The organism is Caballeronia sp. SBC1, from assembly GCF_011493005.1.
Lineage (GTDB): Bacteria > Pseudomonadota > Gammaproteobacteria > Burkholderiales > Burkholderiaceae > Caballeronia.
In genome coordinates, this window is sequence record NZ_CP049156.1 from 3614398 (window position 1) to 3672068 (window position 57671).

Annotated in this window: 43 protein-coding genes, 6 tRNA genes and 3 rRNA genes (2 of these 52 only partly in view); 12 read left to right on the forward strand and 40 right to left on the reverse strand. The window is 57.7% G+C overall.

All coding sequences use genetic code 11. The features are described from left to right. The 32 genes from rpsC to SBC1_RS16320 form a co-directional block, all read right to left on the reverse strand. Positions 1–807, reverse strand: partial view of a 30S ribosomal protein S3 gene (gene rpsC / locus SBC1_RS16165; protein WP_165092717.1) — the 5' portion only. 12 nt of this gene lie to the left of the window's left edge; only the first 807 of its 819 coding nucleotides appear in the window; its start codon is at positions 805–807; its stop codon lies beyond the left edge, outside the window. An 11-nt stretch (positions 808–818) separates the two neighbouring features. After that, positions 819–1148: a 50S ribosomal protein L22 gene (gene rplV, locus SBC1_RS16170; protein ID WP_031361578.1), complete on the reverse strand. Its 330-nt coding sequence runs from the start codon at positions 1146–1148 to the stop codon at positions 819–821. A gap of 12 nt (positions 1149–1160) precedes the next feature. Continuing rightward, entirely contained in the window at positions 1161–1436 is a 276-nt protein-coding gene (rpsS, locus tag SBC1_RS16175) for a 30S ribosomal protein S19 (protein WP_031361579.1), read from the reverse strand. Between the two features lie 10 nt (positions 1437–1446). After that, positions 1447–2274: a 50S ribosomal protein L2 gene (rplB, locus tag SBC1_RS16180; RefSeq protein WP_089162632.1), complete on the reverse strand. Its 828-nt coding sequence runs from the start codon at positions 2272–2274 to the stop codon at positions 1447–1449. Positions 2275–2276: 2 nt separating this feature from the next. Continuing rightward, positions 2277–2591 (reverse strand): 50S ribosomal protein L23, encoded by a 315-nt coding sequence (gene rplW / locus SBC1_RS16185; RefSeq protein ID WP_031361581.1) that lies wholly within the window; start codon positions 2589–2591, stop codon positions 2277–2279. After that, entirely contained in the window at positions 2588–3208 is a 621-nt protein-coding gene (rplD, locus tag SBC1_RS16190) for a 50S ribosomal protein L4 (RefSeq protein WP_047845336.1), read from the reverse strand. The genes rplW and rplD overlap by 4 nt, the downstream gene beginning before the upstream one ends. Next, positions 3208–3867, reverse strand: coding sequence for a 50S ribosomal protein L3 (gene rplC / locus SBC1_RS16195; protein WP_062091252.1), 660 nt, complete (start codon positions 3865–3867; stop codon positions 3208–3210). The genes rplD and rplC overlap by 1 nt, the downstream gene beginning before the upstream one ends. Positions 3868–4064: 197 nt before the next feature. After that, entirely contained in the window at positions 4065–4376 is a 312-nt protein-coding gene (gene rpsJ / locus SBC1_RS16200; protein ID WP_031361584.1) for a 30S ribosomal protein S10, read from the reverse strand. A gap of 138 nt (positions 4377–4514) precedes the next feature. Continuing rightward, the gene (gene tuf / locus SBC1_RS16205; protein WP_062093238.1) at positions 4515–5705 is read right to left on the reverse strand and encodes an elongation factor Tu; all 1191 of its coding nucleotides are present in this window, start codon (positions 5703–5705) and stop codon (positions 4515–4517) included. 51 nt (positions 5706–5756) lie between these two features. Further along, positions 5757–7859, reverse strand: coding sequence for an elongation factor G (gene fusA / locus SBC1_RS16210; RefSeq protein ID WP_165092718.1), 2103 nt, complete (start codon positions 7857–7859; stop codon positions 5757–5759). Between the two features lie 134 nt (positions 7860–7993). Then, positions 7994–8464 carry a 30S ribosomal protein S7 gene (rpsG, locus tag SBC1_RS16215; protein ID WP_031361587.1) on the reverse strand — a complete coding sequence of 157 codons (471 nt, stop codon included), beginning with the start codon at positions 8462–8464 and terminating at the stop codon, positions 7994–7996. 179 nt (positions 8465–8643) lie between these two features. After that, positions 8644–9024: a 30S ribosomal protein S12 gene (gene rpsL / locus SBC1_RS16220; protein WP_165092719.1), complete on the reverse strand. Its 381-nt coding sequence runs from the start codon at positions 9022–9024 to the stop codon at positions 8644–8646. Positions 9025–9228: 204 nt separating this feature from the next. Continuing rightward, positions 9229–11076 (reverse strand): DNA helicase RecQ, encoded by a 1848-nt coding sequence (recQ, locus tag SBC1_RS16225; protein ID WP_165092720.1) that lies wholly within the window; start codon positions 11074–11076, stop codon positions 9229–9231. Positions 11077–11268: 192 nt separating this feature from the next. Next, complete coding sequence (gene rpoC / locus SBC1_RS16230; protein ID WP_165092721.1) at positions 11269–15516, reverse strand: DNA-directed RNA polymerase subunit beta'; 4248 nt, start codon at positions 15514–15516, stop codon at positions 11269–11271. Between the two features lie 21 nt (positions 15517–15537). Further along, on the reverse strand, positions 15538–19644 hold the full coding sequence (gene rpoB, locus SBC1_RS16235; RefSeq protein WP_165092722.1) for a DNA-directed RNA polymerase subunit beta: 4107 nt from the start codon (positions 19642–19644) through the stop codon (positions 15538–15540). A gap of 366 nt (positions 19645–20010) precedes the next feature. After that, positions 20011–20379, reverse strand: coding sequence for a 50S ribosomal protein L7/L12 (gene rplL, locus SBC1_RS16240; protein ID WP_062092985.1), 369 nt, complete (start codon positions 20377–20379; stop codon positions 20011–20013). Between the two features lie 75 nt (positions 20380–20454). After that, on the reverse strand, positions 20455–20985 hold the full coding sequence (rplJ, locus tag SBC1_RS16245) for a 50S ribosomal protein L10 (RefSeq protein ID WP_051888606.1): 531 nt from the start codon (positions 20983–20985) through the stop codon (positions 20455–20457). A gap of 299 nt (positions 20986–21284) precedes the next feature. Beyond that, positions 21285–21980, reverse strand: a complete 696-nt coding sequence (gene rplA, locus SBC1_RS16250; RefSeq protein WP_165092723.1) for a 50S ribosomal protein L1 — start codon at positions 21978–21980, stop codon at positions 21285–21287. After that, positions 21981–22412 (reverse strand): 50S ribosomal protein L11, encoded by a 432-nt coding sequence (gene rplK, locus SBC1_RS16255; protein ID WP_031361595.1) that lies wholly within the window; start codon positions 22410–22412, stop codon positions 21981–21983. A 157-nt stretch (positions 22413–22569) separates the two neighbouring features. Beyond that, the gene (gene nusG, locus SBC1_RS16260; RefSeq protein ID WP_031361596.1) at positions 22570–23127 is read right to left on the reverse strand and encodes a transcription termination/antitermination protein NusG; all 558 of its coding nucleotides are present in this window, start codon (positions 23125–23127) and stop codon (positions 22570–22572) included. Between the two features lies 1 nt (position 23128). Beyond that, complete coding sequence (gene secE, locus SBC1_RS16265) at positions 23129–23509, reverse strand: preprotein translocase subunit SecE (protein WP_047845327.1); 381 nt, start codon at positions 23507–23509, stop codon at positions 23129–23131. 34 nt (positions 23510–23543) lie between these two features. After that, positions 23544–23619 (reverse strand) — tRNA-Trp (locus SBC1_RS16270). Positions 23620–23693: 74 nt separating this feature from the next. Continuing rightward, on the reverse strand, positions 23694–24884 hold the full coding sequence (gene tuf / locus SBC1_RS16275) for an elongation factor Tu (protein ID WP_062093238.1): 1191 nt from the start codon (positions 24882–24884) through the stop codon (positions 23694–23696). A 66-nt stretch (positions 24885–24950) separates the two neighbouring features. Further along, a tRNA-Thr gene (locus SBC1_RS16280) sits at positions 24951–25025 on the reverse strand. 12 nt (positions 25026–25037) lie between these two features. Next, positions 25038–25111 (reverse strand) — tRNA-Gly (locus tag SBC1_RS16285). 36 nt (positions 25112–25147) lie between these two features. After that, positions 25148–25233: transfer RNA gene (locus SBC1_RS16290), tRNA-Tyr, on the reverse strand. Between the two features lie 161 nt (positions 25234–25394). Further along, positions 25395–25507, reverse strand: a 5S ribosomal RNA gene (rrf, locus tag SBC1_RS16295). A 239-nt stretch (positions 25508–25746) separates the two neighbouring features. Next, a 23S ribosomal RNA gene (locus SBC1_RS16300) occupies positions 25747–28627 on the reverse strand. A gap of 338 nt (positions 28628–28965) precedes the next feature. After that, a tRNA-Ala gene (locus SBC1_RS16305) sits at positions 28966–29041 on the reverse strand. Positions 29042–29117: 76 nt separating this feature from the next. Next, positions 29118–29194, reverse strand: a tRNA-Ile gene (locus SBC1_RS16310). 70 nt (positions 29195–29264) lie between these two features. Next, positions 29265–30797, reverse strand: a 16S ribosomal RNA gene (locus SBC1_RS16315). Together the 16S, 23S and 5S rRNA genes with 5 tRNA genes alongside form the textbook arrangement of a ribosomal RNA operon. A gap of 485 nt (positions 30798–31282) precedes the next feature. Continuing rightward, positions 31283–32560 (reverse strand): SGNH/GDSL hydrolase family protein, encoded by a 1278-nt coding sequence (locus SBC1_RS16320; protein ID WP_165988507.1) that lies wholly within the window; start codon positions 32558–32560, stop codon positions 31283–31285. A gap of 379 nt (positions 32561–32939) precedes the next feature. Here SBC1_RS16320 and SBC1_RS16325 point away from each other — a divergent pair, with 379 nt between their 5' ends. Further along, positions 32940–34142: a class I SAM-dependent methyltransferase gene (locus SBC1_RS16325; protein ID WP_165092725.1), complete on the forward strand. Its 1203-nt coding sequence runs from the start codon at positions 32940–32942 to the stop codon at positions 34140–34142. Between the two features lie 45 nt (positions 34143–34187). Here SBC1_RS16325 and SBC1_RS16330 read toward each other — a convergent pair whose 3' ends face one another. Then, entirely contained in the window at positions 34188–35432 is a 1245-nt protein-coding gene (locus SBC1_RS16330; RefSeq protein WP_165988509.1) for a TIGR03862 family flavoprotein, read from the reverse strand. Positions 35433–35577: 145 nt separating this feature from the next. Between SBC1_RS16330 and SBC1_RS16335 the strand changes: the two genes are divergently transcribed. The 9 genes from SBC1_RS16335 (at position 35578) to SBC1_RS16375 (ending at position 43447) form a co-directional block, all read left to right on the forward strand. After that, on the forward strand, positions 35578–36993 hold the full coding sequence (locus SBC1_RS16335) for a dipeptidase (protein WP_165988511.1): 1416 nt from the start codon (positions 35578–35580) through the stop codon (positions 36991–36993). 192 nt (positions 36994–37185) lie between these two features. Further along, positions 37186–38184 (forward strand): 1,2-phenylacetyl-CoA epoxidase subunit PaaA, encoded by a 999-nt coding sequence (gene paaA / locus SBC1_RS16340; protein ID WP_165988513.1) that lies wholly within the window; start codon positions 37186–37188, stop codon positions 38182–38184. Positions 38185–38199: 15 nt separating this feature from the next. Then, positions 38200–38484 (forward strand): 1,2-phenylacetyl-CoA epoxidase subunit PaaB, encoded by a 285-nt coding sequence (paaB, locus tag SBC1_RS16345; RefSeq protein WP_097259866.1) that lies wholly within the window; start codon positions 38200–38202, stop codon positions 38482–38484. Positions 38485–38500: 16 nt separating this feature from the next. Beyond that, positions 38501–39301, forward strand: a complete 801-nt coding sequence (paaC, locus tag SBC1_RS16350; RefSeq protein WP_165988515.1) for a 1,2-phenylacetyl-CoA epoxidase subunit PaaC — start codon at positions 38501–38503, stop codon at positions 39299–39301. Between the two features lie 8 nt (positions 39302–39309). After that, the gene (gene paaD, locus SBC1_RS16355) at positions 39310–39837 is read left to right on the forward strand and encodes a 1,2-phenylacetyl-CoA epoxidase subunit PaaD (protein ID WP_165092730.1); all 528 of its coding nucleotides are present in this window, start codon (positions 39310–39312) and stop codon (positions 39835–39837) included. An 8-nt stretch (positions 39838–39845) separates the two neighbouring features. Beyond that, positions 39846–40934 (forward strand): 1,2-phenylacetyl-CoA epoxidase subunit PaaE, encoded by a 1089-nt coding sequence (gene paaE, locus SBC1_RS16360; RefSeq protein ID WP_165092731.1) that lies wholly within the window; start codon positions 39846–39848, stop codon positions 40932–40934. Between the two features lie 136 nt (positions 40935–41070). Next, the gene (locus SBC1_RS16365; protein ID WP_165988517.1) at positions 41071–41892 is read left to right on the forward strand and encodes a DUF1835 domain-containing protein; all 822 of its coding nucleotides are present in this window, start codon (positions 41071–41073) and stop codon (positions 41890–41892) included. Between the two features lie 57 nt (positions 41893–41949). After that, positions 41950–42555, forward strand: coding sequence for a TetR/AcrR family transcriptional regulator (locus SBC1_RS16370; RefSeq protein WP_165092733.1), 606 nt, complete (start codon positions 41950–41952; stop codon positions 42553–42555). A gap of 226 nt (positions 42556–42781) precedes the next feature. Further along, the gene (locus SBC1_RS16375) at positions 42782–43447 is read left to right on the forward strand and encodes a GNAT family N-acetyltransferase (protein WP_165093435.1); all 666 of its coding nucleotides are present in this window, start codon (positions 42782–42784) and stop codon (positions 43445–43447) included. 105 nt (positions 43448–43552) lie between these two features. On the opposite strand, the gene SBC1_RS16380 is transcribed toward SBC1_RS16375, so the two are convergent. Further along, the gene (locus SBC1_RS16380) at positions 43553–44056 is read right to left on the reverse strand and encodes an Lrp/AsnC family transcriptional regulator (protein WP_165092734.1); all 504 of its coding nucleotides are present in this window, start codon (positions 44054–44056) and stop codon (positions 43553–43555) included. Positions 44057–44213: 157 nt separating this feature from the next. On the opposite strand from SBC1_RS16380, the gene hppD reads away from it, so the two are divergent. Further along, positions 44214–45317 (forward strand): 4-hydroxyphenylpyruvate dioxygenase, encoded by a 1104-nt coding sequence (gene hppD / locus SBC1_RS16385; protein WP_165092735.1) that lies wholly within the window; start codon positions 44214–44216, stop codon positions 45315–45317. A 196-nt stretch (positions 45318–45513) separates the two neighbouring features. Here the strand turns inward: hppD and SBC1_RS16390 are convergent, their stop codons facing one another. Beyond that, positions 45514–45705 carry a hypothetical protein gene (locus SBC1_RS16390; RefSeq protein WP_165988519.1) on the reverse strand — a complete coding sequence of 64 codons (192 nt, stop codon included), beginning with the start codon at positions 45703–45705 and terminating at the stop codon, positions 45514–45516. A gap of 313 nt (positions 45706–46018) precedes the next feature. Between SBC1_RS16390 and SBC1_RS16395 the strand changes: the two genes are divergently transcribed. Next, on the forward strand, positions 46019–49618 hold the full coding sequence (locus SBC1_RS16395; protein WP_165988521.1) for an indolepyruvate ferredoxin oxidoreductase family protein: 3600 nt from the start codon (positions 46019–46021) through the stop codon (positions 49616–49618). A gap of 77 nt (positions 49619–49695) precedes the next feature. On the opposite strand, the gene SBC1_RS16400 is transcribed toward SBC1_RS16395, so the two are convergent. From SBC1_RS16400 to SBC1_RS16420, 5 genes are all read right to left on the reverse strand, one after another. Further along, positions 49696–50388: a C40 family peptidase gene (locus SBC1_RS16400; protein WP_243830244.1), complete on the reverse strand. Its 693-nt coding sequence runs from the start codon at positions 50386–50388 to the stop codon at positions 49696–49698. A 599-nt stretch (positions 50389–50987) separates the two neighbouring features. Continuing rightward, the gene (locus tag SBC1_RS16405; protein WP_165988523.1) at positions 50988–51656 is read right to left on the reverse strand and encodes a C40 family peptidase; all 669 of its coding nucleotides are present in this window, start codon (positions 51654–51656) and stop codon (positions 50988–50990) included. 1 nt (position 51657) lies between these two features. Beyond that, positions 51658–53367 carry an ATP-binding cassette domain-containing protein gene (locus SBC1_RS16410; protein ID WP_165988525.1) on the reverse strand — a complete coding sequence of 570 codons (1710 nt, stop codon included), beginning with the start codon at positions 53365–53367 and terminating at the stop codon, positions 51658–51660. Continuing rightward, positions 53364–53699, reverse strand: a complete 336-nt coding sequence (locus SBC1_RS16415; protein ID WP_165988527.1) for a hypothetical protein — start codon at positions 53697–53699, stop codon at positions 53364–53366. The genes SBC1_RS16410 and SBC1_RS16415 overlap by 4 nt, the downstream gene beginning before the upstream one ends. A 168-nt stretch (positions 53700–53867) precedes the next feature. Continuing rightward, positions 53868–57671, reverse strand: partial view of an S-layer family protein gene (locus tag SBC1_RS16420; protein ID WP_165988529.1) — the 3' portion only. Its footprint extends 882 nt past the window's final position; only the last 3804 of its 4686 coding nucleotides appear in the window; its start codon lies beyond the right edge, outside the window; its stop codon occupies positions 53868–53870.

Below are 57671 nucleotides of genomic sequence, written 5' to 3' on the forward strand. Positions count from 1 at the left end.
CTTCCCGTCGCCGCCGGCACCGCCAGCACGACGGGGAGCGCCTGCGCCACGGCGCGCGCCTGCGTTTGCCGGACCACCACCCTCACCATCACGACGCGGACGGCGATCGCCACCCGGACGTGCGTTGCGGCGCGGACGCTTGTCTTCGGCTACTTCTTCGACCACCGGTGCATCGTTGCGGCCCAGCGTGTCGCCCTTGTAGACCCACACTTTGACGCCGATGATGCCGTAGGTCGTCTTCGCTTCCGAAGTTGCGTAGTCAATATCGGCACGCAACGTGTGAAGCGGAACGCGACCTTCGCGATACCACTCCGTACGAGCGATTTCGATACCGTTCAACCGGCCGGCGCTCATGATCTTGATGCCTTGGGCACCCAGACGCATGGCGTTTTGCATCGCACGCTTCATCGCGCGGCGGAACATGATCCGACGCTCGAGCTGTTGCGTGATCGAGTCGGCGATCAGTTGCGCGTCGGTTTCCGGCTTGCGGATTTCTTCGATGTTGACGTGAACCGGAACGCCCATGCGGCGTTGCAGTTCTGCCTTCAACAGTTCGATATCCTCACCCTTCTTGCCGATCACTACACCCGGACGCGAGCTGTAAATCGTGATACGTGCATTCTTCGCCGGACGCTCGATGACAACCCGACCCACCGAAGCGTTTTTCAGCTTCTTCTTCAGGTATTCACGAACGCCGATGTCTTCCTGCAGCATCGATGCGAAATTGGTGTTGTTCGCGTACCAACGCGACGCCCAATTTCGGCTGACAGCCAGACGGAAGCCTGTCGGATGAATTTTTTGTCCCATCGTATGGCTCCTTAATTCCCGACTGTCACAGTGATGTGACAGGATTGCTTCTCGATGCGGTTACCACGGCCTTTTGCGCGCGCGGTGAATCGCTTCAGGGAAGCGGCCTTGTCGACCATGATGCTCGTTACTTTGAGCTCGTCGATGTCGGCGCCTTCGTTGTGTTCCGCATTCGCGATCGCAGACAACACGACCTTCTTGACAATACCCGCCGCCTTCTTCGGCGAGAACGTAAGAACGTTCAACGCCTTGTCGACCGGCAAACCACGGATCTGGTCAGCCACAAGGCGCGTTTTCTGCGCCGAGATGCGGGCACCGCGATGAATAGCTTTTACTTCCATCTTGATAGCCCCTTATTTCTTGGCCTTCTTGTCGGCTGCATGACCCTTGAACGTACGGGTCAATGCGAACTCGCCAAGTTTGTGGCCGACCATGTTTTCCGAAACATAAACCGGGACGTGTTGACGGCCGTTATGTACGGCGATCGTCAGACCGATGAAGTCCGGGAGGATCGTCGAACGACGCGACCAGGTCTTGATCGGCTTCTTGTCACGCGCAGCTGCGGCAGCCTCAACCTTCTTCAGCAAATGAGCGTCGCAGAACGGACCTTTTTTAACAGAACGTGCCATTGCTTACTCCTTAGCGCTTGTGACGGCGCTGAACGATCATCGTCGTTGTGCGCTTGTTGCTGCGGGTGCGATAACCCTTGGCCGGGGTTCCCCACGGGCTGACTGGATCGCGACCTGCTGCCGTCTTACCTTCACCACCACCGTGCGGGTGATCGACCGGGTTCATTGCAACGCCACGCACCGTCGGGCGGATACCGCGCCAGCGGTTAGCACCAGCCTTACCGATTTGACGGAGGCTATGCTCTTCGTTGCCAACTTCACCAATCGTCGCGCGGCACTCAACGTGCACACGGCGAATTTCACCCGAACGCAGGCGAACCTGAGCGTACGTGCCTTCGCGAGCCAACAGCATCGCGGATGTACCAGCCGAACGCGCCATTTGCGCGCCCTTGCCCGGCAGCATCTCGACGCAGTGAATCGTCGTACCGACCGGAATGTTGCGGATCGGCAAGGTGTTACCCGAGCGGATCGGCGCTTCCGAACCCGACATCAACGACTGACCCACCGTCGCACCCTTCGGAGCGATGATGTACTTGCGCTCGCCGTCTGCGTACAGAACCAGCGCGATGTTCGCGCTACGGTTCGGATCGTACTCAAGACGTTCGATCTTTGCCGGAATGCCGTCCTTGTTGCGACGGAAATCGACCATACGGTAGTGTTGCTTGTGACCGCCACCTTTGTGACGCGTCGTGATGCGACCGGAGTTATTCCGGCCGGCGGTCACGGACTGTGCGTCGAGCAGCGCTGCGTGCGGCTTGCCCTTGTACAGATCCTTGTTGACCACCTTGACCATCGCGCGGCGACCCGGCGAAGTCGGCTTAACTTTTACGATTGCCATGATTACTTGGCCTCCGCTTCAAAGTTGATTTCCTGGCCGGGCTTCAGGCAGACATACGCCTTCTTCACGTCTTTGCGCTTGCCCATGAAGCGGCCAAAGCGCTTGGCTTTACCCTTCGTGACCAGCACGTTGACGGAATTGACTTCTACCTTGAACAGCAGCTCGACAGCAGCCTTCACTTCCTGCTTCGTGGCATCGGGCGCGACTTCGAACACAACTTGCTCGTTCTTGTCGGCCACCAGCGTCGCCTTTTCGGAGATCACCGGCGCGAGCAGGACCTGCATCAAACGATGATCGTTCTTGCGAATCTCGCTCATGACAGCAACTCCTCGATCTGGGCGACCGCAGCCTTCGTAATCAGGATCTTCTTGAAGTAGATCAACGAGAGCGGGTCGGCGTAACGCGGCTCGACAACGGCCACGTGGGCCAGATTGCGCGACGCGAGGTACAGGTTTTCGTCGACCGTGTCAGTGATGACCAGGACAGACTCCAGACCCATTGCCTTGAATTTTTCGGCCAACAGCTTGGTCTTCGGCGCTTCGAGCGTGAGCTCGTCAACTACCGAGATACGGCCTTCACGTGCCAACTGCGAGAAGATCGAGCAGAGACCTGCGCGATGCATCTTCTTGTTGACCTTGTGCGAAAAGTTTTCTTCCGGCGAATTCGGGAAGATACGGCCACCGCCGCGCCACAACGGGCTCGACGACATACCGGCACGAGCGCGGCCCGTACCCTTTTGACGCCACGGCTTCTTGGTCGTGTGCTTGACTTGCTCACGATCCTTCTGCGCGCGATTACCGCTACGTGCGTTGGCTTGATAGGCCGTGACGACCTGATGGATCAGGGCTTCGTTGTAATCGCGACCGAACACGACGTCCGATGCGTTCACACCCGTGCCTTCCTGACCATTGGCGCTCAGGAGCTTAAGTTCCATTATTTCGCTCCTTTCACAGCGCGAGCCTTAACAGCCGGCGTCACGAAGACCTTGCCGCCCTTAGCACCAGGAACAGCGCCACGAACCAGCAACAGATGACGGTCGGTGTCGATACGAGCGATCACGAGGTTTTGCACCGTAACCGTTTCGTCGCCCATGTGACCCGTCATGCGCTTACCCGGGAAAACACGACCCGGATCCTGCGCCATACCGATCGAACCAGGGACGTTGTGCGAACGCGAGTTACCGTGCGACGCGCGACCCGAAGCGAAATTGTGACGCTTGATGGTACCGGCGTAGCCCTTACCGATCGACACGCCTTGCACGTCGACTTTCTGGCCTACTTCGAAGATGTCCGTACCGATCACGGTACCGTTCGACAACTCGGCAGCCTTAGCGGAATCGATCTGGAATTCTTTGAGAACTTCACCAGCTTGTACGCCGGCTTTGGCAAGGTGACCTGCCAGCGGCTTCGTCACGCGCGATGCGCGGCGAGTGCCGAATGCAACTTGAACGGCGATGTAACCATCCGTTTCTACAGACTTGATCTGCGTCACTCGGTTGTCCGACACGTCCAATACGGTGACGGGAATCGAATCCCCTTCAGGCGTAAAGATACGGGTCATGCCAACCTTGCGACCTACGAGTCCAAGGCTCATCGTTTTCTCCATTCCCAACTGCGATTGGTCGGGGCTGATTTACAAAATGCCGGTTGCTCGAATGAGAAGCTCATAAGAATCAACCGACTTTTTTGCGCAAATGCGCGAAAAGCCTTGGAGTATAACAAGGCTTTTCGTTTTTCGCAAGCAATCAAAGACTTAGCGCCACTCCTCGCGAGAGCGGCGCCGGGTGAAACTTATTGCAACTTGATTTCCACATCGACACCAGCCGGCAAGTCGAGCTTCATCAACGCGTCGACGGTCTTGTCCGTCGGATCGACGATGTCCATCAGGCGTTGGTGGGTGCGGATTTCGAGCTGATCGCGCGACGTCTTGTTGACGTGCGGCGAACGCAGAATGTCAAAACGTTGAATACGCGTCGGCAGCGGCACCGGGCCCCGTACAATTGCGCCAGTCCGCTTAGCCGTATCGACGATTTCAGCTGCCGATTGATCGATCAGACGATAGTCGAAAGCCTTCAGGCGAATGCGGATTTTCTGGTTTGCCATGACAATTCCTTGAAAGAGCGAGGCGGTGTTGCACCGCCGATTTGGTAAAAGAGCATGGAGCCAGGCACGCGTAAGGTACGTGCGCCCAGCTCCGGGCACGACTACGAATTACAGCTTTTTTGAAGCAAGCTCAAGATTTTACTCGAGAACCTTGGCAACGACACCGGCGCCGACGGTACGACCGCCTTCACGGATAGCGAAGCGCAGACCTTCTTCCATCGCGATCGGAGCGATCAGCTTCACCGTGATCGACACGTTGTCGCCCGGCATGACCATTTCCTTGTCCTTCGGCAACTCGATCGAACCCGTTACGTCCGTGGTACGGAAGTAGAACTGCGGGCGATAGTTGTTGAAGAACGGCGTGTGACGGCCGCCTTCGTCCTTGCTCAACACATACACTTCAGCCGTGAAGTGCGTGTGCGGCGTGATCGAACCCGGCTTGGCCAGCACTTGGCCACGCTCTACGTCTTCACGCTTCGTGCCGCGCAGCAAAATACCCACGTTGTCGCCCGCTTGACCTTGGTCCAGCAGCTTGCGGAACATTTCCACGCCCGTGCACGTCGTCTTCACCGTCGGCTTGATGCCGATGATTTCGATTTCTTCGCCAACCTTCACCACACCGCGCTCGATACGACCCGTCACCACCGTGCCGCGACCCGAGATCGAGAACACGTCTTCCACCGGCATCAGGAACGAACCGTCGATGGCGCGCTCCGGCGTCGGAATGTACGTGTCCAGTGCGTCGGCCAGGTTCATGATCGCCACTTCGCCCAGCTCGCCCGTGTCGCCTTCCAGCGCCAGTTTGGCCGAGCCCTTGATGATCGGCGTGTCGTCGCCCGGGAAATCGTACTTCGACAGAAGCTCACGCACTTCCATTTCAACCAGTTCCAGCAACTCAGCGTCGTCCACCATGTCGCACTTGTTCAGGAACACGATGATGTACGGCACGCCAACCTGACGAGCCAACAGGATGTGCTCACGCGTTTGCGGCATCGGGCCGTCTGCAGCCGAACACACCAGGATCGCGCCGTCCATCTGCGCTGCACCCGTAATCATGTTCTTCACATAGTCGGCGTGACCCGGGCAGTCAACGTGCGCGTAGTGACGCGCCGCCGTTTCGTACTCGACGTGCGCCGTGTTGATCGTAATGCCACGTGCCTTTTCTTCCGGCGCTGCATCGATCTGGTCATACGCCTTCGCTTCGCCACCAAACTTCTTCGACAACACCGTCGCGATCGCTGCCGTCAGCGTGGTCTTGCCATGGTCGACGTGACCAATCGTGCCTACGTTGACGTGCGGCTTGGTCCGTTCGAATTTACCTTTTGCCATGATTGCCTTCTTTCAAATATGTTGATCGGTTAAAGACTTTCGCTTGCCGAATTACTTGGATTTCGCGTTGATGATCGCTTCTGCCACGTTTCGCGGAGCTTCTGCATAGTGCTTGAACTCCATCGTGTACGTAGCGCGACCTTGTGTCGCCGAACGCAGCGACGTCGAGTAGCCGAACATTTCCGACAGCGGAACTTCAGCGCGCACAATCTTGCCGCCGCCAATCATGTCTTCCATGCCCTGGACAATACCGCGACGGCTCGACAAGTCGCCCATCACGTTGCCCATGTAGTCTTCCGGCGTTTCGACTTCCACAGCCATCATCGGTTCGAGGATGACCGGGCTTGCCTTGCGCATTGCATCCTTGAACGCCATAGAACCGGCCATCCGGAATGCATTTTCGTTCGAGTCGACGTCGTGGTACGAACCGAACGTCAGGTGAACCTTGACGTCCACCACCGGGAAGCCTGCCAGCACGCCAGCCTTCAGCGTTTCAATAATGCCCTTGTCCACAGCCGGGATGTACTCGCGCGGAATCACGCCGCCCTTGATCTCGTCCAGGAACTCGTAGCCCTTGCCCTGCTCATTCGGCTCAAGCGTAATGACAACGTGGCCATACTGACCGCGTCCGCCCGACTGCTTGACGAACTTGCCGTCAACGTCTTCAGCCTTGCCGCGAATCGTTTCGCGATACGCAACTTGCGGCTTGCCAACGGTTGCTTCAACGCCGAATTCACGACGCATGCGGTCAACCAAAATTTCCAGATGCAGCTCGCCCATACCCGAAATGATGGTCTGGCCCGACTCTTCGTCGGTCTGAACGCGGAACGATGGATCTTCCTGAGCCAGACGATTGAGGGCGAGGCCCATCTTTTCCTGGTCAGGCTTGGTCTTCGGCTCTACCGCTTGCGAAATCACCGGTTCCGGGAAAATCATGCGTTCCAGAACGATCGGATGCGCCGGATCACACAGCGTGTCGCCGGTGGTCACGTCTTTCAAACCAACCGCGGCAGCGATGTCGCCTGCGTGCACTTCCTTGATTTCTTCGCGCTGGTTTGCGTGCATGAGCAGAATACGGCCGAGACGTTCCTTCTTGTCCTTGGTCGCGTTCAGCAGCGTGTCGCCCGACTTGGTCGTACCCGAATACACGCGGAAGAAGATCAGCTGGCCGACAAACGGGTCGGTCATGATCTTGAACGCGAGTGCCGAGAACTTTTCGTCGTCAGCAGCACGACGCTCTTCGCGAGCGCCATCTTCCAGTTCGCCCAGAACCGGCGGAATGTCGATAGGCGAAGGCAAGAAGTCGAGCACGGCGTCCAGCATCCGTTGCACGCCCTTGTTCTTGAACGCGGTGCCGCACAACATTGGCTGGATTTCACAAGCGATCGTGCGGTCGCGAAGACCCTTCACGATTTCCTCTTCGGACAGTTCGCCCGTTTCGAGGTACTTGTTCATCATGTCCTCGTCGGCTTCGGCAGCAGCTTCGACCATCTTTTCACGCCATTCATTGCACGTATCCAACAATGCGGCCGGGATTTCTTGGTACTCGAACTTGATGCCCTGGGACGCTTCATCCCAAATGATCGCCTTCATCTTGATCAGGTCGACCACGCCCGTGAACGTGTCTTCTGCGCCGATTGGCACCACGACCGGAACCGGGTTCGCCTTCAGACGCAGCTTGAGCTGGTCATAGACCTTGAAGAAGTTCGCGCCGGTACGGTCCATCTTGTTGATGAACGCGAGACGGGGAACCTTGTACTTGTTGGCCTGGCGCCATACGGTTTCCGACTGGGGCTGAACACCGCCCACAGCGCAGTAAACCATGCACGCACCGTCGAGAACACGCATGGAACGCTCAACTTCAATGGTGAAGTCCACGTGTCCCGGGGTGTCGATGATGTTGATGCGGTGCTCGGGGCGGTCGCCAGCCATGCCTTTCCAGAAGGCCGTCGTTGCTGCCGACGTGATGGTGATGCCGCGCTCCTGCTCCTGCTCCATCCAGTCCATCGTTGCTGCGCCGTCGTGAACTTCACCGATTTTGTGGTTCACGCCCGTGTAAAACAGGATGCGCTCGGTCGTCGTCGTTTTGCCGGCGTCGATGTGAGCGCTAATACCGATATTGCGGTAGCGCTCAATAGGTGTCTTACGAGCCACTTTGAATCCTTATTTGGGTCGACGCGACCGACACATGCCAGTCGCGCCCTAACACAAACGGGCGAGGCGCTTTGTAAGCGCACCCGCCCGGAGGTTTTTCCGTTCGTCCCAGGTCGGGAGGCCTAAAAACAGCCTTAGAAACGGAAGTGCGAGAACGCCTTATTGGCTTCTGCCATCCGGTGAACTTCGTCGCGCTTCTTCATCGCGCCGCCACGGCCTTCCGCGGCTTCCGAAAGCTCACCTGCGAGACGCAGGGCCATCGACTTCTCGCTGCGCTTCTTCGCAGCTTCGCGCAACCAACGCATCGCCAATGCCATACGACGCGACGGACGCACTTCCACTGGAACTTGATAGTTCGCACCACCAACGCGACGGCTCTTCACTTCCACCACCGGCTTCACGTTGTTGAGCGCACCCGTGAACACTTCCAGCGGGTCCTTGCCACCCTTGGTCTGGATCTGTTCAAAAGCACCATAAACGATACGCTCGGCAACCGACTTCTTGCCCGACAGCATGATCACGTTCATGAACTTGGCTACATCTACGTTGCCGAATTTCGGATCCGGCAAAATGTCCCGTTTGGGGACTTCGCGACGACGCGGCATGTTTCTTCCTTTGATTTTTCAGTTGGAGCTATTTCAGCCCCGCGGTCACCAACAAACCCGATCTATCTAACGACTAACCAGCTTGGCCGGGTGACCACTTACTCGACAGCACCGGCATTTCCGGTACCACCGCTTGAACGCCCTTGACGGGCAACCTGTACAACCTGATCGGCAAAAGCTTACTTGCCAGCCTTAGCGCGCTTCGCACCGTACTTCGAGCGAGCTTGCTTACGATCCTTGACGCCCTGGGTATCCAGCGAGCCGCGAACCATGTGGTAACGCACACCCGGCAAGTCTTTCACACGTCCGCCGCGGATCAACACGACCGAGTGTTCCTGCAGGTTGTGGCCTTCACCACCGATGTACGAAATAACTTCGAAACCGTTCGTCAGACGAACTTTTGCAACTTTACGAAGTGCCGAGTTCGGCTTCTTCGGCGTCGTTGTGTACACGCGAGTGCACACTCCACGACGCTGGGGGCAGTCCTGCAAAGCCGGCGACTTGCTCTTCACTACTTCTGAAGCGCGGCCTTTGCGAACCAATTGATTGATGGTTGGCATTGTCTATTCCTAAATTGATCAAAATCGACGCTCCCGTTTCGGGCAAAGCAAAACGGGCTGCGCGCCGAGCACTCCCGCTCTTGTTGGCGCATGCGAGGAGAATCCTCTTAGCAGATCCAAGAACGAGAACCTAGCATCATAATCTGAAATTCCCAATGCGGTCAACAGCTTGAGTGTCGTTCGGCGTGATCGGGCCGTTAAAAGTTAGTTCGCACCCACCACTTCGAGCAACTCATCGCCGAAACGCTCGAGTTTGCGAGCGCCGATCCCCGGAATCTGGCTGAGATCCTCAATGGAATCCGGCTCATTGCGCGCGATCTCTGCGAGCGTTGCATCGTGGAAAATAACGTACGCTGGCACGCCATCGCTTTTCGCCATGCTGGCACGCCACGCGCGCAGCCTTTCCCAACGTGCCTTGATGCGCGGCGACATTCCAGCCGTCGGATCCGCGCGTTCGCCTGTTCGGCTGGATGACTGGCGAGTCCGCGTTGGCTTGACGTACTTTCGAAGCGTCACGTTCTGCTCGCCCTTAAGCACGGCCTTGCTTGCCTCGGTGAGGATCAGTGCGCCGAACCCGTCGTGGTCGACAGCGAGATAACCAAACGCGACCAACTGGCGAAACACAGCGCGCCACTCCTGCTCAGACAGCGAGGCGCCAAGTCCGAACGTAGAAAGTTTTTCGTGACCCCGCTGGAGTAATTTCTCGGAACGGCTACCGCGCAGGATATCGATTAGATGACCCGCGCCGAAATGATACCCACTGGCTTTATGCGCCCGGTACACGCAAGAGAGTGCCATCTGAGCTTCGCGGGTGGCATCCCATGATTCCGGCGGCTCGAGGCACGTATCGCAATTACCACATGGCTCGCTCGCCTCACCGAAGTAGCCGAGCAAACGCACGCGCCGGCACGACGCCGCCTCGCACAACCCAAGCAGCGCGTCGAGCTTGCCACCCTGCACGCGTTTGTGGGTATCGTCCGCGTCCGATTCGTCGATCATCTTGCGCTGCTGCACCACGTCGCCGAGACCGTACGCCATCCATGCGTTCGCTGGCATGCCGTCACGGCCCGCGCGCCCGGTTTCCTGGTAATAGCCTTCCACGCTCTTCGGCAAATCCAGATGCGCCACGAATCGCACGTCCGGTTTGTCGATACCCATGCCGAAAGCGATCGTCGCGCACATCACGATGCCCTCTTCGCGTTTGAACATCTCCTGATGCCGCTGACGGATTTCGTACTCCATCCCCGCGTGATACGGCAAAGCGCGAACCCCTTGGCTCTTGAGCCAGTCAGCGGTTTCTTCCACCTTGCGTCGCGACAGGCAATAGATGACGCCAGCGTCGGTGGTTTTGTCCGGGTTCGTGTGCTCAGCGCGAATGAAATCGAGCAACTGCGCACGCGCATTGTCCTTTTCCACGATCCGATACCGGATGTTCGGCCGGTCAAAGCTGGAGACGAAAATACGCGCATCCTCCAAAGCCAGGCGATGCACGATTTCATCGCGTGTAATGGCGTCGGCGGTTGCCGTCAACGCAATCCGCGGTACCGATGGAAACCGCTCATGCAGCACCGACAACTGGATATATTCCGGCCGGAAATCGTGCCCCCATTGCGACACGCAATGCGCTTCGTCGATCGCAAACAAACCGATGCGCACGCTCTCGATCAACTCAAGAAAACGGGGCGTCATCAGGCGTTCTGGGGCGACATATAGCAGGTCGATTTCCCCGTTGCGCAACGCGCGCTCGGTTGCAGCGGCTTCGGCGCCCGTGAGTGTCGAATTCAGGCACGCAGCACGCACGCCGACTTCGCTTAACGCTGCCACCTGATCCTGCATCAACGCAATCAACGGCGACACGACGATTCCGGCGCCGAAACCGGCTTCACGCCTCAACAAGGCAGGAATCTGATAACACAGCGACTTCCCGCCGCCGGTCGGCATCAGCACAAGCGAGTCTCCGCCGGCAGCCACATGATCGACGATATCGCCCTGCTGGCCCCGGAAAACGGGGTAGCCAAATACTTCCTTGAGAATTTCGAGCGAACGGGACATGGGAAAGACGGAGTGCGCCAGAGCGTGAGTGCTCCGATTTTACCAACGACCGGGCCATCAGACCGTCACGTGACTCAACGTTAGCCAATCGATAGAGCAAAAAAAAGCCGCCCGATACAACCCGGGCGGCTTCTTGTACTAGCAGATCAGTTTCTAAAGCCCGAACCTGTAAAAAGGCCCGAACTCCAGGACTTACTCCGCCGGATGTTGCTGTTCTGCAGGTGCAACAGGTGCGGCTTCGGGCGTGCCGAAATCGAACGATTCTTCCGCTGCAATCTGGTCGAAGCGTTGACGATCCGACAACTCGCGGCTCTTGCGTGCCTTGTGAAACGCGAGACCTGTACCAGCCGGAATCAACCGGCCGACGATCACGTTTTCCTTCAGACCGCGCAAATCGTCGCGCTTGCCCATGATGGCCGCTTCGGTCAACACGCGCGTCGTTTCCTGGAACGAAGCTGCCGAGATGAACGAATCGGTCGAGAGCGATGCCTTCGTAATACCCAGCAGCACGTTCTCGTAGGTCGCGGGGATCTTGTCTTCCGCGGCCATCCGGTCGTTCTCGTCCAGCATGTCCGAACGCTCAACCTGTTCGCCCATGATGAAACGCGTATCGCCGTTGTCGACGATCTGCACGCGACGCAACATCTGACGCACGATCACTTCAATGTGCTTGTCGTTGATCTTCACGCCTTGCAGACGGTACACGTCCTGCACTTCGTCCACGATGTAGCGAGCCAGCGCTTCGATACCCTGCAAACGCAGAATGTCGTGCGGGTCAGCCGGGCCATCGACAATCATTTCGCCCTTGTTGACGACCTGACCATCGTGCACCAGCACCTGCTTTTCCTTCGTGATCAGGAACTCATGCTGTTCCCCTTCCACGTCGGTAATAACGAGACGCTGCTTGCCCTTCGTGTCCTTACCAAACGACGTCGTACCCGTGACTTCCGCCAAAATACCGGCGTCCTTCGGCGAGCGCGCTTCGAACAGTTCGGCCACACGCGGCAGACCACCGGTAATGTCACGCGTTTTCTGCGCTTCAACCGGGATACGTGCCAGCACTTCACCGACCTGCACTTGCTGACCGTCCTTCACGGTGATCAGTGCGCCGACCTGGAAGCCGATCTGCACCGAATGCTCGGTGTTCGGGATCTTGACTTCTTCGCCCTGCGCATCGAGCAGCTTCACTTGCGGACGAACGCTCTTCGCCGCTTGCGAACCGCGACGCTTCACGTCGATCACGACGAGCGTTGAAAGCCCCGTCACATCGTCGATCTGCTTCGCAACCGTCACGCCTTCTTCGACGTTTTCGAACTTCACCGTACCGCCCCACTCGGTGATGATCGGACGCGTCAACGGATCCCATTGCGCCAGTTGTGCACCGGCCTTGATCTGCGCGCCGTCCAGTTGCAGCAACGTTGCGCCGTACGGGATTTTGTGACGTTCGCGCTCACGACCGAGGTCGTCGGCAATGATCGCCTCGCCCGAACGCGAGATGACGATCTGCTCGCCCTTCGCATTCGTGACGTAACGCATCGTTGCCGTGAAACGCACCGTGCCGTTCGACTTCGCTTCAACCGACGAAGCGATAGCCGCACGCGACGCCGCGCCACCGATGTGGAACGTACGCATGGTCAGCTGCGTACCCGGTTCGCCGATCGACTGAGCCGCGATAACACCAACCGCTTCGCCGACGTTCACGCGCGAGCCACGACCCAGGTCGCGGCCGTAGCACGAAGCGCACAGGCCGTAACGCGTTTCGCAGGTCAACGGCGTGCGCACGCGCACTTCGTCAATACCCAGGCGTTCGATTTCATCGACCATGTCTTCGTCGAGCAACGTGCCCGATTCGTACAGTGTTTCCTGCGATTCCGGATTGACGACATCAGCCACCGTCACGCGGCCGAGAATCCGGTCACGCAAGGCTTCGACAACTTCACCGCCTTCAACCAACGCCTTCATTGCAACGCCGTTCGTCGTGCCGCAATCGTCTTCGACCACGACCAAGTCCTGCGTCACGTCAACAAGACGACGCGTCAGGTAACCCGAGTTCGCCGTCTTCAACGCCGTATCGGCCAGGCCTTTACGTGCACCGTGCGTCGAGATGAAGTACTGCAACACGTTCAAGCCTTCACGGAAGTTCGCCGTGATAGGCGTCTCGATAATCGAGCCATCCGGCTTCGCCATCAGGCCACGCATACCGGCCAGCTGACGAATCTGAACAGCGGATCCACGAGCGCCCGAGTCGGCCATCATGTAGATCGAGTTGAACGATTCCTGCTTCGTCTGATTACCGTCGCGGTCGACCACGGGTTCCGTAGCCAACTGCTCCATCATCGCCTTGCCGACCGCTTCCGACGTTGCCGACCAGATGTCGACCACGTTGTTGTAGCGCTCTTGCGAGGTGACGAGACCCGACATGTACTGACGGTCGTATTCCTTCACCTTCTTGGCAGCGTCGCCGACGATCTGTTCTTTTTGCGGCGGCACGAGCATGTCGTCGACGCAAATCGAAATACCAGCGCGCGTAGCCAGACGGAAACCCATCTGCATCAGCTGGTCGGCGAAGATCACCGTTTCGCGCAGACCGCACTTGCGGAATGCCGTGTTGATCAGGCGCGAAATTTCCTTCTTCTTCAGCGGACGGTTCAGCACCGAGAACGGCAGTCCTGGCGGCAGAATTTCCGAAAGAATAGAACGGCCAATGGTCGTTGCGTACAGCGTGATCTTCGGCACGAACTTCGGTGCGCCTTCGCTTTGATCCGGGTTGTGAATGTTTTCCGTAATCCGGACATTCACCCGCGACGCCAGCTCGACTTCCTTGTTTTCGTACGCGCGAATCGCTTCCGACACGCCCGTGAACGTCATGCCTTCGCCCTTGCCATTCACCGCTTCACGCGATGCGTAGTAGAGACCCAGCACAATATCCTGCGACGGCACGATCGACGGATCGCCGTTGGCCGGGAACAGGACGTTGTTCGACGCCAGCATCAGCGTGCGCGCTTCCATCTGCGCTTCCAGCGACAGCGGCACGTGAACGGCCATCTGGTCACCGTCGAAGTCGGCGTTGAACGCCGCGCAAACGAGCGGATGCAGCTGAATAGCCTTACCTTCGATCAGCACCGGCTCGAAAGCCTGAATGCCAAGACGGTGAAGCGTAGGGGCGCGGTTCAGCATCACCGGATGTTCGCGGATCACTTCTTCCAAAATGTCCCACACCACGGCTGTCTGGTTCTCGACTTCCTTCTTCGCGGCCTTGATGGTGGTAGCAACACCCATCACTTCCAGCTTGTTGAAGATGAAAGGCTTGAACAGTTCGAGCGCCATCAGCTTCGGCAGACCGCACTGATGCAGCTTGAGCGTCGGACCCACCACGATCACCGAACGACCCGAATAGTCAACGCGCTTACCGAGCAAGTTCTGACGGAAACGACCGCCCTTACCCTTGATCATGTCAGCGAGCGACTTCAGCGGACGCTTGTTCGCGCCGGTCATTGCCTTACCGCGACGACCGTTATCGAGCAGCGAATCGACGGCTTCCTGCAGCATCCGCTTTTCGTTACGGACGATGATTTCAGGCGCCTTCAACTCGAGCAGACGCTTCAACCGGTTGTTACGGTTGATCACGCGGCGATACAAGTCGTTCAGGTCCGACGTCGCGAAACGGCCGCCGTCGAGCGGCACGAGCGGACGCAGTTCCGGCGGCAGCACCGGCAGCACTTCCAGCACCATCCAGTCCGGCTTGATGCCCGAACGCTGGAATGCCTCGAGCACTTTCAGGCGCTTCGCGTACTTCTTGATCTTCGCTTCCGAACCCGTGTTCTTGAGTTCGGTACGCAGCACTTCGACCTGTTCGTCGATGTTGATTGCGCGCAGCAGTTCACGCACGCCTTCCGCGCCCATCTCGGCACGGAATTCGTCGCCGTATTCTTCGACCTTATTGTAGTAATCCTCTTCCGTCATGATCTGCCGCGCTTTCAGCGGCGTCATGCCCGGTTCGATCACTACATATGCTTCGAAATACAGCACGCGTTCGATGTCGCGCAGCGTCATGTCGAGCACCATGCCCAGACGCGACGGCAGCGACTTCAAAAACCAGATGTGCGCAACCGGCGAGGCCAGTTCAATGTGGCCCATCCGTTCGCGACGCACCTTGGCGAGCGTCACTTCGACGCCGCACTTTTCGCAGATCACGCCGCGGTGCTTCAGGCGCTTGTACTTACCGCACAGGCACTCGTAGTCCTTGATCGGGCCAAAAATCTTGGCGCAGAACAGGCCATCGCGTTCCGGCTTGAACGTCCGGTAGTTGATGGTTTCAGGCTTCTTCACTTCGCCGAAGGACCACGAACGGATCTTGTCCGGCGAGGCCAGACCGATCTTGATCGCGTCAAAAACTTCAGGTTGTTGGACTTGCTTGAATAGATCGAGCAGAGCTTTCATTGCGTCTCTCCAGTAGTCCGATTAGTTCCGGTCCAGGTCGATGTCGATACCGAGCGACCGGATTTCCTTCACCAACACATTGAACGACTCAGGCATGCCGGCGTCGATCACGTGGTCACCCTTGACCAGGTTTTCATACACCTTGGTACGACCCGCCACGTCATCCGACTTAACAGTCAGCATTTCTTGCAGCACGTACGAAGCGCCATATGCTTCGAGCGCCCACACTTCCATCTCACCGAAACGCTGGCCACCGAACTGCGCCTTACCACCCAGCGGCTGCTGCGTGACAAGCGAGTACGGTCCGGTCGAACGGGCGTGCATCTTGTCGTCGACCAAGTGATGCAGTTTCAGGTAATGCATGTAGCCCACCGTGACCGTCCGTTCGAACGGTTCACCCGTGCGGCCGTCGCTCAACTGCACCTGGTTCTTCGACTTCGTCATGCCCAACTGCTTCGCGATGTCGTCAGGGAACGCCAGATCCAGCGCACGTTCCATTTCGCCTTCCGTTGCACCGTCGAACACCGGCGTTGCAAAAGGAACACCTTCGCGCAGGTTCTTCGCCAGTTCGACGATCTCGTCGTCGGTGAAGTTTTCCAGCTCTTCCTTACGGCCCGACTCGTTGTAGATCTTGGTCAGGAAAGCACGCAACTCTTCAATCTTGGTCTGACGCTGCAGCATTTCGCCGATACGCCATCCCAGACCCTTCGCGGCCCAGCCCAGATGCACTTCGAGAATCTGACCCACGTTCATCCGTGACGGCACGCCGAGCGGATTCAGCACGACGTCAGCCGGACGGCCATCGGCCATGTACGGCATGTCTTCGATCGGCACGATCTTCGACACAACACCCTTGTTACCGTGACGGCCGGCCATCTTGTCGCCCGGTTGCAGACGACGCTTCACAGCCAGGTACACCTTGACCATCTTCAGCACGCCCGGCGGCAGTTCGTCGCCTTGCGTCAGCTTCTTGCGCTTTTCTTCGAACGCCAGATCGAACTGGTGACGCTTTTGTTCGATGGAATCCTTGATAGCTTCGAGCTGAGCCGCTGCTTCTTCGTCCGCGAGGCGGATGTCGAACCAGTGGTAGTGATCCAGATCTTCCAGGTACGGCAGGTCGATCTTCGTGCCCTTCGCCAGCTTCTTCGGACCGCCGTTCGCGACCTTGCCATTGAGCATACGGGCGAGACGCGAGAATGCGTCGCCTTCCACAATGCGCAACTGGTCGTTCAAGTCCAGGCGATAACGCTTCAGTTCGTCATCAATAATCTGCTGTGCACGCTTGTCACGCGTAATGCCTTCGCGCGTGAACACTTGCACGTCGATCACCGTTCCGCTCATGCCCGACGGCACGCGCAGCGACGTATCCTTCACGTCCGACGCCTTCTCACCGAAGATCGCGCGCAGCAGCTTCTCTTCCGGCGTCAGTTGGGTTTCGCCCTTCGGCGTGACCTTACCGACCAGCACATCGCCCGCTTCCACTTCCGCGCCGATATACACAATGCCCGACTCATCGAGACGGCCGAGTTGCACTTCAGCCAGGTTCGAGATGTCGCGCGTGATTTCTTCCGGTCCGAGCTTCGTATCGCGCGCGACCACATTCAGTTCTTCGATGTGGATCGACGTGTAACGATCTTCAGCAACCACCTTCTCCGAGATCAGGATCGAATCTTCGAAGTTGTAGCCGTTCCATGGCATGAACGCGACCAGCATGTTCTGGCCGAGCGCGAGCTCGCCCAGATCGGTCGATGCGCCGTCGGCCACTACGTCGCCACGGCCAACCTTGTCGCCGACCTTCACGATCGGACGCTGGTTGATGTTCGTGTTCTGGTTCGAACGCGTGTACTTGATCAGGTTGTAGATGTCGACACCGACTTCGCCGGCAACCGCTTCGTCGTCGTTCACGCGAATCACGATACGGCCAGCATCGACGTAATCGACGATACCGCCGCGTTCCGCCTGAACCGTCGTACCCGAGTCGACTGCCACCGTGCGTTCAATACCCGTACCGACCACAGCCTTTTCAGGACGCAGGCAAGGAACTGCCTGACGCTGCATGTTCGAGCCCATCAATGCGCGGTTCGCGTCATCGTGTTCAAGGAACGGAATCAGCGAAGCAGCCACGGAGACGATCTGCGACGGCGCCACGTCCATGTACTGGATGCGATCCGGCGTGACCATCAGCGTTTCGCCCGCTTCACGCGACGAAACCAGCTCGTCGGTCAGCGTGCCGCCTTCGCCCAGCGACGCGTTCGCCTGAGCGATCACGTAGCGGCCTTCCTCAATCGCCGACAGATAGTCGATCTGATCCGTCACCTTGCTGTCGACCACTTTCCGATACGGCGTCTCGAGGAAACCGTATTCGTTCAAGTGTGCGTAGAGCGCCAGCGAGTTGATCAGCCCGATGTTCGGACCTTCCGGCGTTTCAATCGGGCACACACGGCCGTAGTGGGTCGGGTGCACGTCGCGGACTTCAAAGCCTGCGCGTTCACGCGTCAAACCGCCCGGTCCAAGAGCCGAAACACGGCGCTTGTGGGTGATTTCCGACAACGGGTTCGTTTGGTCCATAAACTGCGACAACTGCGACGAACCAAAGAACTCACGAATAGCTGACGAAATCGGCTTCGAGTTGATCAGGTCGTGCGGCATCAGGTTTTCGCTTTCAGCCTGACCCAGACGCTCCTTCACAGCCCGTTCCACGCGTACAAGGCCTGCGCGGAACTGATTCTCAGCCAACTCACCCACGCAACGCACACGGCGATTGCCCAAGTGATCGATGTCATCGACTTCGCCCTTGCCGTTACGCAGCTCGACCAAAATCTTGATGGTCGCGAGAATGTCGTCGTCTTCCAGCGTCATCTTGCCGACGATCTCGTCGCGGCCCACACGGCGGTTGAACTTCATACGACCTACCTTCGACAGGTCGTATGCGTCTTCGCTGTAGAACAGGCGGTTGAACAGCGCTTCAACAGCTTCTTCCGTCGGCGGTTCGCCCGGACGCATCATGCGATAGATCGCGATACGTGCGGCCATGCGGTCAGCGGTTTCATCGATACGCAGCGTCGACGAAATGTACGGACCTTGATCCAGATCGTTCGTGTAAAGCGTCTGAATGTCCTTGACCTTCGACTCGCGCAGCTTCTCGAGCACCATTTCGGTGATCTCGTCGTTGGCGTTCGCGATCACTTCGCCCGTTTCGCCGTCGACCACATTCTTTGCCAGCACGCGGCCGAGCAAGTAGTCTTCCGGTACCGAAATGAACTTCGTCTTTGCAGCTTCGAGGTCGCGAATGTGCTTCGCGTTGATCCGCTTGTCCTTCTGGACGATGACCGCGCCTTCGCGATCCTGGATGTCGAAGCGCGCGACTTCACCGCGCAGACGCTCCGGCACGAATTCCATTTGCGCGCCTTCGCCCATCAACGCGAAGTTATCGAATACGAAGAAGTTCGCGAGTATCTGTTCCGGCGTCAGGCCAATGGCCTTCAGCAAGATAGTCACAGGCATTTTCCGGCGACGGTCGACGCGGAAATACAGCACGTCCTTCGGATCGAATTCGAAGTCGAGCCACGAACCACGGTAAGGAATGATACGAGCCGAGAACAGCAGCTTGCCCGAGCTGTGCGTCTTGCCCTTGTCGTGTTCGAAAAACACGCCAGGCGAACGGTGCAGCTGGGACACGATCACGCGTTCCGTACCGTTGATAACGAACGAACCTGTTGGCGTCATGAGCGGCATTTCGCCCATGTAGACTTCCTGTTCCTTCACTTCCTTGACGACTGGCTTGCTCGGCGATTCTTTGTCGAGCAGCACCAGGCGCACCTTGGCGCGCAAGGCGGAACAGTACGTCAGGCCACGCTGCTGGCATTCCTTGATGTTGAACGCCGGCGGCGAGAGCATGTAGCTCACGAATTCGAGACGCGCAAAGCCATTGTGCGAAACGATCGGGAAAACCGATGAAAAAGCTGCTTGCAGTCCTTCTGCCTTGCGCTGAGTCCCGATGGTCTCGGCTTGCAGAAATGTGCTGAATGATTCAAGCTGGGTTGCCAGCAAGAAGGGAACCTGGTGAACGATGGGGCGTTTCGCGAAACTCTTGCGAATACGCTTCTTCTCGGTGAAGGAATATTGCATACGATCTCCGAATCACGGCGGGCGTTGCCGAGGCGGGATACCTCGATGACACGACCCGGTGTTCACCGACTGAGACTCGCCATACGCCCGGGGAGGACGAACGAGCCTAGAAGCTTGGTGGTTGGCCGCTACCAACCGCTGGCTGACGGCAGCGGATGCCTATGTTTCCCGCTACCCGACCAAACTTGCCTTCTGCAGTCGCTTCAGAAGACAAAGAGAAGAATCGGTAAAATTACCTGACCGATGTTTTTCTTTGGCTTCTGTGAGGTTTTTGTTGCCGTTATCGGCGACTCAAAACATTGTCCCCACAAAGCAGAAAAAGGCCGGCGGTCATAGACCGCCAGCCTTAGCAGAGCGCCGCGAAACTTACTTGATTTCAGCCTTCGCGCCTGCTTCTTCCAGCTTCTTCTTCGCTTCTTCAGCAGCAGCCTTCGGTACCGATTCCTTAACAGGCTTCGGTGCACCGTCAACCAGGTCCTTCGCTTCCTTCAGGCCGAGGCCCGTCAGTTCGCGAACAGCCTTAATCACCGACACCTTGTTTGCGCCGATTTCGACCAAGTTCACCGTGAACTCGGTCTGCTCTTCAACAACAGCAGCAGCGCCAGCAGGGCCAGCGACAGCGACAGCTGCAGCCGACACGCCAAACTTCTCTTCGAACGCCTTGACCAGCTCGTTCAATTCCAGAACCGACATCGAGCTTACTGCTTCGAGGATGTCATCTTTTGCGATTGCCATTTGAAATACTCCTAAATTGAATTCGGATACAGCCAGCGATCTTGTAAGCCTAACCAGGCAACCAAGCGCAGTACGTTAAGCAGCAACTTCCGGCTCAGCTTCAGCCGGAGCTTCAGCGCCGCCACCCTTTTGCGCAGCGAGCGCGGCCAAGGCGCGCGCGAAGCCGGCAACAGGAGCTTGCATGACGTACAACAACTTGGAGAGCAGTTCTTCGCGGCTCGGGATGTTAGCGAGTGCTTGCACAGCCGCCTTGTCCATCACGTTGCCTTCGTAGGAACCGGCCTTGATGATCAACTTGTCATTGGTTTTGCCGAAGTCGTTAACAACCTTGGCAGCAGCAATTGCATCTTCAGAGATGCCGTAGATCAGAGGACCAGTCATCTGCTCGGCCAGCGCAGCGAACGGCGTACCTTCCACGGCGCGACGCGCCAACGTGTTTTTCAACACGCGGAGATACACTTGTTGCTCGCGAGCCCTTGCGCGCAGCTTGGTCAGATCGCCAACCGCAATTCCACGATACTCAGCGAGCACCATCGTCTGAGCCTTCGCGACTTGCGCGGCGACTTCAGCGACAACTGCCTGCTTGTCTTCTTTGTTCAGTGGCACGGTTAAACCTCCAGATTCGATGCGCCAACTTAGCGCACCGCGTTCAACAACGGCGTCCGACCTGTCAGGAGTATTTCGACCGGCTGGTGCGCGCCTCACGGCACGTGACAACCGACTTCAACCACACCAAAACTGTTCCGGGTTCGCCATCTGCGTTGGCTTACATTAAGGTCACGCCCAGCTGCTGCGCTTCCGCCAACGGTCTTTGACAACCGGTTGCTCGCCAAACTGCAGCTTGCAACCGCCCAAAGCCCTTAACGTAGATTCACGCGAGATCGCGTGAATCTACGCATGATTCTTTACTGCGAGAGCGTGGAGTGATCTACGCGCACGCCAACACCCATGGTGCTCGACAATGCGATCTTGCGCAGATACACGCCCTTGCTGGTCGCCGGCTTAGCCTTTTGAAGGGCTTCCACCAGTGCCGACAGATTCTTGCGCAACGACGCCGGCTCAAACGAAGCACGACCGATGGTTGCGTGGATGATCCCGCCCTTGTCGACGCGGAACTGCACCTGACCGGCCTTTGCGTTGCGAACAGCTTGAGCAACGTCAGCCGTAACGGTACCGACCTTCGGGTTCGGCATCAGGCCGCGCGGGCCGAGAATCTGACCGAGCGTACCGACAACGCGCATTGTGTCCGGCGAAGCGATCACAACGTCGAAGTTCAGGTTACCGGCCTTGACTTGTTCAGCCAGGTCTTCCATACCGACGATTTCTGCGCCGGCTGCACGAGCCTGCTCAGCCTTTTCGCCTTGCGCAAACACAGCAACGCGAACCGACTTGCCGGTACCTGCGGGCAACACGACCGAACCACGAACCACTTGGTCCGACTTCTTCGCGTCGATGCCGAGCTGCACAGCGACGTCGATGGATTCGTCGAACTTCGCGCTTGCGCATTCCTTGACCAGCGAAAGAGCGTCGTCGACGGGATACAGCTTCATACGGTCGACCTTGGAGGCGAACGCTTGAAGACGCTTAGAAAGCTTAGCCATTTACACGCCCTCCACGGTGATGCCCATCGAACGGGCGCTGCCCGCGATCGTACGAACCGCTGCGTCCAGATTCGCTGCCGTCAGGTCAGGCATCTTGGTCTTTGCGATTTCTTCAGCCTGGGCGCGCGTGATGTTGCCGACCTTGTCAGCATTCGGCTTCGGCGAACCCTTCGCAATACCTGCTGCCTTCTTGATCAGAACGGTAGCCGGCGGCGTCTTCATGATGAACGTGAAGCTCTTGTCCGCGAATGCCGTAATAACCACCGGCACCGGCAGACCCGGCTCCATCGCTTGAGTCTGGGCGTTAAACGCCTTGCAGAACTCCATGATGTTCAGGCCGCGCTGGCCCAGTGCCGGACCAACCGGCGGTGACGGATTGGCTTTACCTGCAGGAATCTGCAGTTTGATAAAGCCGATGATTTTCTTTGCCATGTTGAAAACCTCTGCAGAACGCGTTAGCGTTCGGTGAGTGATAACGCGCGCTCGCCAAAAACGGCTACTGGCGCTCCTCAACAGTCATAACGCGGACTGTAAGCGCGAACCGCGCTACGAAGTTGACACTTCGAGCGCGGCGAAAAAACGGATGCTTTTAAACCTTCTCGACCTGGCCAAATTCCAATTCAACCGGAGTCGAGCGTCCAAAAATGGTGACCGATACACGAACGCGCGATTTCTCGTAGTTCACTTCTTCAACGTTGCCGTTGAAGTCCGTGAACGGACCGTCCTTGACGCGAACCATTTCGCCCACTTCGAAGAGCGTTTTCGGACGCGGTTTCTCCACGCCCTCTTGCATCTGCGACATGATCTTCTCCACTTCACGCGGAGAGATCGGGCTAGGACGATTACGCGCCCCGCCAACGAAACCGGTCACCTTGGCGGTATTTTTTACCAAGTGCCACGTTTCGTCCGTCATTTCCATTTCGACGAGCACATAGCCCGGAAAGAAGCGACGCTCTGTTACAGACTTGTGGCCACCCTTCACTTCCACGACTTCTTCGGTCGGGACGAGGATTTGACCAAACTGATCCTGCATGCCAGCACGGTCAATGCGCTCCTGAAGCGCACGTTGCACGCTCTTCTCCATGCCGGAGTAGGCGTGCACGACGTACCAACGTTTTCCGCTCGGTGATGCCGGTGCTTCACTCATATCATCTCCAACCCAGAATTACCGAGAATATCACCCACTCAATCGACTTATCGCTAAGCCATAAGAAGATTGCCATGATCAGCACAAATGCGAAGACCACCAGCGTGGTTTGCGTGGCTTCCTTACGCGTCGGCCACACCACCTTGCGGACTTCTTTGTACGAATCTTTGGCAAAGGCGATAAAACCCTTTCCCGGTGCGGAGAGAAGACCGACCGCAACACCCGCGATCAAGCCGACAGCCAGCGCGGCGCCGCGAACGTACCACTCCTGGCCACTTAGCCAGAAGAAACCTACGAACCCGGCCAAGACCAACAATACGCCCGCGGTCAACATCAACTTGTCGCCGGAAGTATTTACAGTTTCGACGGAAGGATTCGCCATAACACCTTAAGCAGCGCCCGGAGACGCAAGATTGTGGCAGGGGCAGAGGGAATCGAACCCCCAACCTTCGGTTTTGGAGACCGACGCTCTGCCAGTTGAGCTATACCCCTAAACCATTTGGGGTCAGCAATTTCGCTAACCCCGAAAACTACAGACTATCGAGCAATTTCTGGCTTTGCTCGATTTACTCGAGAACCTTGGCAACGACACCGGCGCCGACGGTACGACCGCCTTCACGGATAGCGAAGCGCAGACCTTCTTCCATCGCGATCGGAGCGATCAGCTTCACCGTGATCGACACGTTGTCGCCCGGCATGACCATTTCCTTGTCCTTCGGCAACTCGATCGAACCCGTTACGTCCGTGGTACGGAAGTAGAACTGCGGGCGATAGTTGTTGAAGAACGGCGTGTGACGGCCGCCTTCGTCCTTGCTCAACACATACACTTCAGCCGTGAAGTGCGTGTGCGGCGTGATCGAACCCGGCTTGGCCAGCACTTGGCCACGCTCTACGTCTTCACGCTTCGTGCCGCGCAGCAAAATACCCACGTTGTCGCCCGCTTGACCTTGGTCCAGCAGCTTGCGGAACATTTCCACGCCCGTGCACGTCGTCTTCACCGTCGGCTTGATGCCGATGATTTCGATTTCTTCGCCAACCTTCACCACACCGCGCTCGATACGACCCGTCACCACCGTGCCGCGACCCGAGATCGAGAACACGTCTTCCACCGGCATCAGGAACGAACCGTCGATGGCGCGCTCCGGCGTCGGAATGTACGTGTCCAGTGCGTCGGCCAGGTTCATGATCGCCACTTCGCCCAGCTCGCCCGTGTCGCCTTCCAGCGCCAGTTTGGCCGAGCCCTTGATGATCGGCGTGTCGTCGCCCGGGAAATCGTACTTCGACAGAAGCTCACGCACTTCCATTTCAACCAGTTCCAGCAACTCAGCGTCGTCCACCATGTCGCACTTGTTCAGGAACACGATGATGTACGGCACGCCAACCTGACGAGCCAACAGGATGTGCTCACGCGTTTGCGGCATCGGGCCGTCTGCAGCCGAACACACCAGGATCGCGCCGTCCATCTGCGCTGCACCCGTAATCATGTTCTTCACATAGTCGGCGTGACCCGGGCAGTCAACGTGCGCGTAGTGACGCGCCGCCGTTTCGTACTCGACGTGCGCCGTGTTGATCGTAATGCCACGTGCCTTTTCTTCCGGCGCTGCATCGATCTGGTCATACGCCTTCGCTTCGCCACCAAACTTCTTCGACAACACCGTCGCGATCGCTGCCGTCAGCGTGGTCTTGCCATGGTCGACGTGACCAATCGTGCCTACGTTGACGTGCGGCTTGGTCCGTTCGAATTTACCTTTTGCCATTTTCGACTCCTAACAGGAATTTTTCCGTACCTTGCGCCGCGCGCAAACAGTGTGGACTAGTGTTTCTGGTGCCCATGAGCAGGATCGAACTGCTGACCTCTCCCTTACCAAGGGAGTGCTCTACCACTGAGCCACATGGGCGGACCTTGATGCTGGAGCGGGTGAAGGGAATCGAACCCTCGTCATAAGCTTGGAAGGCTTCTGCTCTACCATTGAGCTACACCCGCTTGGGTCTAACGATTCCCGACGCTTGCTACATGTTCTGGTGGAGGAGGTTGGATTCGAACCAACGTAGGCGTAAGCCAACAGATTTACAGTCTGCCCCCTTTAGCCACTCGGGCACCCCTCCGCAGAGAACTGACGATTATGGGGGAACATCGCTGTTGTGTCAAGCTTTCAGCGCGTCCAGCATAATCGATGCCTCTCACTTATAGGCGTTCTGAAACGCAAAAACCCCACCTTTGGGGGGTGGGGTTTCTGCGAGCTGCGGTGTGTTGCAGCGAATGAGGAGCCTGACGATTACCTACTTTCACACGGGTATCCGCACTATCATTGGCGTGGAGTCGTTTCACGGTCCTGTTCGGGATGGGAAGGGGTGGTACCAACTCGCTATGGTCATCAGGCATAAGGGGGTGTTGTGGTGGGGGTTAAGGCCATCACAACCAATCTGGGGAAGAAGTAGTCGAGTGCATGGGGGGTTTTACGCGCCGCACGCCTCGTTATTACTGGTGAAGCTTGGGGTTGTGTTTGTTGGCACAACACTGATCTCAACCTAGGCGTGTACTTAAGACCCTGCGCGTTGCGCAGGATGGGGCATCCATAAGTGCTGAAGCACTAACGGCTGCCGACACACACTGGTTATAGGATCAAGCCTTACGGGCAATTAGTATCAGTTAGCTTAATGCATTACTGCACTTCCACACCTGACCTATCAACGTCCTGGTCTAGAACGACCCTTCAAGGAGCTCGAAGCTCCAGGGATATCTCATCTCAAGGCGAGTTTCCCGCTTAGATGCTTTCAGCGGTTATCTCTTCCGAACATAGCTACCCGGCGATGCCACTGGCGTGACAACCGGTACACCAGAGGTTCGTCCACTCCGGTCCTCTCGTACTAGGAGCAGCCCCCTTCAAATATCCAACGCCCACGGCAGATAGGGACCAAACTGTCTCACGACGTTTTAAACCCAGCTCACGTACCTCTTTAAATGGCGAACAGCCATACCCTTGGGACCGGCTACAGCCCCAGGATGAGATGAGCCGACATCGAGGTGCCAAACACCGCCGTCGATATGAACTCTTGGGCGGTATCAGCCTGTTATCCCCAGAGTACCTTTTATCCGTTGAGCGATGGCCCTTCCATACAGAACCACCGGATCACTATGACCTGCTTTCGCACCTGCTCGACTTGTCGGTCTCGCAGTTAAGCACGCTTATGCCATTGCACTATCAGCACGATTTCCGACCGTACCTAGCGTACCTTCGTACTCCTCCGTTACACTTTGGGAGGAGACCGCCCCAGTCAAACTGCCTACCATGCACTGTCCCCGATCCGGATCACGGACCAAGGTTAGAACCTCAAACAAACCAGGGTGGTATTTCAAGGACGGCTCCACCGAAACTAGCGTTCCGGTTTCATAGCCTCCCACCTATCCTACACAGATCGGTTCAAAGTCCAATGCAAAGCTACAGTAAAGGTTCATGGGGTCTTTCCGTCTAGCCGCGGGGAGATTGCATCATCACAAACACTTCAACTTCGCTGAGTCTCGGGAGGAGACAGTGTGGCCATCGTTACGCCATTCGTGCAGGTCGGAACTTACCCGACAAGGAATTTCGCTACCTTAGGACCGTTATAGTTACGGCCGCCGTTTACCGGGACTTCAATCAAGAGCTTGCACCCCATCATTTAATCTTCCGGCACCGGGCAGGCGTCACACCCTATACGTCCACTTTCGTGTTTGCAGAGTGCTGTGTTTTTATTAAACAGTCGCAGCCACCAGTTTATTGCAACCCCTTCACCCTTTGCGCGCAGGCGCATCAAGCTACAGGGGCGTACCTTATCCCGAAGTTACGGTACCAATTTGCCGAGTTCCTTCTCCCGAGTTCTCTCAAGCGCCTTAGAATACTCATCTCGCCCACCTGTGTCGGTTTGCGGTACGGTCTTGTTAAACTGAAGCTTAGAGGCTTTTCTTGGAACCACTTCCGATTGCTTCTTCGCCTAAGCGAATGGCCTCGTACCCTTGAATTCCGCGCCCGGATTTGCCTAAGCGCCTTCTCCAATACAAGGACCGGGACTTCCAACACCCGGACAACCTTCCGCGATCCGTCCCCCCATCGCATTTAACAATGGTGCAGGAATATTAACCTGCTTCCCATCAGCTACGCATTTCTGCCTCGCCTTAGGGGCCGACTCACCCTACGCCGATGAACGTTGCGTAGGAAACCTTGGGCTTACGGCGAGGGGGCTTTTCACCCCCTTTATCGCTACTCATGTCAGCATTCGCACTTCCGATACCTCCAGCACACTTTTCAATGCACCTTCACAGGCTTACGGAACGCTCTCCTACCATGCGAGATAAATCTCGCATCCGCAGCTTCGGTATATTGCTTAGCCCCGTTACATCTTCCGCGCAGGACGACTCGATCAGTGAGCTATTACGCTTTCTTTAAAGGGTGGCTGCTTCTAAGCCAACCTCCTGACTGTTTTAGCCTTCCCACTTCGTTTCCCACTTAGCAATATTTGGGGACCTTAGCTGGCGGTCTGGGTTGTTTCCCTCTTGACACCGGACGTTAGCACCCGATGTCTGTCTCCCGTGATTGCACTCTTCGGTATTCGGAGTTTGCTATGGCGTAGTAATCCGCAATGGACCCCACAACCATGACAGTGCTCTACCCCCGAAGGTGATACACGAGGCACTACCTAAATAGTTTTCGGAGAGAACCAGCTATTTCCAAGTTTGTTTAGCCTTTCACCCCTATCCACAGCTCATCCCCTAATTTTTCAACATTAGTGGGTTCGGTCCTCCAGTACGTGTTACCGCACCTTCAACCTGGCCATGGATAGATCACTTGGTTTCGGGTCTACGCCCAGCAACTGAACGCCCTATTCGGACTCGCTTTCGCTACGGCTGCCTTAATCAGTTAACCTTGCTACTGAACGTAAGTCGCTGACCCATTATACAAAAGGTACGCCGTCACCCCTTTCAAGGCTCCGACTGTTTGTATGCATGCGGTTTCAGGATCTATTTCACTCCCCTCCCGGGGTTCTTTTCGCCTTTCCCTCACGGTACTGGTTCACTATCGGTCGATCACGAGTATTTAGCCTTGGAGGATGGTCCCCCCATCTTCAGACAGGATTTCACGTGTCCCGCCCTACTTGTCGTACACCTAGTTCCACACATCCGCTTTCGCCTACAGGGCTATCACCTGCTATGGCCACACTTTCCAGAGTGTTCGGCTAACGGTCGTGCTAAAGAGTACAGGCTGATCCCATTTCGCTCGCCACTACTTTGGGAATCTCGGTTGATTTCTTTTCCTGCGGTTACTTAGATGTTTCAGTTCACCGCGTTCGCTTCTCATAGCCTATGGATTCAGCTATGGATACTCCATTCGGAGTGGGTTTCCCCATTCGGACATCGACGGATCAAAGCTCGTTTGCCAGCTCCCCGTCGCTTTTCGCAGGCTACCGCGTCCTTCATCGCCTGTGATCGCCAAGGCATCCACCACATGCACTTGTTCGCTTGACCCTATAACGAGTGTGTCTCCGAGCGTTTTTCTCTACACCGAACCGAAGTTCAATGCGGATGAAACCTCTTTCACCCCGCTATAGGTTGAGTATTCGTGTTGCGCCGTATTCCAAAGCAATCTTTCGATCACCTTTTCATACATTGATACAATCACAACCCTGATTCACCTACTCGCACACCCATCTCTAAGTATGCTTTCGTGAATCTCTTTACTACTTCTTCCAGATTGTTAAAGAACGACAGCATCACCTAAAGCGCTATGCCTTAAATGATTTTACTGACTGGCTCAATCGCCAATGCAAATCACTCTTCATTTAAGAGTGCTTGGCATTGATGATTGGTGGAGGATGACGGGATCGAACCGACGACCCCCTGCTTGCAAAGCAGGTGCTCTCCCAGCTGAGCTAATCCCCCCGTACCTTGATGCTTGAGGGTCCGTAAATTCTATTGAATGTGATTCACTTCTCGTGAGCCACCTTCAAGCGAATCATGGTGGGTCTGGTTGGATTCGAACCAACGACCCCCGCCTTATCAAGACGGTGCTCTAACCAACTGAGCTACAGACCCTTAGCCTGTCTTCTTACAGCCGATAAGCGTGAGCGCTTTAGCACTTCACTTCAAAACGTTTGAGCTCGAGAAAGGAGGTGATCCAGCCGCACCTTCCGATACGGCTACCTTGTTACGACTTCACCCCAGTCATGAATCCTACCGTGGTGACCGTCCTCCTTGCGGTTAGACTAGCCACTTCTGGTAAAACCCACTCCCATGGTGTGACGGGCGGTGTGTACAAGACCCGGGAACGTATTCACCGCGGCATGCTGATCCGCGATTACTAGCGATTCCAGCTTCACGTAGTCGAGTTGCAGACTACGATCCGGACTACGATCGGTTTTCTGGGATTAGCTCCCCCTCACGGGTTGGCAGCCCTCTGTTCCGACCATTGTATGACGTGTGAAGCCCTACCCATAAGGGCCATGAGGACTTGACGTCATCCCCACCTTCCTCCGGTTTGTCACCGGCAGTCTCCTTAGAGTGCTCTTGCGTAGCAACTAAGGACAAGGGTTGCGCTCGTTGCGGGACTTAACCCAACATCTCACGACACGAGCTGACGACAGCCATGCAGCACCTGTGTATCGGTTCTCTTTCGAGCACCCCCACCTTTCAGCAGGGTTCCGACCATGTCAAGGGTAGGTAAGGTTTTTCGCGTTGCATCGAATTAATCCACATCATCCACCGCTTGTGCGGGTCCCCGTCAATTCCTTTGAGTTTTAATCTTGCGACCGTACTCCCCAGGCGGTCAACTTCACGCGTTAGCTACGTTACTAAGTCAATGAAGACCCAACAACTAGTTGACATCGTTTAGGGCGTGGACTACCAGGGTATCTAATCCTGTTTGCTCCCCACGCTTTCGTGCATGAGCGTCAGTATTGGCCCAGGGGGCTGCCTTCGCCATCGGTATTCCTCCACATCTCTACGCATTTCACTGCTACACGTGGAATTCTACCCCCCTCTGCCATACTCTAGCTCGCCAGTCACAAATGCAGTTCCCAGGTTAAGCCCGGGGATTTCACATCTGTCTTAACGAACCGCCTGCGCACGCTTTACGCCCAGTAATTCCGATTAACGCTCGCACCCTACGTATTACCGCGGCTGCTGGCACGTAGTTAGCCGGTGCTTATTCTTCCGGTACCGTCATCCTCCCGCCGTATTAGGGCAGAAGTTTTCTTTCCGGACAAAAGTGCTTTACAACCCGAAGGCCTTCTTCACACACGCGGCATTGCTGGATCAGGGTTTCCCCCATTGTCCAAAATTCCCCACTGCTGCCTCCCGTAGGAGTCTGGGCCGTGTCTCAGTCCCAGTGTGGCTGGTCGTCCTCTCAGACCAGCTACAGATCGTCGCCTTGGTAGGCCTTTACCCCACCAACTAGCTAATCTGCCATCGGCCGCCCCTATAGCGCGAGGTCCCGAAGGATCCCCCGCTTTCTTCCGTAGATCGTATGCGGTATTAATCCGGCTTTCGCCGGGCTATCCCCCACTACAGGACACGTTCCGATGTATTACTCACCCGTTCGCCACTCGCCACCAGGGTTGCCCCCGTGCTGCCGTTCGACTTGCATGTGTAAGGCATGCCGCCAGCGTTCAATCTGAGCCAGGATCAAACTCTTCAGTTCAATGCCTGTTACTGTTTTCTATTCTTGCGAATAGGTCGCTCACTCAACGTACTGACAAGTTCCTCCCATCTTCCAGTTGCCCGAAAGACGCTCAAAACCTACCTTAATACTAGTGTGAGACTTGATACTTTCGCTTCACGGCAGCATCTCCCGAGAAACCCCAGAAAACACCACCACGCTTAAAGCCAAGCACCAAGCGCCCACACTTATCGGCTGTTAGTTTTTAAAGAACATTCGCGCCAACCACAAGATCCCAACCTTCAGAACCCTGCCGCTTTCGCGTTGCTGCATCAGCAGCACAGAAACGAGATTATGAAGAATCTTTTTCTCCTTGTCAACAAGTTTGTGAGCGTTTGCTTTCAAACTTACCGACTTTGGAGGCCGCCTGTTTCTTTAGCGGTCCTCGTCGCGAAACGAGGAGACGAATAGTAGGCGATGGCGCCCACTAAGGCAAGGAGATCTTCAAATTATTTTCGGGGAAACCTCTAGTGGCCCTTCGCGGGTCCCATTTCGTCGATGGGAACGGCTTCCGACATGGCCGCATAACCCGCGTCGCTAGGATGGATATGGTCGCCGCTGTCGTAACGTCGCTGGAGACGGTCCGGATGAGCCGGATCCCGGAGCGCCCGATCGAAGTCGATCACGCCGTCGAATGCATGACTCGAGCGAATCGAGTCATTCACCGCGGTCCTGATCGCCTCGCGCTCCGGCGGCAACGAAGCCGGCGTCAAGGTTGCACCGTAGATCCGGACACCGCGCTGGTGCGCCTGCGCAATCAGACGTTGATACCCGCGCAACAGCGCATCGGCAGTGACAGGCGTATGGGGATCGTCGCAATCCAGGCCGGCGCGCGGGGGCATCGCGGGGAAGTTGATGTCGTTGATGCCGATCAGCAGAATCACCGTCCGCACCCCGGGCTGGCGCAATGCGTCGCGGTCGAACCGGTTCAGCAGCGCATCGCCGTAACACGGCGACCCGCTCAGCAAGCGATTGCCGCTGATTCCCGCATTCACGACCGCGGTGCCATCGATGCCTTTTTGTGTCAGCCGGCGCGCCAATGCGTCGGGCCAGCGACGGTTTGCGTTTGGCGTGGAGCGCATGCCGTCGGTGATCGAATCTCCAATCGTCACGATCGCGCGGGCCGGCGCGGTGTCGACGGAAACGCTCGTCAGCCAAACGAACTGCGTAAAGCGGGTGCGAAACGCGGCGGCGTCGGTATCGGAGGAATGATTGCCTGGCGTCGATACGTAGTTCGTCTGGTTCGCCACCCTGTGCCACCCGGCCATTTTTTGCCCCGCTCCCATATAGGTACTGACGGCGAGCGGCTGGTGGGCGGCGACGTCGAAGGCGATTGGGTCGCTGTCCATCTGGCCACCCGGCGCAATGGTCACGCCCTGCTTGCCGCCGAATGTCACGGCACGGCTCGTCCCTGCACGGATCGCCGCGGCATTGCCGGATACCGCGCGCGCCACCTGCATGCCCTCGATCACCAGCGGCGCAGTGCCATACACATTGCTCATGCGCAGCCGGACGTGCCGGCCGTCGATGGTGGGATACACAATCTGCCGGACCGTCCGGCCACCAATCTCAGGCGCGCGATACAACGCCGGCAAATCCGCCCGTTGCGGAATTGCCTGTAACGCCGCGCCCCAGGCGCTGACCCAGTGTTCGGCCGGCGCGTCGTCGGCGAGAGCGCTGGTGGATGGCAGCAGGGAAGCAAACAGCGTCGCGGCGGCAACGGCGGAAAGGACGCGGAGGTTCATCGGGGGACGGGTGTTTTTTAGGAAAAAACGATTGTGCCTGAATAGGCAAACCAGCCGCTTACAGTTCGGCAGATGATTCGCGACGACGTATCTGCGGCTTGGCCCGCGCTTGTGGCGGGGCTTGTGAGCCCGGTAAGGGACGTTGTTCGGAGACCGGCGACGTAGAACTCACCGCGACGCAATCGAATTAGTGCCTGCATCCACCGATAGCAAACACGCAAACGGACCTGCTTTCGCGGCGGTCGAAATCCCCTGGTCCGATTCCCAAGCAGAGGCACCGAACGTCTTTTGTCGTCGAAAATCGGACCATTTTGTGAAAAGCCCTCAGAATGTCGGCATTCCGCCTCGCGGTTCTCACTTTGTCCGGTACTTATTCAGCATGCATTCCAAAACTTCTCCCAGCACCAGCGCCGCACCCTCCCAAATCGAATGGGAGGAAAAAGGCGAGAACCGTTCGGCGCTCTGGCACTCGGAAAGCGGAATTGCGCCGCCCAAACGCGTGGTGATCGGCGATGACCAGATGACCGCCGACTCCGCCTATCGGCTCGCTTGCGAAGGCACGGCAATTCTCTGGCGCGGCGACTTCCAAAACGCTCGCCAGTTGCTGCAAGCGGTGGCACGACGCATCGAAACGCGGCCAAAAAAATCCGCCAAAGCGAAAGCGAAGGAACGCAGCGCCGCCCCCGATGCACCGCCGGCCGTGCCGCCCGCCCCTGCGGAGGCGTTCAATTTGCATCGGCTCGCCCAGTCGCAGCGGGCGCGCACGCTCGGCATGCTGCTGTTGCCGCTGGACGCTGAATACGCCATTCCGCTGCGCCGCGCGCCGGTTGTGAAAGAAGCGTGTGAAGAGGCGTATGGTGCGGCAACGGGTGAATCGGTTGTGTCGCTGCGGGAGGTGCTTGGGCTGGTCGGCGCGCACGAGTGGCGCAAAAAGGGCGTGGACGTCGAGGCGCTTGGGGCGCGAATTCATCCTTACTATGGCGTGTTTTCGCCCGTGCGCGGTGAGTACATCAAGCTGGTGGCGGATCAGCCGTTGCCATCGAAGGAACTGGCTTTCGATATTGGCACCGGGACGGGCGTGCTTGCTGCCTTGCTGGCTCAGCGCGGCGTGAAGCGTGTGATCGCGACCGAAATTGATGCCCGGGCGCTGGCCTGCGCGCGCGAAAACATCGAATTATTGGGGTATGAGCAACAAGTGAAGGTGCTCGAAGCCGATCTGTTTCCCGAAGGCCGCGCGCCGCTGATTGTCTGCAATCCGCCGTGGCTGCCGGCCCGGCCGAGTTCGGCTATTGAACACGCGATCTACGATCCGGAAAGCCGCATGCTGCGCGGATTTCTCGACGGCCTCGCCGCGCATCTGACTCCGGGCGGCGAAGGCTGGCTGATTCTGTCCGATATGGCGGAACATCTTGGCTTGCGAACGCGTGCGGAATTCCAGGAGTGGGTCGACCGCGCCGGTCTGAAGACAGACGGCCGCATGGATATTCGTCCGCATCACCCCCGCGCCGCCGATAAAACCGACCCGCTCTATCACGCGCGTTCGGCTGAGATCACGTCGTTGTGGCGTCTTGTGCCGGCTTGAGTTTGTTCTTAGGCGCTAGCGTCCGCTGCGGGCTTTACGCCCGCTTCACTTCAAATAAGCCAGCGCCGCTTCGCCCGCGACCAAACCGCTCGCGAAACACGCCGTGAGCAGATAGCCGCCAGTCGGCGCTTCCCAATCCAACATCTCTCCTGCGCAGAAAACGCCGGGAAGCGCGTTGAGCATCAGGCGTGAATCGAGCGACTCGAACCTCACGCCGCCCGCACTGCTGATCGCTTCCGCAATCGGCCTCGGACGCGTCACGGTCAAGGGCAACGCCTTGATACGCTGAGCGAGGCGCGTGGTATTAGCGAAATCTTCTCGGCTCAGCACTTCTCGCAGCAAACCCGCCTTCGCGCCCGTCAGGTTCAGGCGACTCTGCAAATGGCTCGACATCGACCGAGCGCCGCGTGGATGCGTCACTTCATCGTGGACACGCTGCGGCGTCAATGCCGGCAAGAGATCAAGGAAAAACGTGCCATCGCCGGCAGCTAGACGATCGCGGATGCGTGCGGACATCGCGTAGATCAGGCTGCCTTCAATACCTGTCGATGTCAGCAAACACTCGCCCGTGCGCCAGTCGATACCCCCCAAACCAATCGCCACAGCTTTCAGCGGCTCGCCGGCAAAACGGCTGCTGAAGTGCTCGCTCCAGTCGATATCGAAACCACAATTCGACGGCTTGAACGGCGACACACCCACGTTCTGCACTTCCAGATGTGGAATCCACGCAGCGTCCGAGCCGAGTCGCGGCCAGCTCGCGCCACCCAGCGCGAGGACAACGGCATCGGCTTCGACCGGGCGCTCGCCGTCTGGCGTGGCGAAACGTAAAACCCGCTGAGCATCGTGGCCCCAGCCAATCCACTTATGCCGCATATGGAAGCGTACGCCCGACCCGCGTAGCCGATGCAACCAGGCGCGCAGCATTGGCGCGGCTTTCATGTCGGTGGGAAACACGCGGCCAGAGCTGCCAACGAAGGTTTCCACGCCCAATCCGTGAACCCATGCGCGTAACGCGGTGGCATCGAAACGGCTCAGCAACGGCTCAATCTGCGCCCGGCGCTCGGCATAACGCGCGAGGAACGGTTCGGCGGCCTCGGAATGCGTGAGGTTCATGCCGCCCTTGCCGGCCATCAGGAACTTGCGGCCCACCGACGGCATGGCGTCATACAAATCCACTTCGACGCCGCCCGCCGCCAGCGCTTCCGCAGCCATCAAGCCAGCAGGGCCGCCGCCGATAACGGCAACACGCGCGCAACGAGTTTCGGGGGAGGACGTTAACGATGACGGCATGCGGGAACACGGTTGGAAGCGAAGCAGTATTGTCGCATTCGGCGTCGGGGAACCGCGAACGGGCCATAGCTCGCGCCGGATCGAACTGAGTGCGCCCTGTCGCGCGCTGCATAATCCGACGAGGACGGCAAAAAAGGAGATGTCGATGCAAATCGATTGGTCGAGCATCCATTCCGGTCAGGCCGATGCGCTGCACGACGTAGTAGTCGAATTGTCCGGCTGGATGATTCCGCTCGAAATGGAACCTTGCGTCGATTACTTTCTGCTCGCAGAAGACGCTCCGTGTTGTCCGGGCTGCGCACCTGCCGATCCACGTTCGAGTATTGAGGTTATTGGCGCTTCGTTGATTCAGATCCAGTACGGGCCGGTGACAATTCGCGGACGGCTGCGCCGCTTGATCGACGATCCAACTGGCTGGCGTTATCAACTGATCGATGCGTGCGTGACCAGCCAGAGCAGGCCATTCAGCCGGCGTGCGTTCCTGGCATCGACCGCCGCGTTGGGTTTGGTGGCGTGCGCTCGTGGCCGTTTCGCCGGATATACGGACAATCCGGACGCGCCAGCCACCGCTCAAAGCTGGCGCTCGACCGGCACGCTGACGATGGACATGCACAGCCACGCCGGACGGGTGACCATCTCCCGCGATCCGGCGATTGGCGCGAGCCGCCCTTTCGCCCCGCTTGCCGCGCCCATGCGCAGCGGCGGCATGAACGTGGTCACGCTGGCGATCGTCACCGACACCGTGGTCACGCGGGTATCGGCGGACCGCAAACGCTTTGAGGCGTACCGGCCGCCCGCGCCCGGCGAACTGTATGCGCTCGGGCAAACCGAGTTCGCGCGGGTTCACGCATTGATCGAGCGCGAACAATTGAATGTGATTACCAGCAGCGCGTCGCTGAAAGCGAACGCGAACGCGGGGCCGAGCGCGATCATCGCGTCAGAAGGGGGTGATTTTCTCGAGGGCCAACTGGATCGTGTGGATGATGCGTACACGCAGCACCGGTTGCGCCACTTGCAACTGGTGCACTACCGCGTCAACGAACTCGGCGATATCCAGACAGAACCACCCCAACATGGAGGTTTGACGGATTTCGGCGCGCAAGTGGTCCGGCGATGCAACGACCTTGGGATCGTTGTCGATGTCGCACACGGGACCTTCGATCTCGTTAAACGGGCGGCGTCGGTGTCGTCGAAACCACTGGTTTTGTCTCACACGGCGCTGTCCGCGCATCCTGGTAGCCGGAGTCGCTTGATTAGCCCCGACCACGCCCGTGCCGTCGCCGATACAGGCGGTGTGATTGGCGTCTGGCCAAGTTCGGGGACATTTCGGGATCTGCAGGGGATGGCCGAAGGCGTCAAGCGAATGGCCGATCTGGTCGGCGTTGACCATGTCGGGATGGGCACGGACATGCTCGGCTTCATTTCTCCGCCAGTTTTCACCCACTACGGCCAACTGCCTGACTTTGCAAACCTGCTGCTCGCTGCGGGATTCTCGAACGAAGAGACGGCGAAGATTCTTGGGGAGAACTACAGGCGGGTCTTTGAAGTGAGCGTTGGATAGACGGTCGAGGGATGGACGGAGTGGAACGGGCATTCACTCCGGCAGTCTCGCTTTGACTTCACCGCTCGTATTCCGGGCAAGAAACACCTCACGTCCCCACCTCGGCACGCTCATCTCAAAAAATAACTATTAACCGACCGGACGGTCGGCTTATAATTGCGCCACAGTGACTTCCTAGAGCGAGCGATCGTCATGTACACGCAATCCCTCGATATCCCCGGCAACGTGCAGTCCGTCGATCCGGCGTCCACATCGCCGGAACTCAGCCGTTTTGACGCCGTGATGGCCGCCGACGGCAAGATCGAACCGCAGGACTGGATGCCGGAGGCATACCGCAAGACGCTGGTCCGCCAGATCTCGCAGCACGCGCATTCGGAAATCGTCGGCATGTTGCCCGAAGGCAACTGGATTTCGCGCGCTCCGAGCCTGAAGCGCAAGGCGATCCTGCTCGCAAAGGTGCAGGACGAAGGCGGTCACGGTCTCTATCTATATAGCGCGGCGGAAACCATGGGCGTGTCGCGAGACCAACTCGTCGATGCCCTGCATGCCGGAAAAGCCAAGTACTCAAGCATCTTCAATTACCCAACGCCCACCTGGGCGGACGTTGGCGTGATCGGCTGGCTGGTGGACGGCGCGGCGATCATGAACCAGATTCCGCTCTGCCGCTGCACGTACGGCCCGTATGCGCGCGCCATGATCCGTATCTGTAAGGAAGAGTCGTTCCATCAACGGCAAGGTTTCGACGCGCTGCTTTCCATGATGAAAGGGACGGATGCTCAGAAGGAAATGGTGCAGCAAGCGGTGGATCGCTGGTGGTGGCCCGTGCTGATGATGTTCGGCCCGAGCGACAAGGATTCTATTCACAGCGGGCAGTCGTTCAAATGGGGCATCAAGCGGATATCGAATGATGATTTGCGCCAGAAATTCGTCGATGCCACCGTCGAGCAAGCCAAGATCCTCGGCGTCACGCTGCCCGATCCCGATCTGAAATGGAACGAAGAACGCCAGGCGCACGACTACGGCGAGATCGACTGGGAAGAATTCTGGCGCGTCGTGAACGGCGACGGCCCCTGCAACAAAGAACGCCTCGCCACGCGAGTCAAGGCACACGACGACGGCCTCTGGGTTCGCGAAGCCGCCCTCGCCTACGCCGCCAAGCAAGCCGCGCGTGCGCAAAAGCAAGCTGCATAAAGGAAGGAGCGAAAAATGAATAGTGAATGGCCGATCTGGGAAGTGTTCGTACGCAGCAAGCAGGGCCTTGACCACAAGCATTGCGGCAGCCTGCACGCGCCGGATGCACCCGCAGCGCTACGCATGGCACGCGATGTCTACACGCGGCGTCAGGAAGGCGTGAGCATTTGGGTAGTGCCATCGGCGGCAATCACGGCTTCCGATCCCGCCGATAAAGCCGAGTTCTTCGACCCGGCCGGCGACAAGATCTACCGTCACCCCACGTTCTTCGTTCTGCCCGACGAAATCAACCACATGTGAGCGAAGGGTCAAGCCCATGACGACGCCCCAACATCTGTCCTACGTATTGCGTCTCGCCGATAACGCCCTGATCCTCGGCCAGCGTAACGGCGAATGGTGCGGACACGGCCCGGTGCTCGAGGAAGATATCGCGCTGGCGAATATCAGCCTCGACCTGATCGGCCAGGCGAGATTGCTGTACTCGCACGCGGCCACGCTCGACGCCGAGCTCTACGGCACGAAGAAAACCGAAGACGACTACGCGTATTTCCGCAACGAACGCGATTTCCGCAACTACACGCTGACCGAGTTGCCGCACGCAGGTCCGTTATCGGGCACGGCGCGTTCGGATCGCGACTACGCGGTGACGGTCGTGCGCAACTTCCTGTATTCGACGCTGATGGCGCATTTGTGGACGGCGCTCACGCAATCGACGGACGCGCAACTCGCGGCCATCGCGTCGAAGTCGATCAAGGAAACGCGTTATCACCTGAATCACGCGAGCGACTGGCTGCTGCGTTTCGGCGATGGCACTGACGAATCGCATCGTCGGGCTCAGGCCGCAGTGGATTACCTGATGCCGTACACGCGCGAGTTTTTCAGCACGGATGACGTGGAAACGAGTATTGCCGATGCGGGTATCGGTCCGCTCACGGCGGATCTGGAAACCGCGTGGCGTGAAGACGTGGACGCCACGCTCGCTCAAGCCACGCTGCAAAAGCCCGCTGACGCGAAACACGTGACCACGGGCAAGCTCGGCGAACATTCCGAGCACATGGGTTTCCTGCTCGCGGAGTTGCAAAGCATCGCGCGGCAGCATCCCGGCGCGACGTGGTGAACGCGACAATGACAACCGCCGAAGCGACGCTCGAGCGCGTCTGGGAAGTGCTGGACGCGGTGCCGGACCCGGAAATTCCAGTGGTATCCATACGCGAGCTGGGCATTCTCCGCGACGTCCGCCGTGCCGCCGACGACACGCTCGAAATTGTCATCACGCCCACGTATTCCGGATGCCCGGCGATGTACCAGATTGCCGAAGACATTGGCGCGGCATTGAACGAAGCGGGCTTTGCGAACCATCGCATCGAAACAGTTCTGGCGCCGGCGTGGACCACCGACTGGATGACCGACGCAGCCCGCGACAAGCTCCGCCAATACGGCATCGCCCCGCCCATGGGCAATTGCGGTTCAAACGAACACGTACCGCAAGAACGGCCGATCCGCTTCGTGCCGCGCGTCGTCGACAAACCCGCGTGCCCGCGCTGCGGATCATCGAACACCCAGCGCCTCGCCCAATTCGGCTCGACCGCGTGCAAGGCGCTGTATCGCTGCATGGATTGCCGCGAGCCGTTCGACTACTTCAAACCGTACTGAAAACGACCATGGCGACTCCGCAATTCCACTCGCTGCGCATCCGCGACGTCCGTCCCGAAACCGCCGACGCCGTCACGGTTTCCTTCGATGTCCCCGAAACCCTGCGCGACGCATTCCGCTTCACGCAGGGCCAGTTCGTCACGTTGAAAACGCATATTGACGGTGAGGAAACGCGACGCTCATATTCCATTTGCGTCGGCGTGACCGATTACGACCGCGACGGCGAATTGCGGATTGGCATCAAGCGTGTGCGCGGTGGCCGCTTCTCGAATTTCGCCTTCGATACGCTGAAGCCCGGCCACGAAATTGAAGTCATGACGCCCGATGGCCGCTTTTTCACGCACCTGAACGCAGACCACGTGAAGCATTACGTGGCGTTCTCGGGCGGCTCGGGCATCACGCCGGTGCTCGCGATCATCAAGACGACGCTGGAAACCGAGCCGACCAGCCGTTTCACGCTGATCTACGGCAATCGCAGCGTTGACGCGATCATGTTTGCCGAAGAACTCGAAGATTTGAAGAACCGCTTCATGAGCCGGTTCTCGCTGTACCACGTGTTATCGGACGATTTGCAGGATGTCGAGTTGTTCAACGGCGTGCTGAATCAGGAGAAGTGCGCGGCTTTCCTGGAGGCGCTTGTTCCCGCTAATGAAATCGATGAAGCCTTCATTTGCGGTCCCGGCCCGATGATGGACGCCGCCGAAGCCGCGCTGAAAAGCGCGGGCGTACCGCCGCAACAGGTTCACGTCGAACGGTTCGGCACGCCGTTGCCGCAAGCAGGCGTGCCGCCCATTGAAATCACCGACGACACGCCCACGGCGGATCTGGAACTCATCATCGATGGAAAAAAGCGCAAGCTGCGCCTGCCGTATCAGGGCGTGAGCGTGCTCGACGTCGGGTTGAAAGCCGGGCTTGCGCTGCCCTATGCCTGCAAGGGAGGCGTGTGCTGCACGTGCCGCGCGAAGGTGCTGGAAGGTGAAGTGCGCATGGAGAAGAACTACACGCTGGAGCAGCACGAGATTGACGCGGGTTTCGTGCTGACCTGCCAATGCCACCCGATTTCGGACCGCGTGGTTGTGAGCTATGACGAACGTTGAACGCCGGGTTGGCGGATCGCGCTGATTCGATTCGCTTACACTAGGGGTCGCCCGTTCCGAATGCGGCGTGCCGCGCCTCGTCGCCGCACTCGCCGCGCGCCGGGCGGCCTACTTACGTTTGCGGTCACCGCTACTGATGAGCACCATCCACGTTACCAACGGCGACCACGCCGCCGAGATTCTGCGCGAAGCCTTGCAAACAGCGGCCCGCGACGAACGCGTCATCCCACTGAAGGACGACCTTGCGGTTGGCCAGTTGAGAGGGATTGACGACAACCCGGAAACCCGGGCGCTGTTCTGGCAGCAGGTGCTGAACGAACAGAAGTTCGACTTCATATCGAAGCTCCGGGAACAGGACGCCCTCCTGCGCGAACTCGCGCAAGACAGCGGACAGGTCGTGATCTGGCACGGCCAGAGCGCCAGCGACCAGCTAACGCTGCGACGAGTGGCCTACACGTTGCGCAACACGCCGCAACGCTTGAACGAAGCCAAGCTCAGTCATGAAGACCTGCCCTTCGTTACCAACGGCGAAGGCGAAGGCACGCAACAGCGCCGTGGCCGTGAAGACGGTGCGACAGCGGTCGGCATGTTCACGGCGGCCGAACTGGGCGCCAAGTTGCCAACGGCCGCGCCCATTTCGGTGTTGCGCATCAGCCGTCTTGCACTGGAATGGCAGGAAGTGAAGCAGATCAATAGCGAGACCCGCCGCTGGCGTGACAACACGTTCATTTCCGGCACCTATTCCGATATCGATGAAACCATCCTCCAGATAGCCAGCGACGGCTGGCAGGAAGCGCGCAGGCTCGCGGGCCAGGTGATGGGCTCAAGCTTCGGTTTTCTGGTCAGCGATGCCATTGCGTTCTGGCGCTGCCGCGAACTCGTCGCGGCGGGGAAACTGGAGATTCGCGGTGATCTCGCCAAGGTAGCCGACTCCCAGTTGCGCCGCGCCGCGCGGTAGTCACCCGTTCGTCACAGATTAGAATGCCCGTTCGACCCAGCAATTCTCCGAGACTCAATGGCCCGTACAAGAGCGCCTGACCACGACACACAACGCGAGCAGATTCTCGAACTCGCCGCCGCCAAATTTGCGCAGACCAGCTACCCGAGCACGTCGATGGCCGATCTCGCCGCAGCCAGCGGCACCTCCAAAGCGCGGCTTTACCACTACTACGCGAGCAAGGAAGCCATCCTTTTCGACCTGCTCGACCGCTACACGAAGCGGTTGATGCTGATCATCGCGGAAGTGGAGGGAGCAAGCCAACGGCGCGGATTGACGGAGCGCGAGGCATTCGCCGAGCTGATTCGCGCGTTCCTCGCCGAGTACGAAACGTCGCACAGCCGGCATGTGGCGCTGCTTAACGACGTGAAATACCTCGAAGACACGCAGCGTGAAATCGTGCTCGAACGCCAGCGCGGCATTGTCGCGGCGTTCGCCCGGCAACTTGCGCGCGCTTACCCAAAGCGGGCCACTAAAGAGAACCAGACCGCGCTCACCATGATGGTGTTCGGCATGATCAACTGGACATTTACGTGGCTGAAGCCGGACGGGAAGATGGGGTATCGCGAGTTTGCGGAGCAGGTCGTAGGCGTGATCGAGCACGGGATGAACGGCGACAACTGAGTGAAATGGTGCGACGCGTCATTTCACTATCGCACGATTGTACGATTCACGCAACACGGCATAAGCTATTGTTTAATATGCACTTTTATTCATATTACTTGAGAGTTAGACGGGATCCTCCATAGTGAATTACGGGTTTTCCCTAGTACTCCCACCGTGGTTCGGCTAAAATTCGTTTTGCGACGCACCATGTCGCATGACGAATCAAGGAGCCACCATCGTGAACATGCCTTTCAACCGCCACACCGCATCGATCTTCGCAGCAGCGGATCGTTCGCAAACGGCTGCCGGTCGTTCGCCCGTTCTCGTCCGTGAATTGTCCTCGACCGATCGCGAACGCTTGCTCACCCATTTCCTCGCTCTCGACGAAGACGACCGTCTCCTGCGCTTCGGCCAGATCGTGCCGGATCGTGTAATCGAGAACTACGTCGCGAATATCGATTTTTCGCGCGATACGGTCTTCGGTGTTTTCGACGAACAGTTGAACCTCGTGGGCGTCGGTCATCTGGCTTATCTGCCCGCTGAAAACGACAAGCGCACGGCAGAGTTCGGTGTGTCAGTGCTGGAGAGCGCGCGTGGCCGTGGAGTCGGCACCCGCTTGTTCGAGCGTGCCGCCATCCGCAGCCGCAACACGCATGTTTCAATGCTCTACATGCATTGTTTATCACGAAACTCGACCATGATGCATATCGCGAAGAAGTCGGGAATGAAGATCGAATATGCGTATGGCGAAGCCGACGCTTATTTGTCGCTCACGCCCGCCGACCAGGGCAGCATCCTGACGGAGCTGTTGCAGGAGCAGGCAGCGGTCTTCGACTACGCGGTGAAGCGCCAAGCGCGCCGGGCATCGCAAATGTTTCAGGCGTTCATGCCTACTGCCGACGCGGCCTGAATTTCGGGCACACATCAGCAAGCATGCGCAAAAGCACGAAAGGCGGCGAAAGCCGCCTTTTTTGCGTCTGGAGGTTTTGGATGGGGTGTTGGAGCGAGCGCGAACTTAACGAATCGGCAGTGCCGTCGTTTCCTTGAAGCGCTCCAGCGAGAAGCTGCTTTTCACATCGATCACCGAAGGATGGTGTAGTAACTGGTCCTGCATGAAGCGCGAAAAGTGCTCCATGTCTTCAACCTGAACGCGCAGCAGATAGTCCATATCGCCGGTCATTGCGTCGCACGCCACCACCTCCGGCCAGGCGCGCACGGCTTCGCGAAAGCGGTCCGCATGCGTTGGCGGATTTTTCATTCCCGCCGATACAGACGTCCCGCCGCGTTTTTCCAGCCGCACATTGACGTACGCGAGCAGCCCGAGTCCGAGCAGGCGCGGCTCCAGCAGCGCGACATAACCGCGGATCACGCCCTCCTCCTCCAGCCGCCGAATTCGCCGCAAGCATGGACTTGGCGAGAGATTCACCTGATCGGCGATGTCCTGGTTGGACAGTCGCCCGTTCACCTGAAGAATCGCGAGAATTTTTCGATCGATCGCGTCGAGTTCGATTTGAGCCATTTTCTGTCTCCTACTGGCATTTTTCAGCCACTAACTTGCGTCATCGTAGACATGCACGATTTACTTCGCAAGTATCTGCCTCGCTTCCGTAGCTAAACTTTGTCCCAATAACCATCGACTAATCATCGAATCATCCTCACGGTTCAGGAGACAAAGCATGCAGGCAACCACTTGGGACAATCCCGTTGGAACGGATGGTTTTGAATTCATCGAATACACGGCGCCCGATCCGATCGCGCTCGGACAGTTGTTCGAGCAGATGGGGTTCACCGCGATTGCGCGTCATCGTCACAAGAAGGTGACGCTGTACAGGCAGGGTGGGATCAACTTTCTGGTGAACGCCGAGCCCGATTCCTTCGCGCAGCGGTTCGCGCGATTGCATGGTCCGTCAATTTGCGCGATCGCGTTTCGGGTCGCCGATGCGGGCAAGGCCTACAAGCGCGCCCTTGACCTTGGCGCGTGGGGTTTCGACAATAAAACCGGCCCAATGGAACTGAACATTCCCGCGATCAAGGGCATTGGCGATTCGCTGATTTACTTCGTTGACCGGTGGCGCGGCAAGAACGGCGCGGAGCCGGGCAGCATTGGCGACATCAGCATCTACGACGTCGATTTCGAACCCATTCCCGGCGCCGAGCAAAACCCGGTCGGCCACGGACTGACTTACATTGACCATTTGACCCACAACGTTCATCGCGGCCGAATGATCGAATGGGCCGAGTTCTACGAGCGGTTTTTCAATTTCCGCGAGGCGCGTTACTTCGATATTGAAGGCAAAGTGACAGCGGTCAAATCGAAGGCAATGAGCTCACCGTGCGGAAAGATCCGCATTCCGATCAACGAGGAAGGCTCGGATACGTCGGGGCAAATCCAGGAATATCTCGACAGCTATCACGGCGAAGGCATCCAGCACATTGCGCTGGGCAGCGACGATATCTACAGCGCCGTCGACAACCTGCGTGGCGCGAAAATCGCGCTGCTGGACACTATCGACACGTATTACGAGCTCGTCGACCGGCGAGTGCCGAATCATGGCGAATCGGTGGCGGAACTGCGCAAACGCAAGATCCTGATCGACGGCGTGCGCGACGAAATCCTGCTGCAGATCTTCACGGAAAACCAGATCGGCCCGATCTTCTTCGAGATCATTCAACGCAAGGGCAATCAGGGGTTTGGCGAAGGCAACTTCAAGGCGCTGTTCGAATCGATTGAACTCGACCAGATACGGCGCGGCGTGGTGAAGGACACGAGCGGCAGCTAAAACCTGCGGCGCAAAAGTGCAAATAAAAATGCCGAGGATTTAAAGATCCTCGGCATTTTTTGTTCATTTGCGTTTCGGAAGATCGCGGGTGACTGCATCTGCCCGCATTTACGGCACTTACGATAAGCGCAGGAGTCACGAACCAAGCTGATCAGAGTTCAACGAGCGTTCAGCAACTTCTCGTGCGTCCAAACTCTCAAGCGTCAGCGTCGTCCTTATTTTCTGCCGTCTGCTTGCTTGAAACCTGTTCGACCCGAACCTGGGAAATTCGCGGTACACCGGAGATTGTTGCCTCCGATCCAGCCAGTCCGCCCACGCGAACCGGCGCATTCATCGCAAAAAATGCTGCGGAAACCATCAAAAAGCTTTGGATGTATCGTTGTTTCACTACTTCCTCCTTCACTGCGTGCATCGGTGTGTCCAGCAATCGTGCTCTTCCTGCCAGCAAAGCCAACGCGAATGTGCATCGATCGCGGGTTTGAATGCGCTCGGCCTGAGCGGTTCCCCAGTGACATCGAAATCCGGCCGTTTTTACACGTCGTAACACCTGTGCAATGTTGAAATTACTTTTCAGCGGGTTTTTACCAGTGCTGTAAAAAAGTCAAAACGGGCACACTCAGAATCCCGGCCGATGCGTCCATAAGACGCGGACGCCCTTAAATTGCTTTGGCGATCCCAAACGTTGGCGGAGAGACCCCACAATGAATGCCCCCCTTGACGCGGAACAAAAAGCTTCCCTAGAAGCCGCGCTGAATTCCGTCACTCTCGACGACAAATACACCCTGGAACGCGGTCGCGCGTACATGAGCGGCATACAGGCGCTGGTTCGGCTGCCGATGCTGCAACAACAACGCGATCATGCTGCCGGACTGAACACCGCCGGTTTTATTTCCGGCTATCGCGGCTCCCCGCTCGGCGCACTCGACCAACATCTGTGGAAAGCGAAGAAACATCTCGCCTCGCATCAGGTCGTGTTCCAGCCCGGTGTGAACGAAGACCTCGCGGCCACGGCGGTCTGGGGTTCGCAGCAGGTCAATCTATATCCCAGCGCCAAATACGACGGCGTGTTCTCGATGTGGTACGGCAAAGGGCCGGGCGTCGACAGAACCGGTGATGTCTTCAAGCACGGAAATTCAGCGGGTTCATCGCCGCATGGCGGTGTGCTCGTGCTCGCCGGCGACGATCACGCCGCTAAATCCTCGACGCTCGCGCATCAGTCGGAACACATTTTCAAGGCGTGCGGGCTGCCGGTTCTGTTTCCATCGAATGTGCAGGAGTATCTGGATTTCGGCCTGCACGGCTGGGCCATGAGCCGATATTCCGGCCTCTGGGTCGCGATGAAATGCGTGACGGACGTGGTGGAGTCATCGGCTTCTGTCGATATCGATCCGCATCGCACGAAAATTATTCTGCCGACTGATTTCGCAATGCCCGATGGCGGCCTCAACATCCGCTGGCCTGATCCGCCGCTGGTTCAGGAAGCGCGGCTGCTCGACTACAAGTGGTACGCGGCGCTCGCCTATGTACGCGCGAACAAGTTGGACAGGATCGAGATTGAATCACCGAACGCGCGCTTCGGGATCATGACGGCGGGTAAGGCTTATCTCGACGTTCGCCAGGCTTTATCAGACCTCGGTCTCGACGATGAAACCTGCTCGCGCATCGGCATACGCTTGTACAAGGTCGGTTGCGTGTGGCCGCTCGAAGCTCAAGGTGCGCATGCATTTGCACATGGGCTGCAGGAGATTCTGGTCGTTGAAGAAAAACGCCAGATCCTGGAATACGCGATCAAGGAAGAGCTCTATAACTGGCCCGATGCGCAACGGCCGCGCGTGTTCGGCAAGTTCGACGAGAAGGATGGCGCAGGCGGCGAATGGTCCGTACCGATGGGCAACTGGCTGCTACCGGCACACTACGAGCTATCGCCGGCGATCATCGCAAAGGCGATTGCCACGCGCCTCGACAAGTTCGATCTCCCCGCCGATGTCCGCGCGCGCATCGCGACGCGTATTGCCGTGATCGAAGCGAAGGAAAGAGCGCTGGCGCGGCCGCGCGTGGAAGCAGAGCGCAAGCCGTGGTTCTGCTCGGGCTGTCCGCACAATACATCGACTAACGTGCCTGAAGGATCGCGCGCGCTGGCAGGTATCGGTTGCCATTACATGACCGTGTGGATGGACCGGAGCACGAGCACGTTCAGCCAGATGGGCGGCGAAGGCGTCGCGTGGATCGGCCAGGCGCCGTTCACGAACGACAAGCACGTGTTCGCCAATCTGGGCGATGGCACGTACTTCCACTCCGGCCTGCTCGCGATCCGCGCAGCGATCGCGTCGAAGAACAACATCACTTACAAGATCCTCTACAACGACGCCGTCGCGATGACCGGCGGGCAGCCTGTAGACGGCGTGCTCACCGTACCGCAGATCACGCATCAACTGGCGGCCGAAGGCGCGACGAAGATCGTAATTGTCACCGATGAACCCGAGAAATATCACGCGAACGTTGGATTGGCGCCGGGTATTGATGTGTTTCATCGCGACAAGCTCGATGAAGTTCAGCGCCAGCTGAGGGAAATTGCCGGCACCACGATCCTGATCTACGACCAAACGTGCGCGACGGAAAAACGCCGGCGCAGGAAACGCGGCACGTATCCCGATCCGGCGAAGCGCGTGGTCATCAACGAAGCCGTGTGCGAAGGCTGCGGCGATTGCTCGGTGAAATCGAATTGCCTGTCGGTCGAACCGCTCGATACCGAATACGGCACGAAACGCCAGATCAACCAATCGACCTGCAACAAGGACTACTCGTGCGTGAACGGCTTCTGCCCGAGCTTCGTCACGGTTGAAGGCGGGCAGTTGAAGAAACCGAAGGTATCGAGTATTTCCGGCGATGCCATGCCTCCCGTCCCCATGCCGGAGCTGCCGCTGATCGACCGGCCGTATGGCGTGTTGGTCACGGGCGTAGGCGGAACGGGCGTTGTGACGATTGGCGCGCTGCTCGGCATGGCGTCGCATCTCGAGCAAAAAGGCGTGACCGTGCTCGATGTCACCGGCCTCGCGCAAAAGGGCGGCGCAGTGATGAGTCACGTGCAAATCGCCACGCATCCCGGCGATATCCACGCCACACGCATCGCGATGGGCGAAGCGGATTTGGTGATCGGCTGCGATCCTATCGTGACAGCCAGCGACGAATGCGGTTCGCGCATGCAACCCGGCCATACGCGCGTGGTGGTGAACAGCGCCGAAACGCCAACTGCCGAGTTCATCAAGAATCCGAACTGGCGCTTCCCCGGCGCGAGCGCAGAAGCCGATATTCGCGCGGCCGCGGGCGAGCACGTTGCGCTAGTCGATGCGAATCGCTTCGCCGTTGCTTTACTCGGCGATGCCATTTACACCAATCCGTTCGTGCTGGGTTTTGCATGGCAACGCGGCTGGGTGCCGTTGCGGCATGAATCGTTGGTTCGCGCTATCGAATTGAATGCAGTGCAGGTCGAAAAGAACCTCGCGGCGTTCGAATGGGGACGTCACGCAGCGCACGATCTTGAGGGCGTCACGCGGTTTGTCAAGGCGCAAGGTCGCGGCGCGATTTCGACAGCCTCGGATAGTGGCAGCAAGATCATCGCGCTGCACACACCAAAGGCGCTGGATGCGCTGATTGAAAAGCGCATCGCTTATCTTGTCGATTACCAGAACGAAGCGTATGCGACGCGTTATGGCCGGCTTGTGGCGCAAGTGCGTTCGGCGGAAGCTTTGATCGGTTTCGGCGATGGCCAGTACGCGTTGACCGAAGCTGTCGCTAAAAATCTGCACAAGCTGATGGCGTACAAGGACGAGTATGAAGTCGCGCGCCTTTATGCCGATCCGGCGTTCGTGGAACGGTTGAAAGGCAGTTTCGAAGGTGACTGGAAAGTGAAATTCCACCTCGCGCCGCCCATGCTCTCAAAGAAGGACGCGCACGGTCATCTGATCAAGAAGCAGTATGGCCCGTGGGTTTTATCCGCTATGAAGGTTTTGGCGAAGATGAAGTTCCTGCGCGGTACATCGTTCGATATCTTCGGCAAAACTGAAGAACGGAAGATGGAACGGACGCTGATTACGGATTACGAGGCGCTGGTGAAAGAGTTGATCGGTGGATTGACAGCGGAGAAGTTGCCGCTGGCGATAGAACTGGCAAGCCTGCCTGATTCGATGCGCGGTTACGGTCACGTGAAGGACAACAACGTGAACGCAGCGCGTATCAAATGGAATGCGTTGCTGACGAAGTGGCGTACGCCCGCAGGCGGCGAGACCCGGCAAGTAGCCTGAGTTTTTAGCGCAACGCACGACAAAACGCCCGATGATTCATCGGGCGTTTTTTTGTTGAAGGTCAACAGTTTCAGCCATTACGCGACTCGGCGCGCACCGTAGTATCGCGATGTCCAATAAGCACTTCTCATCGATTCAACACGAATAAACGCGCCTGTCCTCGGTGCATGAATAAACTGATGCTCGCCGACATAAATGCCAACGTGAGTCGCCGCACCGCGAGGCGTATTGAAAAATACGAGATCGCCGGGATGCAAGTCCGTCTGCGCAACCGGCTTGCCTTTCCTGCTGATTTGCGCCGATAGCCGAGGCAATAATATGCCTGCCGCCCTCTCGTAGACGTAGCGCACGAAGCCACTGCAATCAAGCCCTTCCTCGGGCGTATTGCCACCCCACAAGTAACGGATGCCGATCATAGTCTCCGCTTCTTCCAGAACGCCTGAAACCCTGTCAGCGGCCCCATTCGTGGCGAGTTCCGGACTTTGCCAGGTGGCATCCGGAGTCGAAACAGGATGGTAATTCAACGCATCGCCATCGAGTGAAACGGGCTCGCCGACTTCAATGGAGCCAGTCACTATATGTTTGCTGGCGGCCATGTCGAACGTCTCTGCATGCGCCGACGTTGACGCGGTCGCTAATACCAATGTGCTGAACACCGTTGCCAGCAGATTATTCAGCCGACCTTTGAACGACACAGTTCTGGTGCTTTCCCTCGTACAATAGCGCTGGGAATCGAGAGCGATATCGCGATTAAGTTCATCCCACATCATCGTAGCGCCCACATTCTTAAATCCGTCGGGCCAGTCGTCTTTGAAGGCCCCGCCAATGGAATAGCCTGATTTCGCTCAAACAATCTGTAACCGCCGACTTCCTTTTGGCCAACGGCGTCACGCTTTACTGCGACCTCGTTCAGTATTGGTTTATATCGCCTTTTCATAATTGATACGCATTCCTAATATACATCTCGATTTTTTAAACTGCGGCGGATTCAACATATTTCTGAAACCGCATCGTGTAGCAACGTCTGAAGGTGGGAGCCGTAAGCAGGATCGACGATACAAACTCGTCACGCCTTCTCAAGCTGCTTCAAAGCATATTTTATTAGGAACTTATAAGAATTCTCATAGGCGAACTCCCAAAGAGTCCATTGGACTGGTCCACGTTCGTCGCGCAGCGTTCGTTGGCAGCAGATCCGGCCGACACCGCATTCGCTTTATCGGCGATGGAATAAAATGCCTTGCAGGCGCATTGGCGCGCGCCGGCGTGCAGTGAGCCGCGGCAAGTGGCTTAGGTCTTTGGCGCAACGCATGACAAAACGCCCAATATTGTCATCGGGCGTTTCGCTGTTGAAGGTCAACAGGTTCAGCCATTACGCGACTCGGCGCGCACCGTAGTATCGTGATGTCCAATAAGCGCTATTCATTGATTCAATGCGAATAAATGCGCCTGTTCGCGGTGCGTGAATGAACTGTTGTCCGCCCACGTAGATGCCGACGTGCGTAGCTGCTCCCCGAGGCGTATTAAAGAAAACAAGGTCGCCCGGATGCAGGTCGGGTTGCGCAATCGCGCTGCCCTTCCTGCTAATTTGTGCCGATAACCTCGGCAATAGCATTCCCGTCACCTTCTGATAAACATAGCGCACGAAGCCGCTGCAATCGAGACCTTCCTCTGGCGTATTGCCGCCCCACAAGTAAGGTACCCCGATCATTGTTTCGGCCTTCTTCACCACGCCGGCGAGTTTCGCATTCGATGCCACGGGCGAATTCGCTGAGTTCGCCGCAACCGGCTCGTCGTCCGGGAAAATCCTTGCGGCAATAGCCTCGCTGTCGAGTGAATTGAGATCGCCAACCTCTATAGCGTCAACCGTAACGCTTTTTGTGCTGGTGTCTGTAGGCGAAGCATTGGCCGCTGCGGTCGAGAAGATGACGCTGCTGCATGCAATCGCGGCAAGACGCGCGAAATAGCGTTGCAGTGAACGAGCTAAACCGTCCGTTTGCCTTTTGCGGCAATCGATAATTTCAGAGTTGCTGCGTTCCATCTCAACCTGCCGTCGCGTGGGCACGCATTGTCGTGAAAGCATCGCGCGAACCGTCGAATGCGACAGCGCCATCGGTAAGAACAATCACACGATTGACGAGCGAAAGCAGATTGCCCCGATCCGTCAGCAACACGACCGTTGTTGCCGTCGTCATCTTGTTCTTTGCGAGTTCAATGAACGCTCGTTCAGTCGGGCCATCGAGATTAGCCGTCGGCTCGTCCAGCAGCCATATGGGCCGCTGGGTCAATGAGAGTCGCGCCATTGCGAGCATTTGGCGCTGCGCCGAAGTGAGCCTTGCCGGCATCTTGTCGAAGCGCGTGTGCAGGCCGTTCGGAAGCATGGGCGGCAGCCATTGCAGCGGAACGCTACTCAATGCGGCCACGCATGCTTCATCGGTTTCCGGTGTTTCCGCCGATAGATATTCGCCAAGCGTATCGCCAAGCAGCATGCCGTCCTGGCCCATGTAGTGCGTCTGATAACTCAGCGCTTCAACGCGACGGCCGGTCAGCCGCTGACCGTTGTAGCGTACCTGGCCTTGTTCCGGCGGCATGAGTCCCAGCAAAATATGCGCAAGCGTACTCTTGCCGGATGCGGGTGCGCCAATGATGGCGACCTTCTCACCAGGCAATATCTGTAGATTGATGCCGCTCAGCAATGGCTGGTCAGGCAAATAGGCGAACTGGAGATCGACGGCGCGCCAACCCTGTTCATTGGGGACGGCGCGGGCCACGTCCGCCTCAACAACCGCGGTTGACTCGTTAGTGCGATTGATGCCGTCGAACACGGCGCGCAACTGGCGCAGCACGGGAAGCACGCTGACCAGTGCGAACACCGGCTGTCCAAGCCTCCCGGCGAGAATCACGGTAGCGAACAGAGCGCCCGCAGCCAGATGACCACCCTGCAGCAGATAAAACGCCGCGACAACCGTAGTCACGGTCTGCACCGACGACAACGCCATCAACACCGCATAACACCGCGCCTGCAGCACGTGCCGGCGTTCCTCGACGGACGTATTTCTTTCGACGTTGCTCAGGAACATGCTTCTCAACAGGTCGAATGCACCACCGGCAGAATAAGCTGACGGTTTCGCGAGCGGCGCGAACGGCGTAGACGGAGTTTCGAGACCACTTTTCTGCAGATATTTGTCGAAGCGCCATACGACTGAGCACTCTACGATCCAGATTGCGAGCGGCACGAACACCAGCCAACCAGCAACAATGGCGATCACGGCGAAAAACAACACGCAGAACAGCAAGTCGAGTACCGAGCTTGCCGCGAGGCTCCAGAACAGCGACCGTGCCTTGGCCCATCCGGTCAGTCCGTTGAGCGTTGCCATGCCCCAGTCAGTGGTGCGCGATAGCGGCGCACGCACGAGTTGATCGACGACTTGAGGTTCAATATGGCTACGGATCGAGCGTGACAGTCCGACCATGACTTTGGCGCGCTCCATGCGAAACAAGTACTCCAGCCCGAACGCGAGCAACGCGCCAAACGAGAGAACCCACAGCGACGCGTCCGCTTGTGCAGGAATCACGCGGCTATAGATGGCATTCATGTACAGCGGGATGACGAGCGCGAACAGATTGAGCGCGAACGTGCCCCACAGCAGTTGCGCCAGAAGCCGGCCTTCTTTACGCCAATGATTGATGAAGGTGTGAAATGACAATGCGCCGAGACGCTGAACCTTCACCACGCGATAAAGAGGCTTCACGCTCCCTGAAAGCGCGGCATTGACCTGACTTGCGCTGAGACACCATCCGTCAGCACACCATTTCGCACGCTGACGCATTGCCACAGGTGGTTGTCGTCGCGTGCCAGATATACATCGCCGTCGAGCCGCTGCATGCTCGCTCGCACCGGCAAAAAATCAAGCCCGTATTCGCGGCCAATCTGATCAAGCAATGCATTTTCACTGCTCGTGCCCGCTAGCGCGGCACAAGTGCGACGCCACCGCTCCTGGGCCAGCTCGCCGTGGATTCCAGTAATGGCAATGCCCGCAGCTTGAAGAAGTGCCGCTGCGGGATACTCCGTTTGGATATTCATTATTTTTGTCCTTTCTTTGCCTGCGGGAGCGCAATGTAAGGCGCCAGCGTGCAGAGGGATAAGCACGCGGCAGGTCCTTCAGCCGCGTGCACGTTTAAGAGATTAGCTATCCGAATTGAAACGCCTGATTTAATAGACTAGTTTCAAATATAAAAACGAACATCAGAATCAGTGATTCCAGATCAATTGATGGCCTCCGAGCGCATAAGTGTCGGTCGTATGTCCGTCAGTCACCGACGTAGTATGCGTCCATCCGTCCAGCGCTGTGTTGTGCGTCATGGTTATAGTATCTTTCGATCCGGTATTTAACGTCAGCGTTTCATTTCCGCGGCTGAGCAGGCTCGTAAAGTCGATCGTTATCTTATCCGCCGCTGTGCTGGCCGAGAAATCAATCTTTTTGATATTCGACACTCTGGCGAGCATTACCGGAAGATCGTAGGTCCCCGCAGTCGTCCCTGCTTTCTGTAGTACGTCTTGGCCGCCGCCGCCATTGAGATAGGATTTAGTTACGTCCGCCTGCGTAGCGAACGTGAACGTGTCATCACCGGTCGTACCGACAATCTCGAACACGTTTTTGAATGAATCGGTCCCATTGCCGCCGCTTTTAACAACCTGACCAGCTGCCAAGTCCACGGCAATCGGTGCTTGCAGTTGCGTGTAATAGAGATGCGAGTTGCCGCTGCCACCGTCAATTGTGTTGTTCGCGTTGCTCGTATAGAACCTGTTATCACCACCGGTGCCTAAGTTAAAGGTCATGTCCAAACCGTTCTTCGCGTACACCGTATCCGTTTGATTGCCGCCGTAGTACTGCTGAAAATTTGTGACAGTGTCCGTACCGACCAGCTTGTTATTCACGTCATATTTCGAGATAACTCCGGCATTGAAGTCCGCGGTAACGTGGTACGTATTGTTGTCGATCGCATACACGTTCGCGGTTCCACCACGTGCGTCAATAGAGTCATTACCCGCGGATGCAATGATCCAGTCATTCTGATTGGCGTGTCCCTTGATGACGTCGTCGCTACCCGTACCGCGGAACCGGCTGAAGTTCGTAAGCATATCGCTATCCCGGCCATCAGCAAAAGATACAGTTCCTGCATCAAAGTCCGCATTCAAGCCGGTCGAGGTTTGGTTATATGAAATAACCGCCCGGGAAGCGCTCTGCGTCAAAATGCTTTCGCCGCCGTCGTGATAATTGCCGTCAATTTTATTGCCACCGCCATTCACGAAATAATAGTCCTGCTGGTTCGCGGCACCGTTGATTGTGACGTGCCTGGCGGCCCCCCAATTGACGAGATTGCTCATCAAATTTGATGTTGTGATTACATCAATATTCTTGAATGTCGCATATCCCGTCGCGCCCGATGCCACCGAGCCAATTGTCCAATCAGCCGTATTGTCGCCCTGCACGGTTCCACTGCGGCCGTCCGCATTGAGTACGAATGCGGTGAACTTGCCACCGTTCACATTTGTTGCATCTAGTTCATTGTGCCCGCCGCCGCCGTCAATAAGCGATGCAAACGGATTGCCTTTCATTACTACCTTGTCATCGCCTGCGCCACCGCTAATGTTGACAAGATTACTGACCACGAAGGTATCGCCGTGGTCGGTACCCACCACGGTACCGAACGCATTAACTAACGTGTCCTGGCCGTTCGAGCCTTTCTGCACAATGCCAGCGCCGGAATCAAACTGAATCGCCGTGCTGAGTTGTGAGTAATCCAGCTTGCTGGTTGCATCATGGCTGACGTAGGTGTCGTTACCTTTCGACGCAATGACGGTGTCATTCGCACCTGTACCCAGATCAATCCAGTTGTCTACACCATTCTTCCCTTGATAGACATTCCCCGATGCGCCATTACCCACAACCCTGTCGACGTTGGTGATCTGGTCCGTGAAGCCGTAACCATTTTTCGAAACTACGCCAGCCTCCAGGTTGATATTCAATGCACCGGTCGAGTTGCTGTAATCGACGGTGTTGTTCTTGCCCGATCCACCGTCAAATACATTGATGCCGTTACCGCCCAACATCAGGTTGTTGTCGCCGGAAACATGAATTTCAATGCCGTGATTGCCGCCCCGGATCGTGCTGTTTCCGCCCTTGTTCCCAATAATCACGTCGATGTCGAACAGTCGATCGACGAAGTCGTTCCCCACCAGAGCCAGATTGCGGTCTAGCGAGATTTCCAGGTGTCCATCGCCTTGATAGGCCGTGTAATCGACGGTGACTCTTCCGCCCAACCCGCCCGTGACCGTATTGTTGGCGCCACCGCTAAAGACATGCATGGCTCCAGTGCCTGCGGTGATCGTGTTCGAGCCGCCACCCGTTGCATGAAATTCGCTGGTGCCGCTGCCGCCGATCATTGTGTTGGTTCCGGCGTTCGTGCTCGTGAACGTGTCGGTGCCAGCGCCGCCCTTATACAGCGTGTTGCCGCCATTCGCGGTGAAAACGTTGACGCCATCCCCGGCATAAAACGTGTTCGCGCCGCCCACGGAATGCGCTGTATTGGACGTGGCTCCGCCCACAATCGTATTGGTGCCCTGCATGAGATCGAACGTGTTGTTGCCCGCGCCACCATAGAGCCGGTTCACACCCGCGTTCGTCACGAAGTGCGTGTCGCCGTCGGTGCCAATCAACAGATTGTCGCTGCCGGTCAATCCGGTCAGCGTACCGCCGCCCGCTGAGCCGATGACGGACTGGATATGCGCGAGCGTATCCACGCCCCCGTCGCGCTTGACAGCTTTGCCCCCGTTCAGATCGACGTCGACCGCGCCGGTCATCTCGGCATAACTGATCGTGTTGAAACCCGTGCCACCATCGATAGTGTCGTTCCCCGCGCTGCCAATGATCAGGTCGTCACCGCCGCCGCCAAAGATGACGTCGTCGCCGTCGCTTCCCTTGATGCGGTCGTTATGCGCTGAACCGGTGATCTGGTTCACGCCGCTGAAATGGTCGACTCCCGACTTGCCATTCGCGTCAGTCCAGCCGTTGTTCGACGTCACGCCTTTCGACATGTCGATGTCGACCCCGTCCAGTACGAGCGTGCGTCCGCTGGCGCCGAGGGTAACGGTATCGAAGGCCGATGTCCCTGCGCGCGAATAGTCGAGCACATTCTTACCGCCACCGCCGGTGTACACGTTGTTGCCGCCATTCGCAATAAACGTGTTGTCGCCAGCACCGCCTATGAACTGATGGTCGAATGCGTTGCCAATGAACGTGTTGGCGCCTGAGCCGCCCTTGATGATCTGAATATTTTCGATGCTGTTCGTGGTGTCGCCAGACTTGACGCGGCCCATGTCGACCGTAATGTCGCCGGTCGGAGCAATGCCCAATTCGCTGCGTACATCGGCGGAAAGGTCCACTGAGAGCGCAGTTGTAAATTTCGAATAGTCCAGCGTGTTCACGCCTCCGCCGCCGTCGTACACACCGTTCGCCGTGCCCGCAATGATGGTGTCATCGCCCGAACCGGCGTGGATTGAAACGTCGTTGTCGTGACGGCTCAACTGGTAGACATCGTTCTCGTTGCGCAAGGCAGTAGGGGAATCGATGACCTGGAACTTGAGATCCGACGAGCCGGACTGTCCCGTCTCTGCGTCCACGAAGTCGATATGGATGGTGAACACGCCGTCGAGCACTTGCTTCGAGATCGGGTAACGCAGCGCAAATTCGTTGCTCTTAAGGCCTAGTGCAATGCCTTCGTCAGAATTCCACAAAATGATGCTCACGCCCTTGGCCGCGAGATCGGCGCTCACCGATACATCACTCAGTTCGCTTGCCGTCCCGGCGTTCACAATACGCACCATGCTGCCCGGTTCCGTCGCGCCTGCACTGCTATCGGCGTGAATGGTCCAGTTAGCCGTCTCCTGGCTCAGGTCGACATTGCGAGCGCCGTATTGCGTGGAAATCCGTCCGTCGGTACGCGCTGCGTCCGCGCCGCCACCCAAAAGGTAATCGTGCGCGGTTTGATCGAC

Excerpts from the sequence above, each read along its gene's own strand:
- rplC (WP_062091252.1), bottom strand. The coding sequence starts at position 3,867 with ATGAGCCTTGGACTCGTAGGTCGCAAGGTTGGCATGACCCGTATCTTT.
- SBC1_RS16400 (WP_243830244.1), bottom strand. The coding sequence starts at position 50,388 with ATGATGTGGGATGAACTTAATCGCGATATCGCTCTCGATTCCCAGCGC.
- SBC1_RS16375 (WP_165093435.1), top strand. The coding sequence starts at position 42,782 with ATGCCTTTCAACCGCCACACCGCATCGATCTTCGCAGCAGCGGATCGT.
- SBC1_RS16320 (WP_165988507.1), bottom strand. The coding sequence starts at position 32,560 with ATGAACCTCCGCGTCCTTTCCGCCGTTGCCGCCGCGACGCTGTTTGCT.
- secE (WP_047845327.1), bottom strand. The coding sequence starts at position 23,509 with ATGGCGAATCCTTCCGTCGAAACTGTAAATACTTCCGGCGACAAGTTG.
- nusG (WP_031361596.1), bottom strand. The coding sequence starts at position 23,127 with ATGAGTGAAGCACCGGCATCACCGAGCGGAAAACGTTGGTACGTCGTG.
- rpsJ (WP_031361584.1), bottom strand. The coding sequence starts at position 4,376 with ATGGCAAACCAGAAAATCCGCATTCGCCTGAAGGCTTTCGACTATCGT.
- paaB (WP_097259866.1), top strand. The coding sequence starts at position 38,200 with ATGAATAGTGAATGGCCGATCTGGGAAGTGTTCGTACGCAGCAAGCAG.
- SBC1_RS16380 (WP_165092734.1), bottom strand. The coding sequence starts at position 44,056 with ATGGCTCAAATCGAACTCGACGCGATCGATCGAAAAATTCTCGCGATT.
- rpsL (WP_165092719.1), bottom strand. The coding sequence starts at position 9,024 with ATGCCAACCATCAATCAATTGGTTCGCAAAGGCCGCGCTTCAGAAGTA.
- recQ (WP_165092720.1), bottom strand. The coding sequence starts at position 11,076 with ATGTCCCGTTCGCTCGAAATTCTCAAGGAAGTATTTGGCTACCCCGTT.
- rpoB (WP_165092722.1), bottom strand. The coding sequence starts at position 19,644 with ATGCAATATTCCTTCACCGAGAAGAAGCGTATTCGCAAGAGTTTCGCG.
- rplL (WP_062092985.1), bottom strand. The coding sequence starts at position 20,379 with ATGGCAATCGCAAAAGATGACATCCTCGAAGCAGTAAGCTCGATGTCG.
- paaE (WP_165092731.1), top strand. The coding sequence starts at position 39,846 with ATGGCGACTCCGCAATTCCACTCGCTGCGCATCCGCGACGTCCGTCCC.
- hppD (WP_165092735.1), top strand. The coding sequence starts at position 44,214 with ATGCAGGCAACCACTTGGGACAATCCCGTTGGAACGGATGGTTTTGAA.
- rpoC (WP_165092721.1), bottom strand. The coding sequence starts at position 15,516 with ATGAAAGCTCTGCTCGATCTATTCAAGCAAGTCCAACAACCTGAAGTT.
- paaC (WP_165988515.1), top strand. The coding sequence starts at position 38,501 with ATGACGACGCCCCAACATCTGTCCTACGTATTGCGTCTCGCCGATAAC.
- SBC1_RS16405 (WP_165988523.1), bottom strand. The coding sequence starts at position 51,656 with ATGGAACGCAGCAACTCTGAAATTATCGATTGCCGCAAAAGGCAAACG.
- rpsG (WP_031361587.1), bottom strand. The coding sequence starts at position 8,464 with ATGCCGCGTCGTCGCGAAGTCCCCAAACGGGACATTTTGCCGGATCCG.
- SBC1_RS16335 (WP_165988511.1), top strand. The coding sequence starts at position 35,578 with ATGCAAATCGATTGGTCGAGCATCCATTCCGGTCAGGCCGATGCGCTG.
- SBC1_RS16415 (WP_165988527.1), bottom strand. The coding sequence starts at position 53,699 with ATGAATATCCAAACGGAGTATCCCGCAGCGGCACTTCTTCAAGCTGCG.
- paaA (WP_165988513.1), top strand. The coding sequence starts at position 37,186 with ATGTACACGCAATCCCTCGATATCCCCGGCAACGTGCAGTCCGTCGAT.
- rplK (WP_031361595.1), bottom strand. The coding sequence starts at position 22,412 with ATGGCAAAGAAAATCATCGGCTTTATCAAACTGCAGATTCCTGCAGGT.
- rpsS (WP_031361579.1), bottom strand. The coding sequence starts at position 1,436 with ATGGCACGTTCTGTTAAAAAAGGTCCGTTCTGCGACGCTCATTTGCTG.
- rplB (WP_089162632.1), bottom strand. The coding sequence starts at position 2,274 with ATGGCAATCGTAAAAGTTAAGCCGACTTCGCCGGGTCGCCGCGCGATG.
- SBC1_RS16325 (WP_165092725.1), top strand. The coding sequence starts at position 32,940 with ATGCATTCCAAAACTTCTCCCAGCACCAGCGCCGCACCCTCCCAAATC.
- SBC1_RS16330 (WP_165988509.1), bottom strand. The coding sequence starts at position 35,432 with ATGCCGTCATCGTTAACGTCCTCCCCCGAAACTCGTTGCGCGCGTGTT.
- SBC1_RS16365 (WP_165988517.1), top strand. The coding sequence starts at position 41,071 with ATGAGCACCATCCACGTTACCAACGGCGACCACGCCGCCGAGATTCTG.
- tuf (WP_062093238.1), bottom strand. The coding sequence starts at position 24,884 with ATGGCAAAAGGTAAATTCGAACGGACCAAGCCGCACGTCAACGTAGGC.
- SBC1_RS16370 (WP_165092733.1), top strand. The coding sequence starts at position 41,950 with ATGGCCCGTACAAGAGCGCCTGACCACGACACACAACGCGAGCAGATT.
- rplA (WP_165092723.1), bottom strand. The coding sequence starts at position 21,980 with ATGGCTAAGCTTTCTAAGCGTCTTCAAGCGTTCGCCTCCAAGGTCGAC.
- tuf (WP_062093238.1), bottom strand. The coding sequence starts at position 5,705 with ATGGCAAAAGGTAAATTCGAACGGACCAAGCCGCACGTCAACGTAGGC.
- paaD (WP_165092730.1), top strand. The coding sequence starts at position 39,310 with ATGACAACCGCCGAAGCGACGCTCGAGCGCGTCTGGGAAGTGCTGGAC.
- SBC1_RS16395 (WP_165988521.1), top strand. The coding sequence starts at position 46,019 with ATGAATGCCCCCCTTGACGCGGAACAAAAAGCTTCCCTAGAAGCCGCG.
- rplV (WP_031361578.1), bottom strand. The coding sequence starts at position 1,148 with ATGGAAGTAAAAGCTATTCATCGCGGTGCCCGCATCTCGGCGCAGAAA.
- rplW (WP_031361581.1), bottom strand. The coding sequence starts at position 2,591 with ATGAGCGAGATTCGCAAGAACGATCATCGTTTGATGCAGGTCCTGCTC.
- rplD (WP_047845336.1), bottom strand. The coding sequence starts at position 3,208 with ATGGAACTTAAGCTCCTGAGCGCCAATGGTCAGGAAGGCACGGGTGTG.